Annotated in this window: 52 protein-coding genes, 1 tRNA gene and 2 pseudogenes (1 of these 55 only partly in view); 30 read left to right on the plus strand and 25 right to left on the minus strand. The window is 61.6% G+C overall.

Annotated elements, in window-relative coordinates:
- The 19 genes and pseudogenes from ACESMT_RS09025 to ACESMT_RS09115 all read left to right on the plus strand — a co-directional run.
- Positions 1-1956: 4Fe-4S binding protein (locus ACESMT_RS09025; protein ID WP_372826240.1), on the plus strand; the 1956-nt coding region annotated here is incomplete at its 5' end.
- Between the two features lie 20 nt (positions 1957-1976).
- Positions 1977-2597 (plus strand): molecular chaperone, encoded by a 621-nt coding sequence (locus ACESMT_RS09030; protein WP_372826241.1) that lies wholly within the window; start codon positions 1977-1979, stop codon positions 2595-2597.
- Positions 2598-2801: 204 nt separating this feature from the next.
- Complete coding sequence (locus tag ACESMT_RS09035) at positions 2802-3008, plus strand: formate dehydrogenase (protein ID WP_372826242.1); 207 nt, start codon at positions 2802-2804, stop codon at positions 3006-3008.
- A 40-nt stretch (positions 3009-3048) separates the two neighbouring features.
- A complete protein-coding gene (locus tag ACESMT_RS09040) occupies positions 3049-6024 on the plus strand; it encodes a formate dehydrogenase subunit alpha (protein WP_372826243.1) in 2976 nt (991 codons plus the stop codon).
- Positions 6025-6033: 9 nt separating this feature from the next.
- Complete coding sequence (gene fdh3B / locus ACESMT_RS09045; RefSeq protein ID WP_372826244.1) at positions 6034-6657, plus strand: formate dehydrogenase FDH3 subunit beta; 624 nt, start codon at positions 6034-6036, stop codon at positions 6655-6657.
- Positions 6654-6884 (plus strand): hypothetical protein, encoded by a 231-nt coding sequence (locus ACESMT_RS09050; protein ID WP_372826245.1) that lies wholly within the window; start codon positions 6654-6656, stop codon positions 6882-6884. The genes fdh3B and ACESMT_RS09050 overlap by 4 nt, the downstream gene beginning before the upstream one ends.
- Positions 6885-6894: 10 nt before the next feature.
- Entirely contained in the window at positions 6895-8070 is a 1176-nt protein-coding gene (locus tag ACESMT_RS09055; protein WP_372826246.1) for a formate dehydrogenase subunit gamma, read from the plus strand.
- A 16-nt stretch (positions 8071-8086) separates the two neighbouring features.
- The gene (locus tag ACESMT_RS09060; protein ID WP_372826247.1) at positions 8087-8473 is read left to right on the plus strand and encodes a hypothetical protein; all 387 of its coding nucleotides are present in this window, start codon (positions 8087-8089) and stop codon (positions 8471-8473) included.
- Positions 8474-8554: 81 nt separating this feature from the next.
- Positions 8555-9160: pseudogene (locus ACESMT_RS09065) on the plus strand (formate dehydrogenase accessory sulfurtransferase FdhD); the annotation flags it as partial.
- Positions 9161-9271: 111 nt separating this feature from the next.
- Positions 9272-9856 carry a formate dehydrogenase accessory sulfurtransferase FdhD gene (locus ACESMT_RS09070; RefSeq protein ID WP_372826290.1) on the plus strand — a complete coding sequence of 195 codons (585 nt, stop codon included), beginning with the start codon at positions 9272-9274 and terminating at the stop codon, positions 9854-9856.
- A gap of 30 nt (positions 9857-9886) precedes the next feature.
- Positions 9887-11404 (plus strand): C13 family peptidase, encoded by a 1518-nt coding sequence (locus ACESMT_RS09075; RefSeq protein WP_372826248.1) that lies wholly within the window; start codon positions 9887-9889, stop codon positions 11402-11404.
- Between the two features lie 34 nt (positions 11405-11438).
- Complete coding sequence (locus ACESMT_RS09080) at positions 11439-13982, plus strand: ABC transporter permease (protein WP_372826249.1); 2544 nt, start codon at positions 11439-11441, stop codon at positions 13980-13982.
- Positions 13983-14127: 145 nt separating this feature from the next.
- Positions 14128-14544: a group II truncated hemoglobin gene (locus ACESMT_RS09085; RefSeq protein WP_372826250.1), complete on the plus strand. Its 417-nt coding sequence runs from the start codon at positions 14128-14130 to the stop codon at positions 14542-14544.
- A gap of 45 nt (positions 14545-14589) precedes the next feature.
- Positions 14590-15309, plus strand: a complete 720-nt coding sequence (locus ACESMT_RS09090) for a UPF0149 family protein (RefSeq protein WP_372826251.1) — start codon at positions 14590-14592, stop codon at positions 15307-15309.
- A gap of 71 nt (positions 15310-15380) precedes the next feature.
- Positions 15381-15728 (plus strand): AbrB/MazE/SpoVT family DNA-binding domain-containing protein, encoded by a 348-nt coding sequence (locus ACESMT_RS09095; protein ID WP_372826252.1) that lies wholly within the window; start codon positions 15381-15383, stop codon positions 15726-15728.
- Positions 15725-16138 (plus strand): type II toxin-antitoxin system VapC family toxin, encoded by a 414-nt coding sequence (locus ACESMT_RS09100; RefSeq protein ID WP_372826253.1) that lies wholly within the window; start codon positions 15725-15727, stop codon positions 16136-16138. Before ACESMT_RS09095 ends, ACESMT_RS09100 begins: the two co-directional genes overlap by 4 nt.
- Before the next feature lie 10 nt (positions 16139-16148).
- Positions 16149-18053, plus strand: a complete 1905-nt coding sequence (locus ACESMT_RS09105) for a site-specific DNA-methyltransferase (protein WP_372826254.1) — start codon at positions 16149-16151, stop codon at positions 18051-18053.
- Between the two features lie 3 nt (positions 18054-18056).
- Positions 18057-18452 (plus strand): HI0074 family nucleotidyltransferase substrate-binding subunit, encoded by a 396-nt coding sequence (locus ACESMT_RS09110; protein WP_372826255.1) that lies wholly within the window; start codon positions 18057-18059, stop codon positions 18450-18452.
- Between the two features lie 5 nt (positions 18453-18457).
- Positions 18458-21490, plus strand: a complete 3033-nt coding sequence (locus tag ACESMT_RS09115) for a DEAD/DEAH box helicase family protein (protein WP_372826256.1) — start codon at positions 18458-18460, stop codon at positions 21488-21490.
- A gap of 190 nt (positions 21491-21680) precedes the next feature.
- Here ACESMT_RS09115 and ACESMT_RS09120 read toward each other — a convergent pair whose 3' ends face one another.
- Both ACESMT_RS09120 and radC read right to left on the minus strand, forming a co-directional pair.
- Positions 21681-22343, minus strand: coding sequence for a Smr/MutS family protein (locus ACESMT_RS09120; protein WP_372826257.1), 663 nt, complete (start codon positions 22341-22343; stop codon positions 21681-21683).
- 3 nt (positions 22344-22346) lie between these two features.
- Positions 22347-23024, minus strand: a complete 678-nt coding sequence (gene radC, locus ACESMT_RS09125) for a DNA repair protein RadC (protein ID WP_372826258.1) — start codon at positions 23022-23024, stop codon at positions 22347-22349.
- 140 nt (positions 23025-23164) lie between these two features.
- Between radC and ACESMT_RS09130 the strand changes: the two genes are divergently transcribed.
- The 4 genes from ACESMT_RS09130 to ACESMT_RS09145 all read left to right on the plus strand — a co-directional run bounded on the left by ACESMT_RS09130 (position 23165) and on the right by ACESMT_RS09145 (position 26313).
- Positions 23165-23638 carry a peptidylprolyl isomerase gene (locus ACESMT_RS09130; protein WP_372826259.1) on the plus strand — a complete coding sequence of 158 codons (474 nt, stop codon included), beginning with the start codon at positions 23165-23167 and terminating at the stop codon, positions 23636-23638.
- Between the two features lie 119 nt (positions 23639-23757).
- Positions 23758-24750: a 4-hydroxy-3-methylbut-2-enyl diphosphate reductase gene (gene ispH / locus ACESMT_RS09135; RefSeq protein ID WP_372826260.1), complete on the plus strand. Its 993-nt coding sequence runs from the start codon at positions 23758-23760 to the stop codon at positions 24748-24750.
- 130 nt (positions 24751-24880) lie between these two features.
- A complete protein-coding gene (gene serS / locus ACESMT_RS09140) occupies positions 24881-26206 on the plus strand; it encodes a serine--tRNA ligase (RefSeq protein WP_372826261.1) in 1326 nt (441 codons plus the stop codon).
- A 19-nt stretch (positions 26207-26225) separates the two neighbouring features.
- Positions 26226-26313 (plus strand) — tRNA-Ser (locus ACESMT_RS09145).
- Between the two features lie 345 nt (positions 26314-26658).
- Here the strand turns inward: ACESMT_RS09145 and ACESMT_RS09150 are convergent.
- From ACESMT_RS09150 to ACESMT_RS09210, 13 genes and pseudogenes are all read right to left on the minus strand, one after another.
- On the minus strand, positions 26659-27324 hold the full coding sequence (locus ACESMT_RS09150) for a TetR family transcriptional regulator (RefSeq protein ID WP_372826262.1): 666 nt from the start codon (positions 27322-27324) through the stop codon (positions 26659-26661).
- Between the two features lie 128 nt (positions 27325-27452).
- Positions 27453-29096, minus strand: coding sequence for a gamma-glutamyltransferase family protein (locus tag ACESMT_RS09155; protein WP_372826263.1), 1644 nt, complete (start codon positions 29094-29096; stop codon positions 27453-27455).
- A gap of 117 nt (positions 29097-29213) precedes the next feature.
- Positions 29214-30497 (minus strand): TRAP transporter large permease, encoded by a 1284-nt coding sequence (locus ACESMT_RS09160; protein ID WP_372826264.1) that lies wholly within the window; start codon positions 30495-30497, stop codon positions 29214-29216.
- Between the two features lie 4 nt (positions 30498-30501).
- Complete coding sequence (locus ACESMT_RS09165) at positions 30502-31002, minus strand: TRAP transporter small permease (protein WP_372826265.1); 501 nt, start codon at positions 31000-31002, stop codon at positions 30502-30504.
- A gap of 78 nt (positions 31003-31080) precedes the next feature.
- The gene (locus ACESMT_RS09170) at positions 31081-32094 is read right to left on the minus strand and encodes a TRAP transporter substrate-binding protein (RefSeq protein ID WP_372826266.1); all 1014 of its coding nucleotides are present in this window, start codon (positions 32092-32094) and stop codon (positions 31081-31083) included.
- Between the two features lie 121 nt (positions 32095-32215).
- Complete coding sequence (locus ACESMT_RS09175) at positions 32216-32353, minus strand: BCCT family transporter (RefSeq protein WP_372826291.1); 138 nt, start codon at positions 32351-32353, stop codon at positions 32216-32218.
- Between the two features lie 19 nt (positions 32354-32372).
- Positions 32373-32684 (minus strand): annotated as a pseudogene (locus ACESMT_RS09180) (transposase); the annotation flags it as partial.
- A gap of 241 nt (positions 32685-32925) precedes the next feature.
- Positions 32926-33510 (minus strand): LuxR C-terminal-related transcriptional regulator, encoded by a 585-nt coding sequence (locus tag ACESMT_RS09185; protein ID WP_372826267.1) that lies wholly within the window; start codon positions 33508-33510, stop codon positions 32926-32928.
- A 120-nt stretch (positions 33511-33630) separates the two neighbouring features.
- Complete coding sequence (locus ACESMT_RS09190) at positions 33631-34959, minus strand: tryptophan--tRNA ligase (RefSeq protein ID WP_372826268.1); 1329 nt, start codon at positions 34957-34959, stop codon at positions 33631-33633.
- Between the two features lie 2 nt (positions 34960-34961).
- On the minus strand, positions 34962-35630 hold the full coding sequence (locus tag ACESMT_RS09195; RefSeq protein WP_372826269.1) for a site-2 protease family protein: 669 nt from the start codon (positions 35628-35630) through the stop codon (positions 34962-34964).
- A gap of 175 nt (positions 35631-35805) precedes the next feature.
- Entirely contained in the window at positions 35806-36441 is a 636-nt protein-coding gene (locus tag ACESMT_RS09200) for an L-threonylcarbamoyladenylate synthase (protein ID WP_372826270.1), read from the minus strand.
- Positions 36442-36457: 16 nt separating this feature from the next.
- Positions 36458-37363, minus strand: coding sequence for a DMT family transporter (locus tag ACESMT_RS09205; RefSeq protein WP_372826271.1), 906 nt, complete (start codon positions 37361-37363; stop codon positions 36458-36460).
- On the minus strand, positions 37360-38157 hold the full coding sequence (locus tag ACESMT_RS09210) for a phosphatase (protein ID WP_372826292.1): 798 nt from the start codon (positions 38155-38157) through the stop codon (positions 37360-37362). Before ACESMT_RS09210 ends, ACESMT_RS09205 begins: the two co-directional genes overlap by 4 nt.
- Positions 38158-38340: 183 nt before the next feature.
- Between ACESMT_RS09210 and ACESMT_RS09215 the strand changes: the two genes are divergently transcribed.
- Positions 38341-39012 (plus strand): glutathione S-transferase, encoded by a 672-nt coding sequence (locus tag ACESMT_RS09215; RefSeq protein ID WP_372826272.1) that lies wholly within the window; start codon positions 38341-38343, stop codon positions 39010-39012.
- Between the two features lie 314 nt (positions 39013-39326).
- On the opposite strand, the gene recJ is transcribed toward ACESMT_RS09215, so the two are convergent.
- Together recJ and ACESMT_RS09225 are read right to left on the minus strand one after the other, a co-directional pair.
- Positions 39327-41156 carry a single-stranded-DNA-specific exonuclease RecJ gene (gene recJ, locus ACESMT_RS09220; RefSeq protein ID WP_372826273.1) on the minus strand — a complete coding sequence of 610 codons (1830 nt, stop codon included), beginning with the start codon at positions 41154-41156 and terminating at the stop codon, positions 39327-39329.
- On the minus strand, positions 41153-42100 hold the full coding sequence (locus ACESMT_RS09225) for a phosphoglycerate mutase (protein WP_372826274.1): 948 nt from the start codon (positions 42098-42100) through the stop codon (positions 41153-41155). The genes recJ and ACESMT_RS09225 overlap by 4 nt, the downstream gene beginning before the upstream one ends.
- Positions 42101-42155: 55 nt before the next feature.
- Between ACESMT_RS09225 and ACESMT_RS09230 the strand changes: the two genes are divergently transcribed.
- The 6 genes from ACESMT_RS09230 to ACESMT_RS09255 all read left to right on the plus strand — a co-directional run bounded on the left by ACESMT_RS09230 (position 42156) and on the right by ACESMT_RS09255 (position 47313).
- Positions 42156-43412 (plus strand): lipoprotein-releasing ABC transporter permease subunit, encoded by a 1257-nt coding sequence (locus ACESMT_RS09230; RefSeq protein ID WP_372826275.1) that lies wholly within the window; start codon positions 42156-42158, stop codon positions 43410-43412.
- A gap of 7 nt (positions 43413-43419) precedes the next feature.
- Positions 43420-44166, plus strand: a complete 747-nt coding sequence (lolD, locus tag ACESMT_RS09235) for a lipoprotein-releasing ABC transporter ATP-binding protein LolD (protein ID WP_372826276.1) — start codon at positions 43420-43422, stop codon at positions 44164-44166.
- A gap of 201 nt (positions 44167-44367) precedes the next feature.
- Positions 44368-44643, plus strand: coding sequence for a DnaJ domain-containing protein (locus ACESMT_RS09240; protein ID WP_372826277.1), 276 nt, complete (start codon positions 44368-44370; stop codon positions 44641-44643).
- A gap of 14 nt (positions 44644-44657) precedes the next feature.
- Positions 44658-45257, plus strand: coding sequence for a hypothetical protein (locus ACESMT_RS09245; RefSeq protein WP_372826278.1), 600 nt, complete (start codon positions 44658-44660; stop codon positions 45255-45257).
- A gap of 33 nt (positions 45258-45290) precedes the next feature.
- Positions 45291-46046: a hypothetical protein gene (locus ACESMT_RS09250; RefSeq protein WP_372826279.1), complete on the plus strand. Its 756-nt coding sequence runs from the start codon at positions 45291-45293 to the stop codon at positions 46044-46046.
- Positions 46047-46095: 49 nt separating this feature from the next.
- Positions 46096-47313, plus strand: a complete 1218-nt coding sequence (locus tag ACESMT_RS09255) for a hypothetical protein (RefSeq protein WP_372826280.1) — start codon at positions 46096-46098, stop codon at positions 47311-47313.
- Positions 47314-47924: 611 nt separating this feature from the next.
- On the opposite strand, the gene ACESMT_RS09260 is transcribed toward ACESMT_RS09255, so the two are convergent.
- From ACESMT_RS09260 to ACESMT_RS09295, 8 genes are all read right to left on the minus strand, one after another.
- Positions 47925-48860 (minus strand): DMT family transporter, encoded by a 936-nt coding sequence (locus tag ACESMT_RS09260; RefSeq protein WP_372826293.1) that lies wholly within the window; start codon positions 48858-48860, stop codon positions 47925-47927.
- Positions 48861-48878: 18 nt separating this feature from the next.
- Positions 48879-50489 (minus strand): gamma-glutamyltransferase family protein, encoded by a 1611-nt coding sequence (locus tag ACESMT_RS09265; protein WP_372826281.1) that lies wholly within the window; start codon positions 50487-50489, stop codon positions 48879-48881.
- An 86-nt stretch (positions 50490-50575) separates the two neighbouring features.
- The gene (locus ACESMT_RS09270; RefSeq protein ID WP_372826282.1) at positions 50576-51550 is read right to left on the minus strand and encodes a Bug family tripartite tricarboxylate transporter substrate binding protein; all 975 of its coding nucleotides are present in this window, start codon (positions 51548-51550) and stop codon (positions 50576-50578) included.
- 9 nt (positions 51551-51559) lie between these two features.
- A complete protein-coding gene (locus ACESMT_RS09275; protein WP_372826283.1) occupies positions 51560-52840 on the minus strand; it encodes a DUF3422 family protein in 1281 nt (426 codons plus the stop codon).
- A 97-nt stretch (positions 52841-52937) separates the two neighbouring features.
- A complete protein-coding gene (locus ACESMT_RS09280) occupies positions 52938-54449 on the minus strand; it encodes a tripartite tricarboxylate transporter permease (protein WP_372826284.1) in 1512 nt (503 codons plus the stop codon).
- Positions 54450-54457: 8 nt separating this feature from the next.
- The gene (locus tag ACESMT_RS09285) at positions 54458-54946 is read right to left on the minus strand and encodes a tripartite tricarboxylate transporter TctB family protein (protein ID WP_372826285.1); all 489 of its coding nucleotides are present in this window, start codon (positions 54944-54946) and stop codon (positions 54458-54460) included.
- 178 nt (positions 54947-55124) lie between these two features.
- Positions 55125-56927 carry a GspE/PulE family protein gene (locus tag ACESMT_RS09290; RefSeq protein ID WP_372826286.1) on the minus strand — a complete coding sequence of 601 codons (1803 nt, stop codon included), beginning with the start codon at positions 56925-56927 and terminating at the stop codon, positions 55125-55127.
- Positions 56928-56974: 47 nt separating this feature from the next.
- Positions 56975-57447, minus strand: the 3' portion of a protein-coding gene (locus tag ACESMT_RS09295) for a spermidine synthase (RefSeq protein WP_372826287.1). It continues 292 nt past the right edge of the window; only the last 473 of its 765 coding nucleotides appear in the window; its start codon lies beyond the right edge, outside the window; it ends in the stop codon at positions 56975-56977.

Here is a 57447-nt window from a genome sequence, read left to right on the forward strand (position 1 = left end):
GCAGCGGAGCGTGGGGGCTCCGTATCGTCCATCAAGTTTGTGAATATTCGTGAAACCGGTGGCTGGAGCAAAGACGCCTCCAGCGCCATGCCAAAAATTGCGGCGCTGCTGGCAGCCGCGCATCTACCCGACCCCGAGCCGGTGGCCACGGTCACCTACAAAAGCGGCGGCCGACTGCTGATTGTGGGCGCGCTTGACGAGGCAGAGCAGGTGGCTGCGCTGGTGGCAGACGTGCTGGATGTAACGATTTTTTCGCAGGGTGTGTCGCCCGCCGCTGCATCGGCCCCGCCTGATCAAGAGCGAAAATACCCGGTCATCAGCGGCAGCGCGCCGCAACTCAAAGGCTGGCTGGGGGCGTTTGAGCTGGCGTGGGAGCGCGATAACCCGATTGACCTGGACCTGTGTACGCGTTGCAATGCCTGTGTCGCGGCCTGCCCCGAAGGTGCGATTGATCTCAGTTACCAGATTGACATGAATCGCTGCACCTCGCACAGAGCCTGCGTGACTGCTTGCGCCGCAGCCGGTGCGATTGACTTCAGCCGGGCTGCGCAAACCCTGAACGAGCGTTTCGATCTGGTGCTTGATCTGGGGTCCAAGCCCTTGGTGGCATTGCATGCGCCTCCGCAGGGTTATTTTTCATGGGGTGCGGCAGGCACTGCATTGGGCCTGGCTTCGCCGGGTTTCTTGACAACGGTGGTCAAGCTGCGCGACATGGTTGGCGAGTTTGAGAAGCCCAAATTTTTTACCTACAAACAAAATATCTGTGCGCACAGCCGCAACGAAACCGTCGGTTGCAATGCCTGCGTGGAGATCTGCTCGGCGCAAGCTATCAGCAGCGACAAACACCTCAAGCAGATCAAGGTCAACCCCAACCTTTGCATTGGTTGTGGCGCCTGTACCACGGTCTGCCCGACGGGTGCGCTGACTTACGCTTATCCCCGTGCCAGCGAGCAGGGCGTGCGGCTCAAGACCCTCCTTTCGACTTACGCCAAAGCTGGCGGCGCGCACCCGGTTCTGCTGTTTCACAGCCAGGGCCGCGGCCAGCAAGCCGTGGAAGCCCTGGGCCGCGCCGCCCAGTTGCAAAAAACCGTGCGGGGCGTGCCTGCCAATGTCATTCCTCAAGCCCTGTTTCACACCGCCAGTCTGGGCATGGACGTCTGGTTGAGTGCCATCGCATTGGGTGCCGCACAGGTGGCCGTGCTGGTCACGGACGAGGAGGCGCCCGCTTATCTGGATGGCCTGGCAGACCAGATGCGGGTGGCGCAAACCATCCTCAACGGCCTGGGCTATGCGGGTGTTCACTTTCATCTGCTGCGCGCCCAAAGCGGGGGCGGTATCCAGGCTGTCACGAGTCTGGATGCCAGCCTGCAAGCCCTTTGCCGAGCCCGGCCCACGGTGCCTTCACGCGCCGCACGCTTCGCGATAGTGCAGGAAAAGCGCAGCACGCTTGATTTCGCGCTGGACCATTTGATAACCCACGCACCTGCCGTGCTGCCCGAAGCGATCGAACTGCCCGAACAGGGTTCGGCGTTTGGAACTCTGGTCATCAACAAAGACACCTGCACCATGTGCCTGAGCTGCGTCAGTGCCTGCCCGGCCAACGCCCTGCAGGACAACCCGGAGCTTCCCCAGCTCAAATTTGTCGAGAAAAATTGTGTGCAGTGCGGCCTGTGCGCCACGACCTGTCCGGAAGATGCCATTACCCTGCAACCGCGCCTGCTGCTGACGCCGCAGCGCAAGGAGGCACGCGTGCTTAACGAGATGCAGCCCTATGCTTGCATCCGCTGCAGCAAGCCTTTTGGCACGCTCAAGGCGATTGAATCCATGCTCGGCAAGCTGGCCGGGCACGCCATGTTCCAGGGCGCAGCAGCGGAGCGGCTGAAAATGTGTAGCGACTGCCGTGTGATCGATCTTTACTCGGCCGATAACGAACTCAAGATCACCGATATCCGTTAATCCGACCACCGATCGCCTGCATGAACCAGACCGCCCAACTTGTCGCGTCCACGCTGGACGAAGAAACCGCCCGCGCCGAAGTTTACGGCGTGCTCGCCGCTCTGTATTACGCGCCGCCTCCAGCGGAACTGCTGGACAATCTTCGCGTTGCCGTGACCGAGGCGCCGGCTGCCGGCGCCGTGCTCGAAGCCTCATGGAGCGAGCTGGTCGGCGCTGCCCGCAGGCTTTCCAACGAGGCTATCACGCGCGAATACGAAACGCTTTTTGGCGGCGTTGGCAAGCCCGAGGTTCACCTGTTCGGCTCGCATTACCTCAGCGGCTTCCTCAACGAAAAACCGCTGGCAGCGCTGCGCACCGACCTCGCCGCGCTGGGCCTGGCGCGCGACGAGGCCATGCCCGAAACCGAAGACCATGTGGCGTACCTGTGCGAGGTGATGCGTTACCTGATTGCCGGCGATGATGTGGCAGTGGCCAACCTGACGCGCCAGCGCGAGTTTTTCGCGAGCCATCTGCAGCCCTGGGCGACTGAGCTGTGTGATGCGGTGGGCCGTCATCCGAAGGCCGATTTTTATCGCTGCGTTGCAGCATTTACACAGGCTTTCATCAGCGTTGAAATGCAGGGCTTCGACATGCTGACCTGAGCGCGCCGCTGTTTCTCAAATTGCGACACTTCTCCGGCGATTGGTGCGATAAAGGTAAAAACTAAGTTGCCCTATCGTTTTCCCGTAGAGTCCTTGTTAACTGTCTGCAAAGCCTTGTCGGGAGTTCATGTTCGGCGTAAGGTACAAGCATTAGTAAGCATGCACACTGCTTCACATTCACAGCAAGCTTCCTTGGAGACAACCATGCAGGACAGCCAGCCAAAACCCTCGCGCCGGGGATTCTTCTTCGGCGCAGCCGCCACCGGTGCCGCCGCCGCCGCAGTCATCGCCCTTCCGGGTGTCCAGATTCCCGAGGCGGCCACTGCAAAGCCCAAACCTGCTCCTGAAAAAGGCGGCGGCTACAGCCTCTCGGAACACGTCAAGCGTTACTACCAGACCACGCGCATCTAGTCCGTAGTTCAGTTTCAGTTTCTTTTACACGGAGAGCCCCATGCTGCTCACGAAAAAATCCCACGGTGTCCACGGTGATCAGGCGCAGCGCGCAGGTTCTGCGCGGTTTGTCCACAGTCTGTCGCGCGGCCTGTCCAACGCTCTGCCCACCATGGACAGGCGCGCTTTCCTTCGCCGGTCCGGTCTCGGTGTCGGCGTCGGTCTTGCTGCAACCCAGCTGACGCTGGTCAAGAAGGCCGCAGCCGCCACGCCGGGTGCCGGCGACGGCAGCGGAAAAATCGAGGTCAAGCGGACGGTGTGTACCCACTGCTCGGTGGGTTGCGCGGTGGATGCCGTCGTTGAAAACGGCGTCTGGGTCCGACAGGAGCCGGTGTTCGACTCCCCCATCAACCTCGGGGCTCATTGCGCCAAAGGTGCGGCTCTGCGCGAACATGGCCACGGCGAATATCGCCTGCGTTACCCGATGAAACTGGTGGCCGGCAAATACGAGCGCATCAGCTGGGACACTGCACTGAGCGAGATCAGCACAAAAATGCTGGACCTGCGCAAGGCCAGCGGCCCGGACTCCGTCTACATCATTGGCTCTTCCAAGCACAATAACGAACAGGCTTACCTGCTGCGTAAATGGGTCAGCTTCTGGGGCAGCAACAACTGCGATCATCAGGCGCGCATTTGCCACTCCACAACGGTCGCCGGGGTTGCCAACACATGGGGTTACGGCGCCATGACCAATTCGTACAACGACATGCAAAACAGCAAGTGCGCGTTGTACATTGGCTCCAATGCCGCCGAGGCGCACCCGGTCAGCCTGCTGCACATGCTGCACGCCAAAGAGACCGGCTGCAAGATGATCGTGGTGGACCCGCGCTTTACGCGCACCGCAGCCAAGGCCGACGAATACGTGCGCATCCGCTCCGGCTCGGACATCCCCTTCCTCTTCGGCGTGCTGTACCACATCTTCAAGAACGGCTGGGAAGACACCAAGTACATCAATGACCGTGTTTATGGCATGGACAAGGTCAAGGCCGACGTGATGGCCAAGTGGACGCCGGACAAGGTGCTTGAAGCCTGCGGTGTGGACGAGGCCACCACGCTCAAGGTCGCGACCATGATGAGCCAGAACCGCCCCAGTACCATTGTCTGGTGCATGGGCCAGACCCAGCACACGACGGGCAATGCCATTGTGCGGGCTTCCTGCATCCTGCAACTGGCGCTGGGCAACATTGGCAAATCCGGTGGCGGTGCCAATATCTTCCGTGGTCATGACAATGTGCAGGGTGCGACTGACGTCGGTCCGAACCCTGATTCGCTGCCCGGTTACTACGGCCTGGCTGAAGGCTCCTGGAAACATTTCGCCAAGACCTGGGGTGTTGATTTTGACTGGATCAAGGGGCGTTACGCGTCACCGGCCATGATGAGCAAGCCCGGCATCACCGTGTCGCGCTGGATCGACGGGGTGTTGGAGAAAAACGAATTCATCGACCAGGACTCGAATCTGCGCGGTGTCTTTTTCTGGGGCCACGCGCCCAACTCGCTGACCCGGGGTCTGGAAATGAAGCGCGCGATGGACAAGCTGGACCTGCTGGTCGTGGTTGACCCCTACCCGTCGGCGACAGCGGCCATGGCGGCCATGCCCGGCAAGGCAGAAGACCTCAATCCGAATCGCGCGGTTTACCTGCTCCCCGCTGCAACCCAGTTCGAAACCAGCGGGTCCGTGACGGCTTCCAACCGCTCGATCCAGTGGCGCGAGAAGGTGATCGAGCCGCTGTGGGAAAGCCGCAGCGACCACATGATCATGCATCAGCTCGCGGAGAAACTCGGCTTTGCCAAGGAGTTGTCCAAGAACTACAAGATGCAGAAGGTCAAGGGCATGGACGAGCCGGTGCCGGAAGACATCCTGCGCGAGATCAACAAGTGCGTCTGGACCATCGGCTACACCGGCCAGAGCCCGGAACGCCTCAAGTCGCACATGCGCAACATGCATTTGTTCGACGTCAAGACGCTCAAGTCCAATGGTGGCAAAGACCCGATCACCGGTTATGACACGACCGGCGACTATTTCGGCCTGCCCTGGCCGTGCTGGGGCAATCCGGAACTCAAGCATCCCGGTTCCCCGAACCTGTACGACACCTCCAAACACGTCATGGACGGCGGTGGCAATTTCCGCGCGAACTTCGGCGTCGAAAAAGACGGCGTCAACCTGCTGGCCGAAGATGGGTCCCACTCCCTGGGTGCCGACCTCACCACGGGTTACCCGGAGTTTGACCACCTGTTGCTGAAGAAGCTGGGCTGGTGGGACGAGTTGACCGAGCCCGAAAAAGCCGCGGCCGATGGCAAGAACTGGAAGACCGATCCGTCGGGCGGCATCATCCGCGTGACCATGCAGGTCCATGGCTGCTATGTGTTTGGCAACGCCAAGGCGCGCGCCGTGGTCTGGAATTTCCCCGACGCGATTCCGCAGCACCGTGAACCGCTGTACGGCAACCGGGCTGACCTGATGGTCAAGTACCCGACGCACGACGATAAGAAGGCCTTCTGGCGTCTGCCGACGCTGTACAAGACCATCCAGCAGAAAAACATCGCCGACAAGATTCACGAGAAATTCCCGCTGGTCATGACCTCAGGACGCCTTGTCGAGTACGAGGGCGGTGGCGAGGAAACCCGCTCCAACCCCTGGCTGGCCGAGTTGCAGCAGGAGATGTTCATCGAGATCAATCCCAAGGTGGCCGCCGACAAGGGCATCCGCAATGGCGAACGCGCCTGGGTCAGCACACCAACCGGTGCACGGCTTAACGTACAGGCCATGGTGACTGAGCGTGTCGGGCCCGACACCGTGTTCATGCCCTTCCACTTCTCCGGGCGCTGGCAGGGTGCCGACATGCTGGCTTATTACCCCAGTGGGGCGGCGCCTGTGGTGCGTGGCGAAGCCATCAACACGGCAACCACCTACGGTTATGACAGTGTGACGATGATGCAGGAAACCAAGACGACGGTCTGCAACGTCGAACGAGCATAAGGAGACACCATGGCAAGAATGAAATTTGTCTGTGACGCCGAGCGCTGCATCGAATGCAACGGTTGCGTCACGGCTTGCAAGAACGAAAACGAAGTCCCGTGGGGCGTTAACCGCCGCCGCGTGGTCACACTCAACGACGGCGTTCCAGGCGAAAAATCCATCTCGGTGGCCTGCATGCACTGCAGTGATGCACCGTGCGTAGCCGTGTGCCCGGTCAACTGTTTCTACCACACCGCCGAAGGTCTGGTGCTGCACGACAAAGACGTTTGCATCGGTTGCGGTTATTGCTCCTATGCCTGCCCTTTCGGCGCGCCTCAGTTCCCGTCGCAGGGTACTTTTGGTGTTCGCGGCAAGATGGACAAGTGCACTTTCTGCGCCGGCGGCCCTGAGGCCAATGGTAGCCAGGCCGAGTTCGAAAAATACGGCCGCAACCGGCTCGCTGAAGGCAAGCTGCCGGCTTGCGCGGAAATGTGCTCCACCAAAGCCCTGCTGGCCGGTGACGGTGATGTGGTGGCCGATATTTTCCGCAACCGTGTGGTCCAGCGCGGCAAGGGCGCTGAAGTCTGGGGCTGGGGAACCGCCTACGGCTCCAAACAGGCCGGCCAGCCGCCGGCTAGCGGAGTGAAATCATGAAGCGGCTTGTCCTGGCAGGAGCCGTTGCAATGCTGCTGGCGGCCTGCGGTGACAAGCAGCAGACTGCAGCCGGCGTCAAGAGCGACGTGCCGGCCTTTCAAAGCGTGACCGGCCCAGGCAGTTCCTACAATGCCCCGGGCTGGAAAGCCGGCGACAAGACCGCCTGGGAGCTGCAGCTCAAGACCCGCTTGCAAAACGGGCAAAACGAATACAACCGCGTGAAGTAAGGGAGTTCCCATGCAACGCCCATCGCGAGTCCCGGCAGCATTGCTTTTCCTGGCCCTGGGGTGGTCGGCTACCGTTTCGGCTCAGACCACGGTCACCCCTGCGTCCCCACCGGCTGCAGCAGCCCCTGCGGGCGGCATCAAGAGCCAGAACATTTTCGAGGTCAAGCCCGATGCCAGTGCCGACCCGAATTACGCCGATCAAACCAATGCCGAGCGCGCCAAGGTCCAGCCTGGTAACAACGCGCCCATGTGGCGCAAGGTGGGCGAGGGCGTTACAGGCTTCAGCAGCCTGCCCAAGAGCGAGGCACCTGAGGCGGGCAACCTGATCCAGCCTTTTGTGCAATACCCTGGTTCGCGCCTGACCAACGCGGGTGAAGCCTGGCGGCAGGTGCGCAACAACTGGATCATTCCCTATGGCGGTTCGCTGTTGCTGATTGTGCTGACAGCAATTGCGATTTTTTACTTTACCAAGGGCACTATCAAAAACCACAGCGCGGACACGGGTCGCAAGATAGAGCGCTTCACGCCGTTTGAGCGCGCAGCGCATTGGTCCAATGCCATTGCTTTTTCCATACTCGCCATCTCCGGCATCGTTCTGGCGTTCGGCAAATTCTTTTTGTTGCCGGTGATGGGTCTCACGCTGTTTGGATGGCTCAGCTATGTGCTCAAAACGGCACACAACTTCGCTGGCCCTCTGTTTGCCGTCTCGCTGGTGATTGTGTTTTTTACTTTCCTGCGCGACAACTGGCCGGAAAAAAGCGATTTGAAGTGGCTGGCCAAAGGAGGTGGCCTGATCTCTGGGGACGAGCCTGCGTCCCACCGTTTCAATGCTGGTGAAAAACTGGTCTTCTGGGGCGGCGTGTTTTTCCTGGGCATCATCGTTGTGGCCTCGGGGCTGGTGCTCGACAAGCTGCTGCCTGGCCTGGTCTATGAGCGCGGCACCATGCAGATTGCGCACATGGTCCACGCCGTCGCGACGGTGCTCATGATGTGCATGTTTCTTGGCCACATCTACATCGGCACCCTCGGCATGCAGGGCGCCTACAAGGCCATGCGCACCGGCTATGTGGACGAGGGCTGGGCCAAAGATCATCACCAGTACTGGTATGACGATGTGAAGGCTGGCAAAATTCCTGCGCAGCGCAGCGAGCCCGCAGCGCCATCGGGTCAGACCGTCAAAGTTTAAGGACAAGGACTTCCCCATGAACAAATTCCTTATCGCGTTCTGCCTTGTGGGCGTGCCGATGCTGTCTTTCGCAAAATTGCCTGCTTTGAGCGACGAGGCCAAGGCCAAGGCCGCCGAAACGGCCGCCAAGGCCGCTTGGACCAGCAAGGTCGGCGCCTATCAGCTGTGCAAGTCGCAGGACAAGGTCGCCGCCGGCTATTTCAAAACCGCCAAAGCGCCGGGCAAGGACACCAAGCCACCCACGGCCGTGCCAGCCTGTGCGGAGCCCGGACCTTTTGCCTACATCCCGCCCGAGGTCAAGCCACTTGAGGCTGCGGGCGCGCATTCACCTCCGGCAACGGCGATCAGCCCACCCAGCACCAAGCAGCCTGATGCGGTGGCCAATCCGGCCCGGAAACCCTGACGTCTGCCTGATTCCTTTCCCCCGGTACCAAAGGCCGACCCGCGAGGTGTCGGCCTTTTCTTTTTGTTGTAGTCTTGCAAGATGCCTTTGCCTTCACTGCCACACCTCACCCGCGCCCAGGCACCGCTCACCTGTGAGATCGACGCCGTCAACGAATACGGCGAGGTGCAACAAGTCGCCATACCGGCCGAGCGTGCGCTGACCGTCTACGTGGACAAGCGAGAACTCGTGACGCTGATGACCCTGGGGGCGCATCCCGAATTGCTGGTGCTCGGCTACCTGCGCAACCAGCGTCTGGTCCGCGAGGTGAGCGATATAGAGTCCATCACAGTGGACTGGGATGTGGGCGCCGCCGCCGTCAAGACGCGTCACGGCATCGAGGACATTGAAGAAAAAACTGCCAAACGCGTAGTCACCACCGGTTGCGGGCAGGGCAGCGTGTTCGGTGGTCTGATGGACGAGGTCGACCAGATTGTCCTGCCGGCCGAAGCGCACATGACACAAGGCCAGCTTTATGGTCTGGTCAACACCATAAGGCTCAAGGAAACCACCTACAAGTCGGCGGGGTCGGTGCATGCCTGCGCGTTGTTTGCCTGTGGCGCTGCGGCGCCCGACATGCTGCTGTTTGTGGAGGACGTCGGCCGTCACAACGCCATCGACACGATTGCCGGCTGGATGTGGATGAATATGGCCCCCACGCTTGTCGCTTCGCGTACTGCGCTGCCCCCCGAGGGGGCGCTGCGCCTGCGGGCCGGCGAAGCCGGACCCGCGGCCCTGGCTGGTGAAGATGAGACCCCCATGCCCCCCACTGCGTGTGGTTCGCTGCCCCCCGAGGGGGATGAACTTGCTCGGGGCGGCCCTTCGCTGCGTTCGTTGGCCCCCACGCTTGTCGCTTCGCGTACTGCGCTGCTCCCCGGGGGGGCGCTGCGCCTGCGGGCCGGCGGAGCCGGACCCGCGGCCCCGGCTGGTGAAGATAAGACCCCCACGCCCCCCACTGTGTGTGGTTCGCTGCCCCCCGAGGAGGCTGCTCCCTCGGAAAATACCACTTCCCCTTCTCCTCCCGGCAGGCTCCCTTTCCCTTTGGGAGAGGGCGGCGGTGAGGGCTCCCCGGTCCCGGCTCAGTCGGCCGATGCGTCAGGGCTGGTCTTCTACACCACCGGCCGCCTGACCAGCGAGATGGTTATCAAGTCGGCGCAGATGGGTGTGCCGATTGTGATTTCGCGCAGCGGCATCACGCAGATGGGTCATCAGGTCGCGCAGGCCGTCGGTTTGTGCGCCATTGGCCGCGCGACCAACAAGCGTTTTGTCTGTTATTCCAGCCCGCAGCGGTTGCATCTGCAGCCGGAGCTGGCAGGCCCCAAATTGCGCGCGCCTGCCGCTTAAAGCTGACAACGCCCCTGGCATGATGCCGCCATGCAAGACGATTCCCAGGTTCAACACACGCTGCCCGGCATTCCCGAACCCCTGATCGGCATGACCGGCTCCGGCCGCCGCGGCGGCGCCATATTGCCTGTCGTGTGCTGGATGCGAGAGGGCTTGCGCGCCGCGTTTTTTCAGGCACCCCGTGTTGCCGGGCGTGCGCCCGCTCCCTGGCAGGTGCTCGTCGTTGCCGTACTGGTGTTTGCGCTGGACATCGCGCTGATCCGCCTGGAAGTCGCTGGCCCCGCACGCTTTGATGTGCAGGCCTGGTTGTCAACCTGGTGGTCCACGGTGCTGGGCGTCGCCCTCGCAGGGTGGGCTTTCCCGAAGACGCCCGCTCCTGGAGACGTGGCCGGGCGCCCGCCCTTACGGCCAACCGGTGTGACGGCATTTTTGGTGCTCTGGCTCGCTGCAGGACTGCCCAGCCTGCTGCTATCCCAGGGGCTGATCGGTGCCATTGCTCAGGGCTGGATAGAGGCGGACGTGTTCTCCAATAACTGGTTTTACTGGGGCCTTTTTGCCGTGTTCATGGTCTGGTACCTGGCCGCGAGCGGGGTGTTGTTCCTGCGTTTTGCTGGATGGAACTGGCGCGTCGCCGTGTTTTTGCTGGCCCTGCTGGCGGCCATCAGCCTGAACACCTGGCAATTCGAGGCGCGCTCCTGGGTCAGCGACCCGACGCGCACTGCGCAGACCGAAGACACGCGCCCACGGCTGCGCCTGACCCAGGAAACCCTGGAAGGCCAGCAGGCGCTGTGGGAAAAGACCCTGGCCGCCATCGCCCCCGAGCGAGCCGGCGTGACCGACGTCTACGGCCTGGTATTTGCGCCCTATGCGGCAGAAGATGTGTTTCTGCGCGAGAGCACCATGGTCAGCGGCGTGCTGGCTGATCGTTTTGATGCTGGTGGCCGTGTGGTTCACCTGCTGAACCACGGCGGCACCGCAGCCACCCACCCCTGGGCAACCACGCTGAACCTGCAGCGCGCCATCGAAGCCCTGGCCCGGCGCATGGACAGGGACAACGATGTGCTGGTCGTTTACATGACCTCACACGGCGCGCGAGACTTCAAGCTCGCCGCCTCGAACTGGCCGCTGGAGGTCGCGCCATTGAGCCCCGCCGAGTTGCGGCTGGCGCTGGACAAGGCTGGCATCCGCAACCGCGTGATCGCCGTGTCGGCCTGTTATTCGGGCGGCTGGGTCGATGTGCTGGCCGACGACAACACGCTGGTGATGACGGCGGCGGACGCCACCCACACCTCTTACGGTTGCGGCCAACTCTCCGTGCTGACCTTTTTTGGCCGTGCGGTGTTTGACGAGCAGCTCAGGACGACGCGCTCCTTCGAGCAGGCTTTTGCCCGTGCCGTGCCAGTGATCCAGCAGCGCGAGATCGACGCCGGCAAGGACGATGGTTTCTCCAATCCCCAAATCAGAGTGGGCGCCAACATCAGGGCCGTGTTGCGTGCGCTTGAGCAGCGCCTGGACGCCTCGCCGGCTGACCCCAAAACCCGCCCGTGAGCCAGGGGCGGGGGCTTTGCGTTAAGGTCTGCCTATGAACCTCCTTTTCCTCAAGCTCGGCTGGCGAACCCTGCTGCGCGACCTGCGCGCCGGCGAGCTGCGTTTGTTGATTGTGGCTGTCACGCTGGCGGTCGCAGCGCTGACAGCGGTTGGTTTTTTTGCCGACAGACTCAAGGGCGGTTTGCAGCGCGATGCGCGCCAGCTGCTCGGTGGCGACGCCGTGCTGCGCAGCGACGGCGTAACGCCCGAAGCGTTTGTTGCCAGGGCGCGCAGCATGGGCCTGCAGGCCACCCTGACCGTGACTTTTCCGACCATGGGCCGCGCGCGTGAAGAAGAGGGCGGTGCCAGCAAACTGGTGGCCTTCAAGGCTGTGCCCGAGGGCTACCCCCTGCGCGGCAACATGCGGGTGGCCGAGAGTCTGGAGGCGGGCGGCGCAGTCACGCGCGCCATTCCTGCGCCCGGCAGCGCCTGGGCCGATGCTTCATTGCTCGACGCGCTGGGCCTGCAGCTCGGCCAGACCCTGCTGATGGGCGACGCCCAATTCAAGCTCACACAGGTGATCGTGCAGGAGCCAGACCGGGGCGGTGGCTTTGCCAACTTCTCCCCGCGCGTGATGATCAACAGTGCCGACCTGGCCGCCACCGGCCTGATCCAGCCAGCCAGCCGCACCAATTACCGGTTTGCAGTCGCCGGGGCTGATGCCGACGTGAAAACCTATCTGCAGTGGGCCACACGTGAGATCAAGAAGGCCGAGTTTCGCGGTGTGCGCATCGAGTCGCTGGAAAGTGGCAGCCCCGAGATGCGCCAGACCCTGGACCGCGCTGAAAAATTCCTCAATCTGGTGGCCCTGCTGGCGGCGCTGCTGAGCGCCGTGGCTGTGGCGATTGTGGCGCGCGGCTTTGCCGCCAGACACCTGGACGACTGCGCCATGTTGCGTGTACTGGGCCAGCCGCAACGCACAATTGCGCTGGCCTACACCTTCGAGTTTGTGCTGGTGGGGCTGGGCGCCAGTGCGCTGGGCGTGGCGATTGGTTTTGCGGTGCATTACGGCTTTGTGCTGCTGCTGGCAGGGCTGGTTGAAGCCTCACTGCCCGCCGCCACGCTGTGGCCGGCAGCCTTTGGCATGGGTATGGGCCTGACCCTGTTGCTGGCCTTTGGCTTGCCGCCGGTACTGCAATTGGCGCAGGTGCCGCCGCTGCGCGTGATCCGCCGCGATGTCGGCAACCTGCGGCCCGCCTCGCTGGCGGTGCTGCTGGTCGGGGTGCTGGGTTTTGCCGCCTTGCTGGTGGCAGCCAGCAGCGACCTCAAGCTGGGCCTGATTGCCGTGGGCGGCTTTGCCGGCGCCGTGCTGGTGTTTGCGCTGGCCAGTTTTGTGGCGGTCAAACTGCTGCGCGCCAGTGTGAGTGAGGTCACCGCGCCGCGCTGGCTGGTGCTGGCCACGCGTCAGCTGTCGGCCCGCCCGGCCTATGCGGTGGTGCAGGTCAGCGCGCTGGCCGTCGGCCTGCTGGCGCTGATGCTGCTGGTGTTGCTGCGCACCGACCTGATCAGCAGCTGGCGCAACGCCACGCCGCCCGATGCGCCCAATCGTTTTGTCATCAATGTGCAGCCGGAGCAGGGCGACGCCTTTCAGCAGGCACTGCGCGACGGCGGCGTGAAAAAATTCGACTGGTACCCCATGATCCGCGGGCGACTGGTGGCGGTCAACGGCAAGGACGTCACGCCCGATGACTTTGAAGACGACCGCGCCAAGCGCCTGGTGGATCGTGAGTTCAACCTGTCGCACGCGCAGCAGCAGCCCTCGCACAACGAAGTAGTGGCTGGGCGCTGGACACCCGATGAAGCCGGTGCCATCAGCGTCGAGGACGGCCTGGCCAAAACCCTGGGTCTGAAGATGGGCGACAACCTGCGCTTTGACATTGGCGGGCAGATCAGCGAGGCAAAAATCACCAGCCTGCGCAAGGTCGATTGGGGCTCGATGCGCGTCAACTTCTTTGTCATGTACCCGGTCGCAAAAATGACCGACGTGCCGGTGTCTTACATCAGTGCCTTTCGCGCGCCCGAGCGGGTAGCCGCCGTCAACGGCGTCAAGCCGCGCAGCTTTGACAACGAGCTTGTCAAGGCCTTTCCCAACATCACCAACGTCGATATGAGCAGCACCATCAACCAGGTGCAGCGCGTGCTGGACCAGGTGATACGCGCGGTGGAATACCTGTTCGGCTTCACGCTGGCGGCGGGGGTGGTGGTGCTGTTTGCCGCCATTACCGCCACGCGCGAAGAACGCGCGCGCGAGTTCGCCATCATGCGTGCGGTCGGCGCCCGCTCCTCGCTGTTGCGCCAGGTACAACGCGCCGAGCTGGCTGGCGTGGGCCTGCTGGCCGGCTTTCTGGCGTCTATCGTGGCGCTGGCGGTGGGCTGGGGCTTGGCCCGTTTTGTATTCGATTTCGCCTGGACCGGCTCGTGGACCGTGCCGCTGTTCGGCAGCCTGGCCGGCGCGGCGCTGGCGCTGGCGGCTGGCTGGTGGGGCTTGCGTTCGGTGCTCACTACACCGGTGGTGGAAACCTTGCGCAAAGCGCAGTAACTCTCTTTCTCCCTCTCCTTGGGGGAGAGGGCAGGGGTGAGGGGGCTTCCCCGCACCCTCACCCTCACCCTCACCCTCACCCTAACCCTCTCCCGCAAGCGGGAGAGGGGACAAAAAGAAAATCGCAAAATTGAATGATTCAGCCATGCAAATCGAAGAAAAACCACCGGGCACCCCGCCATTTGCCACGCCCTTTGACTGGATAGGCGGCGAGGAGCGCGTCAAGGCGCTGGTCGAGCGCTTTTACGACCTGATGGACCTGGAGCCCGGCTACACCGCGCTGCGAGCGGCGCACGGCAGCGATCTGGTCAAGGCGCGTCAGCACCTGTTCTGGTTTTTATGCGGCTGGCTGGGTGGGCCGCAGCATTACACAGAAAAGTTCGGTCACCCCAAGCTGCGCATGCGCCACATGCCCTTTGTCATCGGCATCCTCGAGCGCGACCAGTGGTTGGCCTGCATGGACCAGGCCATGGGCGAGACCGGTGTGGATGAAGCGCTGCGCGCCAGGCTGCGAACCTCGTTTTTCCAGACCGCCGACTGGATGCGCAACTCGCCAGCCTGACTACAGCGGCCCCACGCCCGTCCACGCGCGTGTCAAAATGCGCAAGTGATTTCCAGCGACCCTCTGACCGATGCCGAATTGGACCGGCTCAACGACTTCCTGATGCGAGAGGAGGGACTGTCCGACCCCATGGACAGCGCCATGCTCGACGGTTACCTCACGGCCGTAGTTTCCGGCCCCAATCTCGTCATGCCTTCTGAGTGGCTGCGTTGGGTGTGGGATACGGAAAACGGCCAGGAATCACCCGAATTCCATAGCCAGCAAGAGGCGCAAGAGATCATCGGTCTCATCATGCGGCTGTACCAGAGCGTCAATGCCACCCTCAACGAGGAGCCGCAAAACTACGAGCCGTGCATCATGGAGCGCGAACACGAGGGGCGTGTGATCCCTATCATCGACGAATGGTGCATGGGCTACTACCAGGGCATGGCGCTGGACCTCAAGGCCTGGAGCCTTCTTGTCATGGGCCAGCCGCAATGGTTCAGCACCATCTTGCTTTACGGCACCGACGACGGGTGGGAAGTGCTCAAGAAGCAGCCAAGTGATCTCGATGCACACCAGGCCAAGGCCGATTCGCTGGCCGACGCAGTCCGCCAGATCCACGCCTTCTGGTTGGCTCAGCGCCGCCAGCAAATAGCGCGCGGTGACGTGCCGGGAGTCAATCGGCGGCAAGAGCCCGTGCGCAGCACCGCCAAGCCGGGGCGCAACGAGCCCTGTGCTTGCGGCAGCGGGCGCAAGTACAAGCATTGCCACGGAGCGAACTGACCGGGTGGTTCAAGCCCGGGCTATCCTGCCACTTGCGCCATACAATGCCGGTATGAACTGAGAGGTATGCCATGGAAATCGCCGATGTCACCCTGGCCGAGCGGGGCCAGATTGTTATCCCCAAAGAGGCGCGCGACGCCTTGGGGCTCAAGCCGGGCGCCCGACTGAAGTTGCGGGTTGAGGGTGGGCGCCTGTTGATTGAAAAGCGGGTGCAACTCGATTTGTCGCGCTGGATCGGCAAGGCGGTCGATGACGGCCTGAGCACCGATCAGGCGCTGGCCGAGCTGCGTGGCCGTCCCGTGCCGTGGCCGGACAAGCAAGCCGCCGTGGCCAAGCCCGCGCGCGCCAAGGCGCGCGCCAAAACAGCCAGCCAGACAGCCACCAAGGCGGTCACACCCGCCCGAAGCAAGGTCGCATGAAAACAGCAGTGGACTCCAGCGTCCTGTTCGACATTGTCAAGGGGGCGTCCGGCGCGCGCGCAGCGCAGGCCGCGCTGGAGACCGCCCTGGCGCATGGCAGCCTGTGCGCCTGCGCCGTGGTGCTGGCCGAGTTGGGCCGCTACTTCAAAAGCAACCAGGACTTGCAGGCTTTTCTGGCCGATTGCCAGATCGATCACGACCCCCTGTCCACCGCCAGCGCGTTGGGCGCAGCGCAGATCATGCGCGAATATAGCCGTGCTCTGGCGCGCAACAATGGCCCGCGCGAGCGCGTGGCGCCCGACTTTCTGATTGGCGCCCATGCCCTGCACCAGACCGATGCGCTGCTCACCTCGGACGGCGGCTTTTACCGCCAGTATTTCAAGGGCCTGACCGTGTTGGCCCCGACCTGAAAGCAAGCCCATGCCCGAAATCGTCTTTAAAGGCAAAGAGTACGTTTACAACCACCACCTGACGGTGCCTTATCGCCCGCTGGTGGCTGACGCCGCCAAAGGTATTGGCCCGGCCGACCTGGCCAGCAACCTGGTGATTCACGGCGACAACCTGCATGCGCTCAAAAGCCTGCTGCCGCGTTACGCCGGGCAGGTGGACCTGGTGTTTATTGACCCGCCCTACAACACCGGCAACGAAGGCTGGTGCTACAACGACAACGTCAACAGCCCCATCATGAAAGAGTGGCTGAGCACCAACCCGGTGGACGGTGAAGACATGCTGCGCCACGACAAATGGCTGTGCATGATGTGGCCGCGACTGGTGTTGCTGCGCGAGTTGTTAAGCGAGAAGGGCTCGATCTGGATCACGCTGGATGACAACGAGGTGCATCATGCGCGCGACATGCTGGATGAGATTTTTGGCGCTGATAACTTTGTGGCCACTTGCATCTGGCACAAAAATTTTTCGCCTAAACCTTCGGCCCAGTATTTTTCGGAGGACCACGATTACGTCTTGATCTATGCGAAAGACAAGGCGCAGTGGAGGCCCAATTTGCTAGAACGCACGGTTGAGATGGATGCGCGGTTTACCAATATCGATAACGATCCGCGTGGGCCATGGACCTCAGGAGATCTTTCTGCCCGTAATCCGTACAGCGAAGGCACCTACGCCATCACTACTCCAGGTGGTCGGGTCATTGATGGCCCGCCACCAGGAACTTACTGGCGAGTAAGTAAAAAGAATTTTGACAAGTTGGATAGCGAAAATCGGATTTGGTGGGGCGAAGACCAGAACAACCAACCTCGTCTTAAGCGTTTTCTCACCGACGTAAAGCAGGGACGCGTGCCGCAAACTCTTTGGGAGTATTCCGAAGTGGGACACACCCAAGACGCGAAGCGAACCCTGTTGGAAATGGGATTGATCAAGACCCAAGAGGACGGTTCGATGACACCCAAGCCCGTCGCCTTGCTGGAACGCGTACTGGAGCTGGCAAGTGAGCCTGATTCCATCATTCTCGATTCCTTCGCCGGTTCCGGCACCACCGCCCACGCGGTCCTGAAAGCCAACGCCAAAGACAACGGCAACCGCAAGTTCATCCTCGTCGAAGGCGAAGAGTACGCTGACAAACTCACTGCCGAACGGGTGCGCCGCGCCATCAAGGGGTATGCGTGGGTGGGTAACCAGCGTGAGACCTTGCTGGAAGAAAAAATCAACTTCACCCAGTTCAAAAAGGCCGATGAGTGGTTGAAGAAGGTGGAGGCGATCAAGGTGAAAGAGGGGTTTGCGGAAGAGTCGGCGCAGATGGAGTTGGGGGCGGGTAGCCCTCACCCCAGCCCTCTCCCGGGGGGAGAGGGAGGGAAGAAAAGAAAGCGCTTCGACAAGATCAACGTGGAGTTGAAGGACGGCCTGTTGCGCGTCGAAGGCGAAAAACGTGTCTCTGAAATGGCCGAGGGCCTGGGCGGTGAGTTCACTTACTGCACGCTGGGCGAGCCGCTGGACATTGAAAAACTGCTGTCGGGTGAGTCGCTGCCGGCCCCCGAGGCGCTGGGCGCCTGGCTGTTTCACACCGCCACGGGTGGCACCTTGTTGCCCAAACCCAAGGATGCGCCGCAATGGTATTTGGGTGAGGCCAAAGACGCGCATGTGTGGCTGGTGTACGAGCCGTCGCTGGCATTCTTGAAGTCACCCGAGGCGGCGCTGACGCTGAGCCGCGCCAAAACCTGTGCGGCCTGGGGCCATGCGCGCGACGGCGGCAAAGGTGACGGCAAGCGGCACCTGGTGTTTGCGCCGGCCAAGTACCTGAGCAACAAGCAGTTGCTGGAGCACGGCGTGGACTATGCGCCGCTGCCGTTAGCGCTGTACAGGGAGGGCTGAACAATGACATTGCACAGAGACCGATTTGAGCTGGCCCGCAGCCAGTTTGGCAAGGCGCTTGCGCGCTTGCGCGAGGCCCTTGATGCGGATGAGACGGCTATGGTCCGGGATGCGCTGATTCAGCGCTTTGAGTTCACCTATGAGCTGGCGTGGAAGTCGATGTTTTACTGGCTGCGCGATCAGGGCGAGAAGACGCCGGAAATGGCCAGCGCCGTGTTTCAGGCTGCGTTCAAGTGTCAGCTTGTCGAGGACCCCAGAGTCTGGGAACAAACCAAAGACAACCGCAACGAAACCAGCCACACCTACAACGAAGCCAAAGCGATTGAAGTGGCAAGCTTTGTGCGCGCGTATGCGGTGCACGCCTTTGATGCGCTTGAATTTCGCTTGCAGGCGCTTTGACTGTTATGGCCTCGTCCCAAGACGTGCAGACTCCGGTAGCGGCGCCTTTCGGCATTGAACCCTATGTTTATGCCAAGTTGCAGCGCCTGTTTGACCAGACGCCCGGCTTGATCAGGGTGTGGGTGTATGGCTCGCGAGGCCGGGGCGATGCGCGGCACGAGTCTGATATTGATCTCGCGTTTGACTGGCCGGAAGCCGGGCATGATTTTTTGCATCTGAAAGATCGTATCGACGGGCAGGGGCTGATTTACAGGGTTGATGCCTTGCATTGGCAAGATACGCTTGCCGAGGATTTCCGCTCGCGCATAGAGCGTGACCGCAAGGTTTTTTGGGAGCCGCGCCGGCAGAGCGCGGATATTGAGTCGCTCGGTGCGACGCAGCTCAAGAGGTTTCAATCGACGGTGCTGGGCCAGCTGGCGGGTTACATCACCGAGCTGAAAAAGCATCAGGCCCAGTACAAGGCCAATGAACCAGCCTTGCGCGCCATGGAGGGCATGGAAGACGTTCTGCGCGAAGCGTCTGACTTCCCCAAAAAGACCTGGAACGCTTTAAAAGCCCAAAAAGCTTTGCCGCCGGCATTTGCAGAGCAACCGCACTCCAGCCGCTTCGATGGCGCAGACCGTGCCATTCCCAATGTCTGCCTGAAAATCCCGACCGGCGGCGGCAAGACCCTGCTGGCTGCGGCCAGCGTGGGGCAGGTGTTTTCAAGCTACCTGAACCGGCACACCGGTCTGGTGCTGTGGATTGTGCCGAACGAAGCGATTTACCGGCAGACGCTCAAGACGCTGACCAACCGCGACCACCCTTACCGCCAGATGCTCAACACGGCGGGCGCGGGGCGGGTGAAGATTCTGGAAAAAGGCTCGCCGCTGGCGCGACTCGACACCGACTCTCACCTGTGCGTCATGTTGTTGATGCTGGCAGGCGCCTCGCGCAAGAACAAAGAGACGCTGCGTTTCTTTCGTGACCGGGGCAATGTGCTGGGCTACACGCCGCGTGAAGATGACATTGAGGGGAATTGGGACCTGTTGCAGGCGGTGCCCAACCTGGATGCCTACACCTCGTGGGGCACCACACAAGAAGAGGCGCGCGCCACCAAAGGCAGCATTGTTAAAAGCTCGCTGGGTAACGTGATGCGCTTGTTGCGGCCCATGGTGGTGATCGACGAAGGCCATCACGCTTATACCGAGACAGCACTCGAAACGATTGATGGCTTTAACCCCTGCTTCATGCTGGAGCTGTCGGCGACCCCACGGGTTGCCTCTGACAAGGCCGGTAAGGCGGCGTCTGGCTCCAACATTCTGGTGGACGTGCGCGGCACCGACCTGGAAGAGGCAGAAATGATCAAGCTGCCGATCAATGTGGACATGCGCGGCTGGAGCGACTGGCAAAGCTGCCTGTCGGCCAGTGTGGACAGGCTCAATGGCCTGGCTGCCGAGGCGGCCACACTGCAGACGGAAACCAACCGCTACATCCGCCCAATCCTGCTGGTGCAGGTGGAGCGCACCGGCAAAGACATGCGTGACAGCGGCTACATTCACGCCGAAGACGCCAAGGCGTATCTGATGCAGCTGGGGTTTACCGAAGCGCAAATCGCGATCAAGACCTCAGACAAGGACGACCTGAAGTCGCCCGAAAACATTGATCTGCTCAGCCCGATGTGCGAGATTCGCGCCATCATCACCAAGCAGGCCTTGCAAGAGGGCTGGGACTGCCCGTTTGCCTATGTGCTGTGTGCGCTGGCCGCCGGCAAAGAGGTGCGCTCCATGACGCAACTGATGGGCCGCATTCTGCGCCTGCCGCATGTGGCCAAAACTGGCCGGGCTGCACTCGACGCCTGTTATGTGCTGTGCCACGACGCGCGCACGGGTGAAGTCATCAAGGCCATCAAGGCGTCGCTGGAAACCGAAGGCATGGGCGATCTGGCGCTGTCTGTGCAGGGCGGCGGTGACAGTGCTGCGGCCAAGCCGGTGACCTTCAAGCGGCGGGCCGCCTTCAGCCAGATGCGGATATTTCTGCCGCGCGTGACCTGGGTGGAGGCTGACGAACAAGGGCGCAAGCGCCGCCGGGAGTTAGCTTACGACAGCGACATTCTTTCGCTGCTGGACTGGTCGGCTGTGCAGACGGATGCGCTGGCGCGTGAATGGGCACCGGCTGCGCAGGATGCCTTGTTTCAAAACGGCCAGCAGCTTCAGATTGGCCTGGAGGTGCTGGACCACCCGGAGCGGGTTCGCAGCCAGCAGGCGCTGGCCGCCCCTGCCGAGCTGGACCGTGCGCGCCTGGTACGTGGGCTGCTCGATATTGCGCCCAATGCCTGGTGGGTCTGGAGCTGGGTAGACGCCGTGGTGAGCCGGTTTTTGCTGGCCTATTCCGAGAAAGTCATCGCGGGCAGCAGCGCCTCTTTGCTGGAGCGGCTGCGCATCGATCTGGAAGCCGAGCGCGACCGGCTGGCCCAGGCGGTGTTTGAAAGCTGCGTGGCCCGGGGCGAGGTGGAGTTCAGATTGCGGGCGGACAAAACCGACTACGAGATTCCTGCTGATTTTGAGCTGGAGCTGTCGGGCAAGCCGCAGCTTTTGGTGCGCGATGACGATGGCAAGCCGGTTGAAAAGAGTTTGTTTGAACCGGCGCTCACGGCGCTAACCGACAGCGGTCTGGAGCGCGACGTGGCCTTTTACCTGGACAGCCAGGCCGCCTTGAAATGGTGGCACCGTAACGTGGCCAGGGCGCAATACGGCCTGCAGGGCTGGAAGCGCAACAAGGTCTACCCCGACTTCGTGTTTGCGCGTGTGGGTGGCGACGGCCAGCAAAAGCTGGTGATTCTGGAAACCAAGGGCCTGCATCTGGCGGGCTCTCTTGATACGGATTACAAGCAACTGCTGTTGCAGCGGCTGACAGATGCTTTTGCGGATGAGTCGCTGATGCCCGCCGGAGGCCTGGAGTTGGTCGGCGAAGCGCAATCGGTGGTGTGTGATCTGGTGTTTGAGGGTGACTGGAAAGGCACGCTGAATGCGCGGCAGTTTCAAGCGGCGGTGGCCTGAATGCTACTTTTTTAATAGCTGCTTGTGAACGTGGCGTAAGGGCTGACGGCACTTTTGACACATGAAACAGGTGAAAAATCAGCCAACATCCAGGTTCTGGCCGGTTTTATGAGTGAAATCGGCCTCCAGCCCTTATGGGATGGGCGCAAGCAGCTATCAAATATGTAGTAAGCCAGTGAATGACGCGGTGTTAACTCTGCGCCAGCAGCACCACCAACGCACCCGCGCCACCCTCCGCTGGCCGCGCCTGCACAAAGGCGATGACCTCGGCCTTCTGGATCAGCCAGCTCTGCACCCGGCCCTTGAGTACCGGCGTCTTGCCGGGCGAGCCCAGGCCCTTGCCGTGCACCACACGCACGCAGCGCACGCCGGCCTTGTAAGCCTCGCGGATGAAGGCCGACAGCGCATCGCGTGCGTCCTCGCGGCGCAGGCCGTGCAGGTCGAGCTGGCGCTGGATGCTCCAGCCGCCGCGGCGCAGTTTGCGCACCACGTCCGGGCCCATGCCGGGCCGGCGAAAACTCAGCGCCTCGTCGGTGTCCAGCAGACTCTCGACGTCGAAGTCGTCCGAGATCGCTTCGCGCATCACCGCCTGTTCATCGCGCTGCTGCTGCACCGGAATCGGCGCAGCCTGCACCGGCGGCAGGCTCGCCCTTTGGCCGGGAAGGTGTTTGGCGGGCAGGGCCCGGACGGGGCCGATGGCGCGGGAGAACAGCTCTTTCTCGGCCTTTGCCCGGGCTGCGGCAGCAGCTCGTGCAGCCTTGAGCTCAGCGTCCTGCCGGACACGGGTTTCGATTTCGACCTTGACTGCCTTAAGCGCTTTCAGGTCCTTGATGACGGGTGCTTTGGTGGCCATTATTCAAAGCAATCCGAGTTCGGCCATCGACACGGCCTGCGTGCTGGTCACGACGAAATGATCGAGCACCCGCACGTCCACCAGGGCCAGCGCGGCCTTCAGGGTTTGCGTCAGCGCCTCGTCGGCGCGCGACGGCCGGGCTTCACCGCTTGGGTGGTTGTGCGCCAGCACCACGCTGGCCGCCTGCAGCGCCAGCGCGCGCACCACCACCTCGCGCGGGTAGACGCTGGTTTGCGTCAGCGTGCCGCGAAACAGCTCCTCCAGGGCGATCAGCCGGTGCTGGCTGTCCAGAAACAGTACGGCGAAAATTTCATGCGGCCGGCTGCCGAGTTGCAGCTGCAAATAGTCGCGCACCGCCTGCGGTGTGGCAAACAGTGGTTTTTCCTTGAGCTGCTCCGACAGCGCGCGGCGTGCCAGCTCGAGCACCGCCACCAGCTCGGCGCGTTTGGCCGGGCCGCCCAGGCCCTTGATGCGTTTGAGGTCGTCAGCGGTGGTGTGCAGCAAGCCGGCCACGCCGCCGAAAACGTCCAGCAGCTCCTGACCCATCTGCAGCGCGTTTTTGCCGGGCAGGCCGGTGCGCAGCAGCAGCGCCAGCAGTTCGGCGTCACCCAGCGCGCCCGCGCCGCGGGCCAGCAGCTTTTCGCGGGGACGGGCGTCTTCAGGCAGGTCTTTGAGGAGCATGGCGGTACGAGGCCTTGGGCGGTAGATAAAAAGCGTGTCGCAGAGGCAGTATCAGGGCTTAACCGCCGCGATTTCCCATCGAAGAGCGGCACTTTCTACAATAGAGGCAGTTTACAAAATAGTTGTTGCCCGAAAGTTTTATGCCCACCGTGGAAATATCCGACCCCGCCCTGGTCCAGCCAGGCTCTTTTTTGACCCTGCATTACCGCATGGCCGGCCCGGACGGGGCCAACATCATCAACACCTTTGACGGCAAGCCTGCCACCCTGAGCCTGGGGACGGGCGAGCTGTCGCCGGCCATCGAGCAGCGCCTGCTGGGCCTGCCCGAGGGCACGCGTAGCAGCTTCGAGCTGGCAGCCGGCGAAGCCTTTGGCGAGCGCAACCCCGATCTGCTGCAATGGGTGGCGCGCAAGCTGCTCAACGAGTTGGGCGACCCGAATGAAAAATACAGCATCGGTGACGTGGTGCAGTTTCCGACGCCGGACGGCATGGGCCAGTACGCCGGTGCGGTGCAGCAGGTCAAGGCCGACGGCGATGCGGTGCAGTTTGATTTCAATCATCCGCTGGCAGGGCAGCCCGTGGTGTTTGAAGTCCACGTGATTGGAGTTCTATGACTGGAAACGACAAGACGATGAATAAAGATCAAATTTCCGACGGGCCGCCCCCAGGAAAATTAGCCCCAATTCATGGTGAAAGGGGCAGCGCATCGCCGGAGGCACACGAGGCGACAAGCGTGGGGGCCAAGAGCTCACCACAGGAAATCATTCTGGCCGAGCCGCGTGGCTTTTGCGCCGGCGTTGACCGTGCGATTGAAATCGTCGAACGCGCGCTGGGCAAGTTTGGCGCGCCGATCTACGTGCGCCACGAGATCGTGCACAACACCTATGTTGTCAACGAGCTGAAAGACAAGGGCGCGATTTTCATCGAAGACCTCGACGACGTACCGCCCGGCGCGACCTTGGTGTTCAGCGCCCACGGCGTCAGCAAGGCCACCGAGCGCGAGGCTGAAAGGCGTGGTTTCCGCATTTTTGACGCCACTTGCCCGCTGGTGACCAAGGTGCATGTGGAAGTGGCCAAGCTCAACAAGGAAGGGTACGAGTTCATCATGATCGGCCACAAGGGCCACCCCGAGGTCGAGGGCACCATGGGCCAGCTCGACAGCGGCATCCACCTGGTCGAAGACGTGGCCGACGTGGCGCGCATCCAGCCCGCGCAGACCGACAAACTGGCCGTGGTCACGCAGACCACGCTCAGTGTGGACGATGCCGCAGAGATCAGCGCTGCTGTGAAAGCGCGTTTTCCGAACGTGCGCGAGCCCAAGCAGCAGGACATCTGTTACGCCACGCAAAACCGGCAGGACGCCGTCAAGCTGATGAGCCCGCAGGTGGATATTTTGATCGTGGTCGGCAGCCCCACCAGCTCCAACAGCAACCGCCTGCGTGAGCTGGCCGTCAAGCTGGGCACAGAGGCCTACATGGTGGACGACGCCAGCGAGCTGCAGCCGGCATGGTTCGAGGGCAAAAGCCGCGTCGGCCTGACCGCCGGTGCTTCGGCGCCAGAAATTCTGGTCAAGCAGGTCATCGACCGCATCAAGGCCCTGGGCGCCGTGTCGGTGCGCAAGATGGCCGGTATTGAGGAAACCATCAAATTCCCGCTGCCCAAGGGGCTGCGCATGGATGGCACGGCACTGGACGCGCTGGACAGCGACCTGCATGCCGACATTTGATGGCGCCAGTTTGCTATCTAAGTGATAGCTGCTTGCGCCCGTTCCATAAGGGCTAGAGGCACTTTTCCTTCATGGAAACCGCGTACGGCCATGCTGACCGCCTGAATTCTGCACAAAATACAATCAAGCCATGTTAGACATCAACCTGCTCCGAAAAGACCTGCCCTCGGTCATCGCGCGCCTGCAAGCCCGCAAGAACCCGCAAACCTTCCTGCACGAGGAGGCTTTTCAGGCGCTGGAGGCTGAGCGCAAGACGCAGCAGATCCGCACCGAAGAGCTGCAGAACCAGCGCAACACCCTGTCCAAACAGATCGGCCAGCTCAAGGCCAAAGGCGAAGACGCTGCACCGGTGATGGCGCAGGTCACGGCCTTCAAGGCCGAGCTTGAGAGTTGCGCCGTCCGGCTCGAAGCCATCCAGGCCGAGATGCAGGCGCTGCTGCTGGCCGTACCCAACCTGCCGCACGAGAGCGTGCCTCTGGGCGTGGGCGAAGGGGGCAACGTCGAGGTGCGCAAATGGACGCCAGTTGAAGGCCCGGGCGGCGAGCCCCCGGCTTATGCCTTCGAGGTGAAAGACCATGTGGACCTGGGCCAGCCGCTGGGGCTGGACTTCGCGCTGGGCACCAAGCTGACCGGCTCGCGTTTTACCGTGATGCAGGGGCCGCTGGCCCGGTTGCACCGCGCGCTGGCGGCCTTCATGATCGACGTACAAACGGCCGAGCACGGCTACACCGAGTGTTATGTGCCCTACATCGTCAACAGCGATTCGCTGCGCGGCACCGGCCAGTTGCCCAAGTTTGAAGAAGACCTGTTTGCCGCCAAAAAAGGCGGCCAGGAAGGCGAGGCCGAGAACGCCGCGCTGTATTTGATTCCTACCTCCGAAGTGCCGCTGACCAACTTCATGCGCGACGAGATCGTGCCGGAGGCGCAGTTGCCGCTGAAGTACACCGCGCACACGCCGTGCTTCCGCTCAGAAGCCGGCAGCTACGGGCGCGACACCCGCGGCATGATCCGTCAGCACCAGTTCGACAAGGTCGAGATGGTGCAGATCGTTCATCCTGACAAAAGTTATGAAGCGCTGGAGGCCATGACCGGCCATGCCGAGGCGATTTTGCAGAAGCTGGGCCTGCCGTATCGCGTGATGCTGCTGTGTACCGGCGACATGGGTTTTGGCGCCAGCAAGACCTACGACCTCGAAGTCTGGCTACCCGGGCAGAGCGCCTACCGAGAAATCAGCTCGGTCTCCAATTGCGAAGCCTTCCAGGCCCGCCGCTTGCAGGCCAGGTTCAAAAACGCCCAGGGCAAAAACGAATTCGTGCACACCCTCAACGGTTCCGGCCTGGCCGTGGGGCGCACGCTGGTTGCGGTGCTTGAGAATTACCAGCGCGAAGACGGCAGCGTCGCGGTGCCGGCTGCCCTGCAGCCCTACATGGGCGGCATCACGGTGCTCGGCACCTGATAAACTACCGGCATCGAGTGGAGAGGTGGCAGAGTGGCCGAATGTACCTGACTCGAAATCAGGCGTACCGCAAGGTACCGTGGGTTCGAATCCCACCCTCTCCGCCAAGTAGTAAATAAACACGGGCCTTCTGGCCTGTTTTTATTTCACACCCATCAATTCGTTAGCTCTCTTTTGCTGCTTGCAGCGCTGCCGCTACGCTGAGTGGTGCAGTGATGCCGCCATCGATCGCGCCCACAACCCGCCCGTGATGGTCTCGGCGTTGGCGGTAAGGGTCAGCGGATCGACGATGAGGGGGTAGGGGTCGGGGGGGCATAAATTCCCAGACCCCCCTAGCGTTTGTGAGAGATCACTTCACAGACATTTTAAAATTTGAGATTCTGACTATGCAGTGCCGTCATCGCCAGTTCAGCGCCGCGGCAAGGCCCAACTATTCATACACAAATGCATTTCTAATCTCTTGCCAAGTAAGACATGATGACGTCTACCGCATGGACACGGCGTTCCCGGAGCCATTGAGGGTCACCAAGATCCTTCTCAAAAATGATCGATAGCGTGTAGCGGTTAGAAATGTGAACAAAACTCAACGACAAGATTGACACGTAAAGCTGCATCGAATCAACGGCATGCCGGAAAACGCCAGCTTTCTCGCCTCGTCCCAACGTATTTTTAATCATCCCCACTAGGGGGGTTGTTTCGTGCACAACCTTGCTCGATTTCCTCAGCATGCGTCCGCTAAGCAGATTTTCATTTAGCACCAGACTGACGAACTCAGGATGAGCGCCCATATGATCGAACGTGAATTCGATGAGTCGACGCATGCCGGAGGCTGGATCCAGATGTTCTAGATCGAGGTCTTTTTCTTTCTGGCGCAACTCGCTGTATACACGCTCGAGCACCGCCAAATAGAGGCCTTCCTTGTCGTCAAAGTAGTGATACGCCATGCGAATATTGCAGCATGCATTCTTGGCAATGCGCTCGATGCGAGCGCCATCGTATCCGCGCTCGCAGAACTCGAGGGTTGCTGCGTTCAACAAGCGCTCACGAGTTTCTTCGGCGTTACGTTTTTGCGGTTTTTTCGGTGGATCTATTGACGGTCGAGACTGAGATACTGGCATGACTAAATTATTAAACATTTGAAACCAGTACGGGGATCAAGATAATCAGTTGACCGTGAGTGTTTGTCATCGGTGCAGGCTGATCGTAGCCCGTTCCAAAGATTTTGCTGAGTCATGGCGAGCCTGCTTTACAGGCCAAGTGCCCGCCCATCACTGCGTGGATCGTGCGCGCCCAGAAAATCGCCAGTTTCGGGTTTAATTAAAATGGCTCCGGCATGACCTGCCAAAGGACTTTGGGCCGCCAGTTCACTTAATGTGTGGCCCCGTTCCGACAGTGTATTAAACACAGCCAGGCCTGCATCGGACTCAATTTTGAGTGAATCGCGACTATCTGAAAAAGTTTTTCCAAGCAGGAAACGCGGCTTGGCGAGTGCTGTAAGGGGGTCGAGGCCGTAGTCGATCAATCGGGCCAAAAGGAGGGACAGCGTTTGGGGCTGACCATCGGCTCCCTGGGTTCCGTACAGAAGACTCGGTTTTCCATTGCGCAGGTACATGCCTGGATTCAGTGTATGAAAAGGCCGCTTGCCCGGTGCCAGCACGTTGGGATGACCATTCTGCAAGTTAAAAGAAGCGCCTCGGTTATGCCACAGCATGCCGGTATCACCGACCATGACGCCGCTACCCCAATCGAAATAAATTGTCTGCAGCATGGACACCGAATTGCCAGCGCCATCAGCGGCAGCCAGAAATACGGTGTCTCCAGTTTTGAAGGTGTCCTGCCAATCCCGTGCACGGGCTACGTCAATACCGGCTGCATGTCGGTCCAGCGTGGCCGGTGACAGCATCGCTAGGCAAGGCACATCCGAAAACTCAGGGTCAGAGACGTAGCGATTGCGGTCCAAGAATGCGCATTTCACGGCCTCAACCAGTAAATGGTAAAAATCAGCGCTGCCTTCAGGAATCGACTTGAGGTTGAACCGCTCAAGGATGCCCATGATCTGCAGCGTCGTGACACCTTGGGTCGGCGGCTGGTGCGCTAACAATTCGCCTCCACGGTAAGGCACACGCAATGGGGGCTCGATCCTCGCCGCCGTCTTGGCCAGGTCGGATTTTGTCAGTGGTGATCCAGCATCTGCTAATCCACGCGCGATTTGCGCTGCTAGCTGGCCTTCGTAGAAATCGCGGTAGCCTCGCTCCGCCAATGTCTCCAGGGTGGCCGCCAACTTGGGTTGGCGAAATGGCTCGCCGATTTCGCGAGTTTTTCCGTCTTTCATGTAGCCAGCCGCTACACCAGGAAGCTCCTTCATTTCGTTACGTCGGAAATCTGTCCAGAACCGCTCTGACGGAGTCGTCGGAAAGCCTTCACGCGCGAGGTTGATCGCCGGTGCCAGAAGGTCTGACCAACTCATTTTTCCGCCAGATTCGTTACGACTGATTTCAAAAGCCCGACCCAAAGCATCGACGCTGGCGGCAGAAGTCAACATTGAAGCAGGTCCGCGCAGTGGAATACTTCCCTGGTAGAACGGAAGCATTTCGGCAGCTTGCCCAATGCCTGAAATGGTTTTGGTCTTGCCGTTGCGCTGGCTGATGATCATGAAGGCATCACCGCCGAATCCAGTGAAATGCGGGTAGGTCACGTTCAGGCACGCCCCCATGGTGATTGCGGCTTCGATGGCATTGCCGCCAGTCTGCAATACTCGCAGCCCCGCACGGGTTGCAAGTTCGTGCGGACTTGTCACCATGCCCTTTTGTGACTTCGCAAGCAAATCTGAAGTCTTGGCGTGTGATGAGGCTGCCACGGAGCCCTTTTCTGGGGTTAATGTGTTTTGCATTGTCAGCTTTGGAGGAGCTTTGGGGCGCCACCTGCACACCCACGTGATATTGGATTTTCAGGTGAGCGGGGCAGTTTTTTGCCGTAGTGTCTGTTGGTGTTGGGTTGGGAGATTTCTTCACATGCCCCCGTAGACCAGCCTTGGCAGCCACATGCTGATGACTGGCAGATAGGTCAAGATCGCCAAGGCCACCAGGGAAATACCGATGAATGGCAAAGAACCCTTCACCGCTTGCGCGTAATCCACGCCCTTCAGTGTGCTGGCTACGAACAGATTGAGACCGAACGGCGGCGTGAACATGCCAATGGCCCCGTTCACAGTCAACACCATGCCCAAGTGGACCGGATCAATGCCGACCTTAATTCCGATCTGATAAAACAATGGCGCAAGAATCACCATGATCGACGCAGCGTCCAGAAACATGCCCACGATCAGCACGGTGACATTGATCAGAAGAAATATGTGATAAGGGTTGTCGCTCAGTGACAGCACGGCATTGGCGATTGAAACGGCCAAACCATTGCTGGTCAGGAACCATGCGAGTACAGATGCCGATGCCAGGATGATCATCACCTGGGCGGTGGTCGTGGCAGAGCTGACCAGCGTGTCGAACAGCTCTTTGATCGTTTTCTCCCGATAGATGAATGCCGAAACAACGAACGCATAAATGACCGACACGGCAGCAGCTTCAGTTGGCGTGAACACGCCACCGTATATCCCGCCCAGCACCACGACCGGGATGCCAAGGCCCCATGCGGCATCCCTGAAACCCGTCAATATTTGTGCAGCTGTTGGCGCTGGCATGCGTTCGATACCGTCGCGTTTGGCAACGTAGTAACAATATGGCAGGTAGCACAAGCCGTACAGAACACCTGCGCTGATGCCCGCCATGAATAGCGCCCCAACCGAAACGCCGGTCACCGCTGCATAAACGATCATCACAATGCTGGGCGGAATGATGATGCCGAGGGATCCGGATGCCACGACGACGCCGATCGAGAAGGACGGCCTGTAACCTGCTTTTGTCAGCGCTGGATGGAGCAACGAACCGACAGCTACAACAGTTGCCGGGCTGGAACCAGATATCGCGCCGAAAAACATGCTCGAGGCGACAGCGGTCATGCCCATGCCGCCGGTAAAGCGACCTATCAAGAGATTTGCCAGTCCTACGATGCGTTGGGACAATCCGCCCACGCTCATCAGGTTGCCGGTCAGGATGAAGAACGGAATTGCCATGAGCGAGAACTTGTCCAGTCCGGCAAACATCCGCTCAATGACGATGGCCATAGGAACGTTACCATCGGTCCATAGCGCGCCGAGAACAGAACCTGCGAGTGCGATGAATATCGGTGCGCCGAACACCAGCATCAGGACCAGGAGTATCAAGAACAGGGGAATCATGGACTTATCCTATTTGTTCAATGTGGGATTCCAGTGGCTTGGAGAAAAGCACGCTGAAAAATTGCTGACAGAACCTGATAGCCATGAGTGCACCTCCGACAGGTATCGCGAGTTGGAACATCCACATTGGTGCCTGTAGCGCCGTACTCACTTGGCCAAATTCGCGGGTTTGTACGGTCAACTCTGCTCCAAAATAGACCAGCATGCCGCAAAAGAAAACGCTGATAGCATGGATGGCTAGACGGATGATTCGCCCAATGTTTTCTGGAGCAGTCTGTACCAGGATGTCGATGCCAATATGGATGCCTTGTCGTGCTGCCACACTGCTACCCAGGAAGACCATCCACACGATCTGATAGCGCACTACTTCATCGGCCCATGGGATGCCGGAATTCAGTACATAACGAGCGATAACATTTGCAAAGAGAATGACCGACGCACTCGCTATCAAGATGCCGATCAGGATCTCTTCCAATCGGGACAAATAGAATTCAATTTTTCGCATGCTTCGACACTCCGGGATATGACCTGGCGACTTCGGTCCGGACAGGCACAGGTTGAACCCGTGCCCGCCCATTAATGCTCAGCGCTGAGCTTTTGTCTGTGTGTAGAACGTTTCCAGCAGGCCTTTGCCAATCTGGTCCGCGAACTTGGTGTGCACTGGCATCGTGGCCTTCTGGAATAGCGCCAGTTGGTCTTCTGTCAGCACCGAAACCTTGGTCCCACTCTTTTTGATCGTGTCGACATAGCCGGTCTCTCGACGCGCAGTTTCTTCGCGCTGAAATGGTGTGGTTTCACGCGCAACGTCGACCAGAATCTGACGATGCTCCTTGCTTTGCTTATCAAGCCAGCGCTTGCTCAAGACAAAGGCATACGCCAGGTAGGCGTGGTTGCTGATAATGAGATCTGACTGAACCTCATAGAACTTCATCTTGGTAATCGATACAAGCGGGTTTTCCTGGCAATCAACAACGCGTTGTTGCAGGGCGTTGTAAGTCTCGCCGAAGGCAATCGGAACGGGATTGGCCCCCATCACGCTGAATTGCTCCATGATGATCGGGCTCTGCATCACCCGTACCTTTTGACCCTTGAAGTCGGATGGCTTGGTAATTGTGCGGTTGCAGGTGATCTGCTTGAAGCCGCTTTCCCAGAACGTCACGCCGGTCAGGCCGACTTTGTCCAGGGTTGCCATTAACTTGTTGCCTGCCTCACCATCGAGCACCGCATGCGCGATTTTCGGCGATGGGAAAATGAAGGGCAGATCGACGATTTGCATCGCCGGGACGAAGTTGCTCAGCTTGGCGGTCGGGATGATCGCAGCCTGCAACGCACCGAATTGCATCTGCTGGGTTGCTTCGACATCATCACCAAGAGCGTTGTTGGGGAAGATCTTTACCTCGATTTGACCTTTACTGCGCTTTTCTACCTCGGCTTTGAATTTTTCCGCCGCCACGTGTTGGGCGCTGTCTTCCGGGAGGTCATGATGAAACTTGACGACAGTCTGTGCTATTGCGAGACCTGCTTGGCTCATTAGCAAAGCTGCTGCCAAGCCGCTAAGTACATGGATAAGCCTTCCACCATGTTGATTCTTTGACATATTCATCTCCTGTGGTTTGAGGGGATCAGTGCTAGTCAGACGCCAATCAATAAGTAATTAATATATTACTTACAAAATTGATCCTAACGAACATTCAAAGTTCAGGAATGAAGACAAACCCTTATGTTGAGGCGAAGGTCAGCATGCCAATGCCAGCGCCAAACATCATCGAAAACCAAGAAAAGGTCCAGAACTCCGGCTTGTTATCCGGCAGGCCCAGCTTCAGTCGCCCAGCAGCAGGCCAGATGGCCAGGGCCAGGAGCCTGCGGACTTGAGCCCGACAGAGTGTCGTGGTCGGGGTTCGTGTTGGCTGCTACGTAACGGAAAGCGACCGAATCGTGGGTCGCCCTCTCGATCTTGCGACTCGAATGCACGCCACTGGCGTACCCGTAGACCAGCAGTCCAAGCAGCACCGACGGGTGATGCGCCGCAGAGCCTTGGCCTGCGTACTGACGGATCAACTCGTCCAGATCAAGCCGCTCGATCACCTCAACCACGAAACGCGCCAGATGATCATTCGGTAACCATTCCTCCACCGAGGGCGGCAACAGATAAGCGGTGTCTCGATCTACGGGAATGAAGCGGCTCATCGGTCGTCCCTCATACTTACTCTGCTGCGATTGTCGCGGCTCTCGCTACTCTTTGGAAGTCTCCAAAGTCCGACAGGCTCCTAGTGCAGTGTTCCACGCTTGATGGAACACTTCAGCGCGATGGATTTTGGGTCAGGGCAAAGCGCAAACCACAGCGATACCCCGGGTATCGCGCGGATTGGAAAAACCGGCATGGCGCAAAAGACGCGGTTTTATGTTCCGGATCGCGTGCAACACCGCACTAGAGCAAGCCCTGCGTGCGAGCCAGGTGGCTGGCCTGTGAGCGGCTTTTGACATGGAGCCTGCGAAACAGGCGCCACAGGTGCACCTTGACCGTGTGTTCACTGATTTGCAGTTCGGCGGCGATATCGCGGTTGCTCATGCCCTTGTCCAGCATGACCAGCAACTGCTTCTGCCGCTTGGAGAGTTTTTCGGGCTCTGTGCTGCTTTCCGGATCAGAGCTGTCGTCCAGGAAGGTTTTCAAAACTTTTGAGATCTCGGTCGCACCCGCCGATTTTTCGATGTAGACGTCAGCGCCGGCTTCGAGCGACAGCTCCTGGTAGTCCTGTGCCGGCGCGGCAGACAGCACCACGATAGGCACTTCGGGAAACTGGTGCCGCAGCTCGCGCACGCCGGACACGCCGTGGGTATCGGGGAGTTTGAGGTCCAGGCAGATCACATCCGGAACGCCGTGCTGCTCCACCGCAGGACCGATGGCGGCGAGCCGGTCCAGCTCAACGATGCTGGCCTTGCCTTGCATGCGCCGGATCAGCATGACCACGGCTTCGCGCATGAGAGGGTGGTTGTCGATGACAAAAATGCGCATGGGTGTATCAGTTGCGTGCGACCGCAATGGGGTTTCCTCACCTGAAGGCGAAGCATACTCGCAGAATGTCGTTCGAGCTATGCCGAAAGACGGTTTGGTGTGTCGCTTGCCTGCGCTGCTTTACTGCACTGCAGAGCGCACAAGGTCCAGCGCCGACGTGATGGCTTCGTTTGTCACACCCGGCAAGGTCTGCAGCCTGTCTTGCAGCGGCGGCAGCGCGGTGGCGCCGTCGGCCTGCAACGAGGCGATGGCCTGGGCGGCTTCCCTGGGTGATTCGAAGCCGTGGCTCTGCAGCAACATCTGGCCCTGGGCACCCAACAGCTTGAAGTGAAATTTGCCGTCGGCTTCGCGGTACTGCTTGAACACAGGCAGGCCGGTCTTGGCAGCCTTGCCTTTGGCGGGCGTCGCCGTCTGCGCGACCAGCTTGCGCAGGCCCACCGCCTGGCGCAGCTCCCGCATGAAGGGCGTCGCGAGCCTGCGCGCCTTGTCGGCACCAGCCAGCAGGATGGCCTCGATTTTGGCGGGGTCCTGCATCAGCGTCTGGTAGCGCTCGCGCATGGGCCCGACTTCCTGGTCGATCCGTTCGAACAGGATCTGCTTGGCATCGCCCCAGCCAATGCCTTCGTCGAAGGACTTGCGGAGCGCGGCCGTCTCCTGCTCGCTGGCAAAAGCCTGGTAGATCTGGAACAGCGCCGAGCCCTCGGCCTGCTTGGGCTCGCCGGGCGCGCGCGAGTCGGTGACGATGCCGGCGATGAGCTTTTTCAGTTGTTCGCGCGGCGTGAACAGCGGGATGGCGTTGTCGTAGCTTTTGCTCATCTTGCGGCCGTCCAGACCCGGCAACAAGGCCACGGATTCCTCGATCAACGCCTGCGGCAGCACAAAGTGCTCGCCATACAGGTGGTTGAAACGCTGCGCCATGTCGCGCGCCATCTCGATGTGCTGGATCTGGTCGCGCCCGACCGGCACCTGGTGCGCCTTGAACATCAGGATATCAGCGCCCATGAGCACCGGGTACATGAAAAGACCGGCGCTGACGTCGGCATCCGGGTCATTGCCGGCGGCCGTGTTCTTGTCGACCGAGGCCTTGTAGGCGTGCGCCCGGTTGAGCACCCCCTTGGCCGTCACGCAGGTCAGCAGCCAGGTCAGCTCGGGAATCTCCAGAATGTCGGACTGGCGGTAGAAGGTCACGCGTTCCGGGTCCAGCCCGGCGGCCAGCCAGCTCGCCGCGATCTCCAGCGTGGACTGCTGGATGCGGGCCGGCTCGTCGCACTTGATCAGCGCGTGGTAGTCGGCCAGGAAATAGAAGCTCTCGGCGCCTAGGCCGGTGCTTGCCGCCACGGAAGGGCGGATAGAGCCCACGTAGTTGCCCAGGTGGGGTGTGCCGGTGGTGGTGATGCCGGTGAGAAAACGCTGCGGTGCGGCGGTGCGAGGAGCCTGTTTGTTTGTCATGTTCAGCGAACCAGCATCGCCAGCGGCGTGAGAGCAATTTCAAGAAGGGCATAAGACAGTGTCATCAGCGGCCGCATCCACCAGTCGGTCAGCACACCGGCAATCACCAGCGCCATCACCACAAAAAAGCCCCAGGGTTCGATCCGCGAGACCAGCTCGGCCTGGCGCCACGGCAGCAGGCCCACCAGCACACGGCCACCGTCCAGTGGCGGCAATGGAAACAGGTTGAAGACCATCACAACGACGTTGACCAGGATGCCCGCCTGACACATTCTGGCAAAAAACGGTTCTGTCACGCCCGCGCCCTGGAGCAGGTAAAAAGCGGCGCCCCAGAACACGGCCTGGATCAGGTTGGCGCCCGGTCCAGCCAGCGCCACCCAGATCATGTCGCGCTTTGGGTTGCGCAGATTGCCAAACTGCACCGGCACCGGCTTGGCGTAGCCGAACACAAAGGCGCCCGAGGTCGCAAAGTAAAGCAGCAGCGGCATCGCGATGGTGCCCAGCGGATCGATGTGTTTGAGCGGGTTGAGGGTGACGCGCCCCAGCGACCAGGCGGTGTTGTCGCCGAAGTACCGGGCGACGTACCCATGGGCGGCCTCGTGCACGGTGATGGCAAACAGCACGGGCAAGGCGTAAATGGCAACGGTCTGAATCAGTTTGGCAAAGTCCATACGGCAATTGTCTCACCTCGCTTGTAAGCCCCCACGCTCGTCACTTCGTGCAATTCGCTGCCCCCGAGGGGCTCCTTAGACCAGCCGGGGCCGCGGAACCGGCTTTGCCGGGCCGCAGGCGCAGCGGCCTCCTCGGGGGGCAGAGAGCTACGCGCAGCGAGCGAACGTGGGGGCTCTAAAGACCGAGTGCAGCGAGGTCGCCGCGTCCCTGCCGCACCACGACCGGCTCGCCGCCCTGGCCCATGCTGGTCAGATCAATCACGGTGGTGGGCTGCAGCGGGCAGGCGCCGGCGTTGATGACCGCAGCCAGCTCATGACCCATCTGGTCACGGATGTCGCCGGCATCGTTGAGGGGTTCGGTCTGGCCGGGCGGGATCAGCGTGGTCGCCAGCAGCGGCGCGCCGTGGATCTCCAGCAGGCATTGCAGGGTCTTGTGGTCGGGCACGCGCAGGCCGATGGTTTTGCGCGAGGGGTGGCTCAGGCGGCGCGGCACTTCCTTGCTGGCTTCCAGGATGAAGGTGTAAGGGCCCGGCGTAGCCGCCTTGATCAGCCGAAATTGCTTGTTGTCGACCCGCGCATAGTTGGCCAGCTCGCTCAAGTCGCGGCACAGCAATGTCAAATGGTGCTTGTCATCCACCCCGCGGATGCGGCGCAGGCTGTCGGCGGCAGTTTTGTCGTCGAGGCGGCAGACCAGCGCGTAGCTGGAATCGGTGGGTACGGCCACAATGGCACCGCGTTCGAGCAGCGCTGCGGCTTGCTTGAGCAGTCGCGTTTGCGGGTTCTCGGGATGAACGTCAAAAAGCTGGGTCATGGTGTGTTGGACTGTTTCAGGATTCTGCCGGCCGCACATTGAACTGGGTCAATGCCCGGCTTTCGCGCGCGGTCAGCCAGGCGCCTGCCGCGCCGCAGAGGGCGATCAGCATAATGCCAGCCAGTGACCAGCGGTCGGGAACATGCGAAAAAGCAATCCAGCCGCCCAGCATGGCAAAGGCGATCTGGGCATACAGGTAAGGCGTGAGCGTGGCGGCCGGCGCCCGCATGTAGGCCAGGATCAGCATGAAGTGCCCGACCGTGGCAGCGGCACCCATGAGCACCAGCCAGCCCCAGAGCGACCAGCTGGGCAGGCTCACCCAGACAAAGGGCAGTGCGGTGGACACCACCAGGGTACCGACCCAGCCTGTGTACAGGTGCATGGTGATCGGGTCTTCGGTGCGCGCCAGCTTGCTGGTGAGCACCTGGAAGCCGGTGTTGGTGACGACCAGGCCCAGCGGCAAAAGCAGGGCCCAGGTAAAGTTTTCGCCGCCCGGGCGGATGATGGTCAGGGTGCCTACAAAGCCGCCTATGACCAGCGACCAGCGCAAGGGAGAGACTTTTTCCCCGAGCGCGGTGGCGGCCAGCAAGGTAATGACCAGCGGCACGATGGCGCCGATGGCGGTGAACTCGGCCACCGGCATGTACTTGAGGCTCAGAAAGGCAAACAGGCTGCTCATCATCAGCAGCAGGCCGCGCAGACACTGAAACCTGGGGTGGGCCGTGCGCAGCACACTCAGGCCGCGCAGGGGCAGTACCACCACGGTCGTGGCCACCGCCTGGAAAAAGTAGCGAAACCACAACGCCATCAGGATCGGTACGCTGGCGCTGACAAATTTGGTGGTGGTGTCCAGCAGGGCAAAACAGGCGACAGCCGCGACGACAAGCGCAATGCCCGTCAGGGCCGACGACGCCCGGTTCACTGGATGCGGCCGTCCAGAAGCTCCCAGACAGGCGTCAGGTCGCCGGGCAAAAAGGGCAGGGTGCCCAGGTCGGTGTGGCTTTCGTCGGGGCTGTGGAAGTCGCTGCCGCGCGACGCCGCCAGCCCGAACTCTTTGGCGGTTTCGGCGTACTTCACATACTCCTGCGTGGTGTGGCTCCCGGTCACCACCTCGACGCCCTGGCCGCCGTGAGCCTTGAACTCGGTGAACAGCGCGAATTCTTCATTGGGCGTGAACTTGTAGCGGCCCGGGTGCGCGATGACTGCCACACCTTTGGCGCTGGTGATCCAGGCGACCGCATCGCGCAGGCTGGCCCAGCGGTGCGGCACGTAGCCCGGCTTGCCCTCGGTCAGGTATTTGCGAAACACATCGGAGGTTTCCCTGCAGACGCCAGACTCAACCAGGAAGCGGGCAAAGTGGGTGCGCGAGATCAGCTCCGGGTTGCCGACAAACTTGAGCGCGCCTTCATACGCGCCCTTGATGCCGACCTTGGCCAGGCCGTCCGACATTTCCATTGCACGCTGGCTGCGCCCGCCGCGGGTGTCGTACAGGCCTTGTTTCATGGCCGCGTCGTCGGGATCGAACCCCAGGCCGACGATGTGCACGGTCTCGTTGGCAAAAGTGACTGAGATTTCGGTGCCGGTCAGGTAGTTCAGGCCCTGGGCTTTGGCGGCGGCCGCCGCACGGTGCTGTCCGCCGACTTCGTCATGGTCGGTCAGGGCCCAGAGCTCGACGCCGTTGGTTTTGGCCCGCTCGGCCAGCGCCTCCGGGGTCATCGTGCCGTCCGACACCACGGAGTGGCAATGCAGGTCGGCGTTCAGTATGTTTTTGGAAATCACTGATCCATTTTAGGCTTTATGTCTGGCGGCTGCAGGAAGCGCGGGCGTCTGAAGGCTTTGTCCGCCCAGGCAATGCCCTACCATGGCGGCTCGTTGCCACCAACCCGACCTGGAGCTTTCATGATCACTGTTCACCATCTCAACAACTCGCGTTCGCAGCGCATCCTCTGGCTGCTGGAAGAGCTGGGACTGAACCACGACATAAAGCGTTATGAGCGCGACCGCAAGACCATGCTGGCGCCGCCCGCACTGCGCGCCGTGCATCCGCTGGGCAAGTCGCCGGTGATCACCGATGGTGAGCTGACGATTGCCGAGTCTGGTGCGATTGTGGATTATTTGATCGAGCGTTATGGCGCGGGGCGCCTGGCGCCTGCTGCCGGCACCGCAGAGCGCCTGCGCTACACCTACTGGTTGCACTATGCCGAAGGTTCGGCCATGTCGCCGCTGCTGCTCAAGCTGGTGTTCGACAAGATTGAAAAAGCGCCCATGCCGTTTTTTGCAAAACCTATCGCCCGGGCCATCAGCGGCAAGGCCAAAAGCAGTTTCATTGAGCCGCAGATCAGGCAACACCTGGACTACCTTGAAGGCGAACTCGGCAAAAGCGCGTGGTTTGCCGGGGATGAATTCACCGGCGCTGACATTCAATTGAGCTTTCCGCTGGAAGCCGCAGCGGCACGCGGTGGGCTGGATGCGAGCCGGCCGCGGCTGATGAATTTTCTGAAGCGCATTCACGCCCGGCCTGCCTACCAGCGCGCCATCGAGCGCGGCGGCGAGTATTCAATACTGACCTGAATCCATTTCTATTTCAATCCGATTGTCATTGCGGGAAGATCCTGTGCCGAACCCCGGATCAAGTCCGGGACGACGACGCTACTTGAGTGACAACGGAATGACTGAATTTCAGCGAAAGCCGAAGTAAGACAGGATGAATCCGATGATGACGACAAGGCCGACGATATAGATGATGGTGTTCATGCAGTTCTCTGGAGTTGTTTGTCGGCGCACCGGAGTGGCTTGCCTTCTGAGAACAGAGGATGGCGGGGCCTGCGGCCGCTGGCTGTAGGCAGCGCCTGCCAGGGCCCGTCAGACAATCACTACAACGCCGGCTACAACTCCGCCGCCTCGACAAGAAAGCGCACCCGCCGCACGCCCTGCCACTCGTCGGCGTCGAGCCGGAAGGCCAGCTTGACCCGCGCCGGCAGCGACTCGGTGTGACCGAACCAGATGCCGTCGACCGGCTGGCCACGGTGCTTGAGCTTGAGCGCCAGGTGTTTCTCGCCCACCAGCCGCTGCGACACGACCTCGACTTCCTCGCTGAAAGTTGGCGCCGCAAAGCCCTGGCCCCAGACTTCTTTGTGCAGCCTGTCCACCAGCTCGGCGCGGCGGTACTCGGGGGCCAGCGGGCCGTCGGTGTCGAGGCGGCGAAGCAGGGTGGCGGCGTCCAGCCATTCGTGCGCCACCTGCTGCAGCGCCTGCTCGAACACCTCGAAGTGTTCCTCGGCAATCGTACAGCCGGCGGCCATCGCGTGGCCACCAAAACGCAGCAGCACGCCGGGGTGCCGCTTGGCCACCAGGTCCAGCGCGTCGCGCAGATGAAAGCCGGCAATCGAGCGGCCCGAACCCTTGAGCTCGTGCTCCCTGCCCGGCGCCTGGCTGGCCGCAAACACGAAGGTCGGGCGGTGCAGCTTGTCCTTGATGCGCGAGGCCACAATGCCGACCACCCCCTCGTGAAAATCGGGGTCGAAGATGGCAATCGCCGGTGGTGGCACCTCATCTTCATCGATCATCGCGTCGGCGGCGTACTGCGCCTGCTCGCGCATACCGGCCTCGATGTCGCGGCGTTCGCGGTTGATGCCGTCCAGCGTTTTCGCCAGTTCTGCGGCGCGGCCCGCATCGTCGGTCAACAGGCATTCGATGCCCAGGGTCATGTCGCTGAGCCGGCCGGCGGCGTTGATGCGTGGGCCCAGCGCAAAACCAAAGTCGAAGCTGGTCGCCACGGCCGCCACGCGGCCTGCGGCGGTGAACAGCGCTGCCACACCGGCTGGCAAGGCGCCGGCGCGTATGCGCTTGAGGCCCTGCGCCACCAGGCGGCGGTTGTTGGCGTCGAGCCTGACCACGTCGGCGACGGTGCCCAGCGCGACGAGCGGTAGCAGGGTATCGAGTTTCGGCTGGGGCAACCTGGCCCCCACGCTTGTCACTGCGTGTGCCTTCGGCGTTTCGCTGCCCCGTTCTCCGTCAAGAGGGGCTCTCGCGCCTTGGGGCGGCCCGGCGTCGCTCGGGCTTGCGTCAAACACGCCGCGCGTACGCAGTTCGGCGCGCAAGGCCAGCAGCACATAAAACATCACGCCGACGCCGGCGATTGACTTGCTCGCAAACGCGCAGCCGGGCTGGTTCGGGTTGACGATCACATCGGCGTCGGGCAGCACGATCTGGCCGTCCTGCAAGGCCGGCAGGTGATGGTCGGTCACCAGCACCTGCATGCCCAAAGCGCGCGCGCGGGCCACGCCGTCCATGCTGGCAATGCCGTTGTCCACCGTGACCAGCACATCGGCGCCCGTGGCCTTGACGCGTTCGGCAATCGGCGCCGTCAGCCCGTAGCCATCGATCACGCGGTCCGGCACGATGTAGCTCACCTGCGTCGCGCCCAGCAGGCGCAGGCCGCGCAGCGCAACGGCGCAGGCGGTCGCGCCGTCACAGTCGTAGTCGGCCACCACACAGATTGTTTTACCGGCCGCAATGGCGTCGGCCAGCAGCACCGCAGCCTCCAGCGTGCCTTTCATCGCGGCGGGCGGCAGCAGCCGGGCCAGGCCGTCCTCGAGCTCGTCGGCGCTGGCCACGCCCCGGGCGGCAAACAGCTGCGCCAGCAGCGGGTGGATACCGGCCTGCTCAAGCGCCCAGACGCTGCGGGGCGGGGCTTCGCGTACTATGAGTTTCATAGCTGCTCACGACCGTCCCATAAGGGCTGGATGCCTAAAACATGCTTGAACTTCGGCCAGAAGCCGGTGGGCGCCAGCACGAAACTCTGCGCCGCCCGCTCACCGCACAGGGTCAGGCGCGCCTGGCCACCAGCACGCAGGAGGGCCAACAAGTCGGCGCAGGTATCCGCGTCCACGGCCTGCCAGGCCTGCGCATGGGCGGTGGCGTCGCGGCGCAGCGCGGGCCCACGCAGCCGGGTTTCCACGCGCAGGTCCTGCGCGGCGGGCAGCGCGTGCTCCAGCACCCCGGCGCCGGTGACCCAGAAGGAGTTGACTGGCGCCAGGCCCCGTTGTTGGCGGGCCTCATTGGCGGGATGGGTGTAGAGCAGCATCTGCATTTCGTTTTGCAGGCGCCGCAGGGTGGCCGCTGGGGTGCCTGCGCCGTCCAGCAGCGAGCGGGTCAGGTGCCGACCCAGCAGGGTGTCCATGGATACGCTGCGCAGGTCGCGAAAAACCTCGCCAGTCGCCAGCCAGGTACCGGGCAGCTTGCCGTAAGGCGCCAGCGTGATGCCGTCCTCCAGAAAGTAAGGGCTCATCGCAGCCAGCAGCGCCTGCGAGGTTTCTTCATCGATGGCCAGGTCGTCGGGCGGCGAGAGCCTCACATGGTCGGCGCCGACCTGCCAATGGCACAGGGTGATAAAGGCACAAGGCACGCCGGTGGTGCCGGTCTCGAAGGCCGCCCAGGGAAGGTGGCCGGGACCGCCGGGCAGGCCGTTGGCCTGTGCCAGCGCGAGCTCAAAGGGTGTCGAGGGATCGTCCTCGCCGCCATCAATGCGCCCGCTTGGTGCCATCGCTGCCAGCAGGGCGCGCAGGTTGGGGGTGAGCGGTGGGCGCGGTGGCGGCGTTTCGCCGTCACTTTGGGGCAGTACGGCCCCGGCAATCATCAGATGGAGTTTGTCCGGCATGGGCCTATTGTCCGGGATTGCCAGTGGCGTCCGCCCTGATGCCACAATTGGTGCCATGCAAATCCCCTACGAGCTGATTCTGGGCTGGCGCTATACCCGTGCAGGCCGCGCCACACGGCGCAACGGCTTCATCTCCTTCATCTCCGGCGTCTCCATGCTGGGCATTGCGCTGGGCGTGGCGGCGCTGATCATCGTGCTCAGCGTGATGAACGGCTTCCAGAAAGAGGTGCGCGACCGCATGCTGGGCGTGATCTCGCACATCGAGGTGTTCGCGCCCAACGGCGCGGCCCTGCCCGACGTGGCCAAAACCCTGGCCGAGATCCGGCAGAACCCGAACGTCATTGGCGCAGCCAGCTTCATCGCCGCGCAGGCTTTGCTGGCGCGGGGTGAGGACATGAAAGGCACCATCGTGCGCGGCATCGACCCGGCGCATGAAGGCGAGGTCACCGACCTGGCGGTGGACCTGAAAGACACCGCCTTGCCCAAACTGGTGCCGGGCCAGTTTGGCGTCGTGCTGGGCGGCGAGCTGGCGCGCTCGCTGGGCGTGCGCGAGGGCGACAGCGTGACATTGATCGCCCCCAGCGGGCAGGTGACGCCGGCCGGCGTCGTGCCACGCCTCAAACAAATGACGGTGGTGGGCACTTTCGACTCCGGTCACTTTGAATACGACTCTGCCCTCGTCATGCTGCACCAGGACGACGCTGCCAGGATTTTCCGGCTCGAAGGGCCGACCGGCATACGCATCAAGCTCAAGGACCTGCACCAGGCGCGCGAAGTCGCTGCAGAGCTTTCGCGCAGCCTCAGCGGCGACCTGCTGATCCGCGACTGGACGCGCCAGAACCGCACCTGGTTTGCCGCGGTGCAACTTGAAAAACGCATGATGTTCATCATCCTGACGCTGATTGTTGCGGTGGCCGCCTTTAACCTCGTCAGCACGCTGGTGATGACGGTCACCGACAAACGCGCCGACATCGCCATCCTGCGCACGCTGGGCGCCAGCCCGAAAAGCATCATGGGCGTGTTCATGGTGCAGGGCGCCATGGTTGGGGTGATCGGCACCTTCTCGGGCCTGCTGCTGGGGCTGGGCATTGCGCTGAACATCGACGTCATCGTGCCGGCGCTGGAGCGCCTGCTCAACGCCAGCTTTTTGCCCAAGGACATCTACCTGATCAGCCGCATGCCCAGCGACCCGCAATACGCCGACATCATGCCGATTGCCGTCATCGCCCTGGTACTGGCTTTTCTGGCCACCATTTATCCGAGCTGGCGCGCCAGCCGCGTGAACCCCGCCGAGGCCCTCAGATATGAATAGTCCAGCGATGACTTCACTCCCTCTCCCTCTGGGAGAGGGCAGGGGTGAGGGCTCCCCCAAGGCCACACGCCAAAACGAGGTGGTTCTAAAGGCCAGCAGCCTGACCAAACGCTTCCACGAAGGCCCGATTGATCTGACTGTGCTGCATGGCGTGGATCTGCAGGTGTTTGCCGGTGAGACGCTGGCCATCGTCGGCGCGTCGGGTTCCGGCAAAAGCACGCTGCTGCACCTGATGGGTGGGCTGGACGCACCGACCAGCGGGAGCGTCGAGCTCAAGGGGCAGTTGATGTCCTCGCTGTCGGCGACCCAGCAGGGTGAGTTGCGCAACCAGCACCTGGGCTTTGTCTACCAGTTTCACCATCTGCTGCCGGAGTTCAGCGCGCTCGACAACGTGGCCATGCCGCTGTGGATACGCCGCGAAGACCGTGCAAAAGCCGCGCAGACTGCCGCCGCCATGCTGGCCAGCGTGGGCCTGAAGGACCGCATCCATCACCGGCCGGCAGAACTTTCAGGCGGCGAACGCCAGCGTGTGGCGATTGCGCGCGCGCTGGTCACACGGCCGGCCTGCGTGCTGGCCGATGAGCCGACCGGCAACCTTGACAGGACGACCGCCGACGGCGTGTTTGAACTGATGCTGCAACTGGCGCGCGAACACGGCACGGCGTTTGTGATGGTGACGCACGACGAATCGCTGGCCGCGCGTTGCGGTCGGCGCTTCCGGCTGGTGTCTGGGCGTTTGTCGGAATGGTCGTGAGGCACGGCCCGGCTTGAGCGCGCTTCCGCGGGCGGCCAGACCGACGCAAGGGTAATCCACGGCCCCCCTTCCTGAAAAGGGCCGGGCGTGCATAATCCTTGGTCGCCTCGTCGCGCGTTGTGCGCGTTTCCTCAGCCCGGTGAACTCTTCAACATTCAGTGGCAGCTCCTTGCCTGCGGTCCAGGACAACGCCACTTACGCATGACCGATCACTACACCGCCCTGGGGCTGGACAGCGCAGCAACGCTGGCCGACATCAAAAAGGCCTTTCGCCAGCAGGCATCTTCCTGGCACCCTGACAAAAATGCCGACCCCCTGGCGCCGGCACGTTTTCGGGCGGTACAGGAAGCCTATGAAGTGTTGTCGGATGCGGAAAAACGCCAGGCTTACGACGACAACCGCCGCCGCAACCTGCTCGACAGCCCGATAGACACGGCGCGCGCCATCTGGACCGATTATTTCAATCCGCTGCTTTGAGCCTTGCTGACCCAATGAACCTCCATGAAACACCCGGCGACATGAGCATCTCCCCCTATTTTCTTGACCTGCGCTCGGCCTACCAGTCCGAGATGGATGATCTGAGGTTCGACTCTGAAGGGCGCGATGTGTTGCAGCAGCGCCTGGCGGGAAAACGCCAGGAGATCGCCTTTCTGGTCCAGATGATGGACATCAGCCCCGAGATGGTGGCGGTGGTGTTTCACCGGGGTTTTGAGTTCACGGGACGGGCGGTCATGGAGCACCTGCTCACACATGACGAAGATGTCTTTCCAGCCTGGAGCAGCCTGGCCGGCGGGTTTGAACTGGCGCCCTGGGCTCAGGATCTGGCCGACATCGTCCTGGAGTCGCCGGGCGGTGACAAATTTCTGGCGGTGACGGCTGGTCTGGAATACATGGCCAGCCTGCCTGTCGCCGCCGGGGTCATCATCAGCGACGAGGACGAGGATGAGGACGAGGACAGCGACCAGGACGGCGCCGATGACCTGGTGATCCTGGAGGACGACGGCGAGGGTGAAGACGGCGGTGATGCCCGGACCCGCCAGGAAGCAGGCGCCGACTGGCTGGTCCAGCAGGGCTTCGATCACAAAGACTGATAGACGCAACATGACCTGGAAGGTGAAGCCCTGATGACAAAGCATCTCGCCCTGATCGAGAAAACCCAAAGCCTGATTGCGGCCGGCGACATCGTCGGCGCCGAGGCGGCGCTGGTTGGGCTGGCCGATACCGAAGGGGATGGCGCGTTGATGGTGGTGCTGGAGCAGTTGCCCCCCAAAGACGTACTGGCCGTCATCCGCGAGTACGACAACTCCCGCGAGTCGGTGGTCAGCCTGCTGGTGTCGCCCGCGCAGTTTGCCCGCGCGGTGGTGATTGAAAAGCTCTACAAGGACCTGACCCGCACGCACTTGCGCGGCATGGTCAACGCAGTGATCTTCCGCGAGGGTGCAGACCCGCTGGAATTTCTGAACGCGATTGGCGACCTGGATGGCGGCAGCGAGGCGCTGGCCGATTATTTTTCCGACCAATGGAGCCGTGTCGAGGGCTTTGCGCGCAGCGGCAGCTTCGAGGCCGCAGACGAATACGGCAAGATGCTGTCGCAGTCGGCCTTGCTGGCCTCGGCTTACGAGAAACCGCGGGTCCAGCAGGATGAAATCGCCGACCAGGACTGGATGCAGCTCGCCTGGATCCTGCGCTACGAACTGCCGGATCTGTTCATCGAGATGCTGATGGTGTTGCGCGCCAAGGTCAGTGCCCACCAAGCGGCCGCTTCCGACGAGGAGGACGAGGACGACGCCGAGGACGACGGCAAGGTCGAGACGGGTGACACTGACCGCGGCAAGGCTACGCCAACGACGCGCGAGTCCGACGAGGAATCGGCAATCTGAGCGCCCGCTGGGTGATCTCGTTTCTCCATCCGTTTACCCAACTGCCAACGTGTCCAAGCCTTCGCCATCCGCCGTCTCGCTCTACGATGCGCGCCCTTTTTTCGAAAAGGCGCTGCAGCACGGCGTGCAGCACGGCATCATCAGCGCCGAAAAAATCGAGGCCATGCGTGCCGAAGGCCCTAAAGGCATGGTGCAGATCGCGCGTTATTTCGGCAACGAGTTTTTGCGCCCCGAGCTTGAAAAGGCCCGCGACCGCATGGTCAACCTGGTCAGCCTGTACCTTGAAAGCAGCTGCGACGGCGACCTGCAGCAGGCGGCCGAGTCGCTGCGTGACTTTTCGCTGCTGTCGCGCTCCAAAGGCGGCTCGGACATGCTCAAGAGCCTGATTGCCATGCCGCAGAACAGCCATTTCGGCATGAACGAGCGGGGCGGTTTCACCGACGACCAGATTCCGCTGCTGGCGAAATGGTCGCTGCGCAGCCTGGCCGACTACCAGACTGAACTCGCCAAACGCAGCCAGGTGGCGCAGGTGGTGGATGCGGCCCTCTGGCTTGGCGGCGAACTGGGCATGGACGCGGCCGAACTCGAAGACGCGGGCAAGGATGCCGAGGCGGTGATCCGCACCGCCTTGCTGGTCATGGCGGCGGGCCGCACGGAGATGCCTGACTGGGTCGCGTTCGAGAAAATGATTGCCGCCTTGCGTAAAAAGCACGGGGCTGCGGCAGCCGCGTTGCCTGTTGCCATGCCGAAAAAACTGCCGGCCCATGTCCGCAGCGTGGCGGAAGCAGTGCGGCAGTCCGTGATGGCCGACGCGCCCAAAATACTGGACCCGGCCCTGCCGGTGCGCCAGCTGTTTGATCGCAGCCCGGCCTTCATGGGGCGGTATTTCTGGGTGGAAGACGGCCTGAACGAAGTCGACCACCACGACCGCCAGGAGTCCGCAGCGTGGAACAAGGTCACCGGCGGCAACAGCGACGATGGTTCGCTGCTGACCTTGCTGCTGTGTGTAGCCGCAGGCGTCGCCCCCAAAACCATGCTGACCGAAAAAAGTGCTGCTACGCTGGTGCGCAAGATATGGAAATCAGGTTTCCATCCCGCGCTGGCCCTGCAGTACCTGTTTGACCACGCGCCGGTGCAGCATCAGGACGCTTACACCAGTTTGTGGAAAGACTTTGTCGACGAGGCGCAGGCCACGCTGCAAAGTGATGCGGTTCACGCGCTCAATGACGCGCTGGCGCTGCTGCGGCGGGAATGCCATGTGCAGTAGGCCCTTCTCGCCTGTGCAGGCGAAGACACGCATCTTGCAAGCGTTTTAGGGCTGTAGCCCTTGCCCTGCGGTCGCAAGAAGCTATTGAATTGATAGCTGATCCCAACTGAATTTGGCATCCCGGACTTGATCCGGGATGCATGGTCACTGACTGTTTACGTTGTTCACGGTGCGGTAGCTTGCCAGCAAGCCGGGGGTTGCCCGGCAGCAACTCACTTTCTTTTTGCGTCGCCAAAAAGAAAGTGAGCAAAGAAAAAAGCGACCCGATGGTCTGGGCCCCTGCGCTGCGCAACGGGGCAACCTGTGGTGCTCGCCGAAAAAGGGGTCGAGCGCGAACTCGCCTTCGGCTCAGACAATCGCAAGCCCTGATCCGCTTTTGCCTGCGCTCCTCAGCCCAGCCCGACGGGTGGGAGAACGAACACAAAAGGCAAACACCAACTACCGACTCCCCAGCGGCAGTCATGATTGCACGCGAGTGCAGCACACGCAGCCAAATGAAGTCCCCCTCCATCGCCCAGCGGGGCGAGGGAGGGGCTAGGGGTGGGAGTGGGGAGTTGAAACTACTGCCCACGGCGAGCTACAGGAGCAGCGTGATGCAAAAAAAAACGCGACTATCCCTTACCCCCACGGGTGAATACAAAAATACCCGCGATGACCAGCACCGTGCCCGCCGCCACCCAGGCCGTGAACGGCTCACCAAGAATCAGCACACCCATCAGGATGGTGGACATCGGGCCCACCATGCCGGCCTGCGATGCCATGCTGGCGCCTATGCGCTCGATGGCCATCATCACCATCAGCACCGGGGCGACCGTGCACAGGGTGGCGTTGAGCAGCGACAGCCAGATCACCTCGGGCGCCACGTTCGCGGCACTCAAGGGCCTGAGCAGGGCAAACTGCAGCAGGCAGAGCAGGCAGGCCACCGTGCTGGCCAGACCGACCAGCCGCAGCGCACCCAGGCGCTTGACCATCTCACCGCTATAAACCAGGTAGAGCGCATAACTCACCGCGCTCAGCATCACCAGCAGCGCACCCCAAGCGGTGTCAGGCCCGGTCAGCGTGATCTCATGGCCAAACACCAGCACCACGCCGCTGTAGCTGATGGCCATGCCGATGACTTGAGGCGCGGTGACCTTCCTGCGGTAGAGCACCAGCCCCAGCAGCAGCACCAGCGTGGGGTTGAGGTAAAGAATGAGCCGCTCAAGCGAGGCAGTGATGTAGGCCAGCCCTGCGAAGTCGAGAAAACTCGCCAGGTAATACCCGGTGAACCCCAGCCAGAGGACACCCAGCCAGTCCTTGCGCGTGAGCCCGGCCTTGCCCCGGCTGGCCCACCACGCCATCAGCACAAAAATCGGCAGCGCAAACAGCATGCGGTACATGATCAACGTCACGGCATCGACGCCGTAGCGGTAGGCAAGCTTGACGATGATCGCCTTGCCGCTGAAGAAGATGGCACCCAGCGTCGCCAGCAACAAGCCGACTGCTATGCTTTTGGTAGCTGGTAGCTCCCGTCCGGCAAGGGCTGGGGGTCTTTTTTCTTCTGAGATAGGGCTCAAGGCGCTGGTCTAGAAACCGACCGCCTGGCCGTCGCGGCGGGCATCGCTGGCCGCGATATAACCTTCAACCTTCGGGTCGCCCGCGCGCCAGATGAACTGGCCGGCGCCGAAGTCCTGGTAAGAGTCGTTGATCACTTCCATGCGGTGGCCCCGGTCGGCCAGCCCCTGGACCGTGGCGGCATTCATCGCGGCTTCGACATTGATTTCAAGGCCGGCGTTGTAGCGCCAGCGCGGCGCGTCGCAGGCGGCCTGCAGGTTTTGTTTGTAGTCGAGCATGCGCACCAGCGTCTGCATGTGGCCCTGCGGCTGCATGTTGGCGCCCATCACGCCGTAACTCATCACCGCCTGGCCATTTTTGGTCAGGAAAGCCGGGATGATGGTGTGAAACGGCCGCTTGCCCGGCGCGACCTGATTCGGACCCGCTTGGAGGCTGAAGGCATGGCCGCGGTTTTGCAGGCTGATGCCGAAATCGGGCTCCACGCAGCCGGAGCCGAAGCCCATGTAATTGCTCTGGATGAAGCTGACCATCATGCCGTCTTCGTCCGCGGCGGTGAGGTAAATCGTGCCGCCCTTGACCGGATTGCCCGCGCCGAAGTCCTGGGCTTTTTTCATGTTGATGAGTTTGGCACGGGACGCGAGATAGGCGTCGTCCAGCATTTGATCGACGCTCACCGTCATCGACGATGGCTCGGCCACGTATTTGTAGACATCGGCGAAGGCCAGCTTCATGGCCTCGATCTGCAGGTGCTGCGAGTCCACGCCATCGACCGGCAGGCCGGCCACGTCGAACTTGTCCAGGATGCCCAGCGCAATCAGTGCGGCGATGCCCTGGCCGTTCGGAGGAATCTCATGCAGGGTGTAACCGCGGTAATCCTTGCCAATGGGTTGGACCCACTCGGGCGTGTAGGACTCAAAATCGCCGGCGGTGATGCTGCCGCCGTTTAGCGCAGCAAATTTTTCAATCGCCTGTGCAATTTCACCGCCATAAAAAGCCTTGCCCTTGCTTTGGGCGATCGCGCGCAGGGCTTTTCCCGCCGCCCGGAACTGAAACAGCTCGCCGACATTCGGCGCCCTGCCCCACGGCAGAAAAGACTGCGCAAACCCGGGCTGCGACTTCAGCTCGTCGGTCGCCGCCGCCCATTTCTGCTGAACCACGGTGGGCATCAGGTAGCCACGCTCGGCAATTTCAATCGCCGGCTCCATCAGGTCGGCAAAAGGCAGCTTGCCAAAACGCTCGCTCATGGCCACCCAGCTGCCGACGGCGCCCGGCACCGTCACGGAATCAAAACCGCGTTTGGGCGGTGCGGTATCGCCCGGGCCGTATTTCTTCTTGAAGTAATCTGGTGTCCAGCTCTTCGGAGCGCGGCCGGAAGCATTCAGGCCGTGCAACGCCTTGCCGTCCCAGATCAGGCCAAAGGCATCGCTGCCCAGGCCGTTGCTGACCGGCTCAACAATCGTCATCGCCGCCGCCGCAGCGATGGCCGCATCTACCGCGTTGCCGCCCTTGAGCATCATGCGCAGGCCGGCCTGCGCAGCCAGCGGGTGCGAGGTCGAAACCACATTGCGGGCGAAGACGGGAAGTCGGGTAGAGGTGTAGGGATTGCTGTAGTCGAAGTTCATGGTTCACTCTGAAAGAAACACCGGGGGCCGTGCTGCCGCCCTGGTACAAAAGAAAAAAGGCTTAAAAAAGAGGCTTGGCGCGGAGGTTACTCCACTGAAATCTTACGCTCTGTGATGATTTTTTTCCACTTGGCGTTGTCCGCCTTGACCATGGCGGCAAACGCCTGCGGCGTGCCGCCCGTGGTTTCTGCGCCCAAGCGGGCAAACCGCTCTTTCACATCGGCGTCGGCCAGCGCCGCGTTGAGCGCCTGATTCACTTTGGCGGTCACCTCGGCAGGCAGCCCTTTGGGGCCATAAACCCCGAACCAGGTGACCGACTCAAAGCCAGGCAACACATCCGCCACCGGCGGCAGACCAGGGGCCAGCGCGGTGGCTTTCAAGCTGGTGACACCGAGGGCACGAAGTTTGCCATCGCGCACATGTGGCATGCCGCTGACCAGCGAGTCAAACAGCACATCGAGTTTTCCGCTGATCAGGTCCGGCATGGCCAGCGCCGTGCCGCGGTAGGGAATGTGCACGATAAAGGTGTTTGATTCGGCCTTGAAGTATTCGGTGGTCAGATGCACGATGGTGCCGTTGCCGCTGGACGCATAGTTCAGGCGGCCCGGGTTCTTGCGCGCATGGTCGATGAACTCCCGCATGGATTTTGACGGCGACGAATTGGGCACCAGCACGATGTTGGGCGAGCTGGCGACATACCCGATGGGCGTGAAATCCGTCTCGGCGTTGTAGGGCATTTTCGGGTTGATGGCCGGGCCTATGCTGTGGGTGCTGGATGTGGCCAGCAGCAGCGTGTAGCCGTCTGGCGCGGCCTTGGACGCCGCGTCGGCACCAATGGTCCCCCCGGCGCCCGGGCGGTTATCCACCACCACAGTCTGCCCGATTTTTTCACCCAGCTTTTGCGACAGGGCTCGCGCCAAAATATCGGTCGCACCACCGGCCGGAAACGGCACGATCAAACGAATGGGCTTGGCCGGGTAGGCTTGCGCCAGCGCTGTGAAGGGCAGCAAAGGCAATGCGATGCTTGCGGCACCCAACATGACATATCGACGATTCAGCATACCCATCCCTTAATTTTCAAAAACCTTGTTACGCAGGCGGCGCATCAGATACCAGACGGCAAGCAGAACCAACGGTATGGCGGCAGCAGCTGTAATTTCCGGGCTCAGCGGCCAGCCGACCGATCTGGCACCTTTCGCCAGAAAAAACACCAGACCAACAATGTAGTAGGTGATGGCAACGACCGACAAGCCCTCAACAGTAGCTTGCAATTTGAGTTGAAGACCTTGGCGATCGTTCATGGCACCAAGCAACGCCTGGCTGCTTTGCTGCTGCTCTATTTCCACCCGTGTACGCAAAAGATTGCTGATGCGTGAGACTCGCTGACTCAAAGCGTCTTGCCTGCGGCTAGCCCACTGGCAGGTGCTGCGGGCAGGGGTCAAGCGCCTGTCCATGAATTCCCGAATTGTTTGCAAGCCCGCCAGCCGTGATTCCGCAATGTCATCGATACGTTTATCGACCAGTTCAAAGTAGGCACTGCTGGCGGAAAAGCGGGAGTGGCTGGTGGCGTGCTGGCTTTCGACCTGACCTGCCAGGCGCGTCAGCCTGTCGAGCAGTTGGGGCTCCTGTTCGCGGCGCGCACTGCGTATGGACCCTGCGAGCTCAGCCAGTTCTCGCTCTGCATTGCCCAGCACCTCTGATGCTTCGCGCGCGGCAGGCAAGCCCATGAGTGCGGCCATGCGGTAGGTTTCGATCTCCAGCAACTGCTGCACCAGCCGGCCTAGCCGCCGTTCTGAAATGCCCCCTGCGAGCAGCAGCATGCGCGAAAAGCCGTCCGCGTGGATGGCGAAGTCGGTATAAATTTCTGCATAGCCGTCGGCAACTGTAGAAGCCACCAGCGTGTCTTCGTGGAGCATCTGGCGGACCAGCTCATCCGTGGACTCGGCGTTGCTGGGAAAAACCCAGACATGCACACTGGCCAGGCATTGACCGGGCAAGGCAGACAACCAGTCCTTGGGTACGACCTGCGTTGCATCGGGCGGCTGCTGGCCAGCGGGTGGTGCCGAATCCAAAGACCGCATAAATGTCCAGGTCACAAATTCGGTGTGCATCTCCCAGCGCAGCCGATATTGGCCCAGGTCCATGCGAATATGGGTTGAACCTGCATCCGGCAGCGGCAAATGCTTGTTACGCAGCAAATCGGACACATGAGCCCGGGACGCGTCACGCTGCGCTGGGCTGGCGAGCATGACCACATGCGCAATCGCCACAGGGGCCGTCATGGACTCGGGCGGGCGCGCGTGAACCTCGTTATGCAGCGTATGGCGTTGGGGGTATTGAGTCAGTGTCATGGCAACCTTTTTTGCCAATTGTGGCGCAGGTCAGAGCCACTTTGACCAGATAGTAAAAAAAGCACCTGAAGGTGCTTTTTTTGAACTGTAACCCTGATCACTCCTCGACAAAAGCCTCTTCGCGTTTGCTCTTCACCGACGGCAGGAGCACGACGACCAGCAAGAGCAGACCCGCGGCCAGCAAACCGGCCGAGATCGGGCGCGTCACAAAAACACTCCAGTCGCCACGTGACAGCAGCAAGGCCCGGCGCAGGTTTTCTTCCATCATGGGGCCCAGGATGAAGCCCAGGAGCAGGGGCGCAGGTTCCGCCCCCAGCTTGATGAAGATATAACCAATCACACCGAAAATCGCCACCATCCAGATGTCCCAGGTGTTGTTGTTGGTGGAGTACACCCCAATCGCACAGAACAGAACAATGGCCGGGAACAGGTAGCGGTAGGGAATGGTCAGCAGCTTGATCCAGATGCCGATCAGCGGCAGGTTCAGGATCACCAGCATGGCATTGCCGATCCACATCGAGGCAATCAGTCCCCAGAACAGCTCCGGGTTGCTGGTCATCACCTGCGGGCCGGGCTGGATGTTGTGGATCGTCATGGCACCCACCATCAGCGCCATCACGGCGTTGGGCGGAATGCCCAGGGTCAGCAGCGGAATGAAGGAGGTCTGCGAACCGGCGTTGTTGGCCGACTCAGGCGCCGCCACACCGCGGATATTGCCCTGACCGAAAGGCACTTCACCCGGACGGCCCTTGATTTTTTTCTCGAGGGTGTAGGCCGCAAAAGCCGACAGCAGAGCGCCACCGCCAGGCAGAATACCGAGGGCCGAGCCCAAAGCCGTGCCCCGCAACACGGCAGGTGCCATGTCCTTGAAGTCCTGCTTGGTCGGCATCAGGCCGGACACCTTGGCGGTGAACACTTCGCGCTCGTGCTCGGGTTGAGACAGGTTGCTGATAATTTCTCCGTAACCGAACACACCCATGGCAATCACGACAAAACCGATGCCGTCGGTCAGTTCCGGAACGTCAAAGCTGAAACGCGCCACCCCGGAGTTCACGTCAGTGCCAATCAAGCCCAGCAACAGACCCAGCACAATCATGCCGACGGCCTTGAGCAGCGAGCCCGAAGCCAGCACCACCGCGCCGATCAGGCCCAGCACCATCAGGGCAAAGTATTCGGCTGGGCCAAACTTGAATGCCAGTTCGGTCAGCGGCGGCGCAAAGGCGGCAATGATCAGGGTACCGACGCTACCGGCAAAAAACGAGCCCAGGCCGGCGGCCGCCAGAGCAGGACCCGCTCGCCCCTTCCGGGCCATCTGGTAGCCGTCGATACAGGTCACCACCGAAGACGACTCGCCCGGAAGATTTACCAAAATAGCGGTGGTTGAGCCACCATACTGCGAGCCGTAATAAATGCCGGCCAGCATGATCAGCGCCGACACAGGTGGCAAGGCATAGGTGGCGGGCAGCAGCATCGCAATGGTGGCCACGGGGCCAATGCCGGGCAACACGCCGATCAGGGTGCCGAGGACACAACCAATAAAGGCATACAGCAGGTTGATCGGCGTGAACGCAACGCCGAAACCCAGGGACAAGTTTGCAATCAGATCCATTTTTTTCCTTAACCGGTGATGAAGGAAGGCCACACCGGGAACTGCAGCTTCAAGGCAAGAACAAAGGCGAGGTAGCTGCCGACGGCCAGCACCGTCGCGAGAATGAGGGTGGCCTTGAACTTCCAGCCGGCCTCGGCCATGCTGGCAACAAACGTCAGCGCATAGATGGCAACGATCATGCCGAACGCCGGGATGCCAAGCGCAGGGACACCGGCCAGCAGAACGCCGAAGATCACATTCGCGCCGATCACAAAAATCAGCGGTTTCCAGGCGATCTTGCCGATCTTGCCGCCGCCTTCAGTTTCAAACACCAGCGAGGTGAATGTCACCGCGGCGCCGATGACGGTCAGCAAAATGCCCAACAGCAGCGGAAAGTAGCCCGGTCCCATGCGCGCCCCGACGCCGACGTTGTAAGTGGTCGCCCCCCACGCAAACGCCACGCCAACGCCCATGAACATAAGGCCGGCAAAAAAGTCTTTCTGACTCTTGATATTCACGGTTTGTCTCCTGTAACAGATATATTGGATCGCTGGATTGTGCATGGAACGGCCCACGCGCGGGATGTGGCTTTCACTTAGGCGGAGAAGCGCCAACCGTCCCGGTGTGTCCCGGCCGCGACAACCCGTCAGGACCCGCTGCCTGACTCCCGCGCGGCGCGAGTCAGGCGGAAGGTCCTCAAGCCATCGTCGGCGTGGTGGCCAGAATTTCCTCGATGGTGGTCACACCTTCAGCCACTTTGAGTGCGCCTGCCAGCCTGAGCGGGCGCATGCCGTCGGCGACCGCCTGGCGCCTGAGCGCATCGATGTTGGGCTCCCGGGTCACCTTGTCCTTGAAGGCTTCGCTTACTGTCAGCAGTTCATACAAGCCCATGCGGCCCAGGAAGCCGGTCATGCGGCAATCGACACAACCGACCGGCTTGTAGGGCTGGTAGCCGCCGTTGATCTGCCAGGGCTTGACGATTTCGGCCAGCGCCTCGCGCGAGCTGCCCTCGTCTTTCTGACGGCACTGCTGGCACAGGGTACGCACCAACCGCTGCGCCAGCACACCCAGCAAGGTGGCGTTGATCAGATAGGAAGGCACGCCGAGCTCCATCAGTCGCGATACCGCAGAGGGCGCGTCGTTGGTGTGCAGGGTGCTGAAGACCAGATGCCCGGTGAGTGCTGCCTGTACCGCCATCTCAGCGGTCTGCAGGTCGCGGATTTCTCCGACCATGATGATGTCCGGGTCCTGCCGCATCAGCGCGCGCAAGCCCTCGGGGAAATCAAAATCCAGATGCGCCTGCACCTGCGTCTGGTTGAAGGCCGGCTCGATCATCTCGATCGGGTCTTCGATCGTACTGACATTGACCTCCTCGGTCGCGATGCGTTTGAGGGTGGAATACAGGGTGGTGGTTTTGCCGGAGCCGGTCGGTCCCGTGACCAGCACGATGCCATAGGGCCGCTTGACCAGTTGCTCCCAACGCGTCGCGTCGTGCTGCGAAAACCCGAGGGCGTCAAGGTCCTTGACCGTGGTGTCGGGGTCAAAAATCCGCATCACCATTTTTTCGCCAAACGCCGTGGGCAAGGTGGACAAGCGCATTTCGACCTCGTCGCCGCGCGGGTTGCGCGTCTTGATGCGGCCGTCCTGCGGCCGGCGCTTTTCGACCACATCCATGCGGCCCAGCAGCTTGATGCGTGCGGTCATGGCGTTGTGCACGCCCATGGGCAGCTGGTACACCGGGTGCAGCACCCCGTCGATGCGGAAACGGATCACGCCCTGGTCGCGCCGAGGCTCCAGATGGATGTCGCTGGCACGCTGGTCAAAAGCGTACTGCCAGAGCCAGTCCACCACCTGCACCACACCCTGGTCGTTGGCATCGAGCTGCTTGTTGCTTTTGTTGAGCTCCACCAGCTGTTCAAAACTCGCGGCACCGCTGTTGCCGCCGGCCTTCATGGCGGCCTTGACCGACTTGGCCAGCGCAAAAAACTCGGCGGTGTAACGCGCGATCTCTGCCGGATTGGCAACCACCAGGCGCACGCTGCGCCTGGCCTGGCGCTCGACCTCCGACACCCAGTCGGTGATGAAAGGTTCGGAGGTCGCGATCACCACTTCGGCAGCCGTCACCTGCACCGGGAGCACCTTGTGCCGCTCGGCATACACCGCCGACATGGTGTCGGCTACCTTGCCCACATCCACCTTGAGCGGGTCGATGCGCAAATAGCCCAGGCCGGCACGGCCGGCCAGCCACTGGGCGATGGTTTCGATGTCCAGCGGCTTGCCGTCAGCCACCCGCGCCATGCTGACGCTGGCCAGGCGGATCAGCGGGTGCTGGGCGCTTTGCACCTGCGCACAGCGCGCAATCGTGCGCTGCGCTTCGGCTTCCGAGATAACGCCGTCCTCACTGAGCCATTCAACCAGACGGCGCCAGTCCAGCGGGCCGGGCGGGACCGGCCTGGCAGACGTTTCGGTGCGGGCTTTGGGGGGCGTGGCAGCTGACATGCTGGGACTTTAACTGATCGCCCGTGCGGCGCGCGTGCAGCCAGCACTCAGCAAACGGGCTTGAACAGCTTGAGCCATTTGCTGGCGGGCAGCCCAAAGCGCGATTCGATGACGCCTGCCCGTTGCACCAACTCAGTGCGGTCAGGCCGGGTTGGCTCGCGCTGTGCCGCAACAATCGTATTGCCTTCCCGCGTCGGCTTGAAAGCCCAGACCGACTCGGGACCAAAGGCCTCGGCGATTTTTTCGAGTGAGCGGAGATAGCTGGAATCGCGGCCAAACAGGTTGACCGTCATGACGCCGTCCTCGCTGAGCGCTTGCCGGCAATCGGCATAAAAAGCCTCGCTATCGAGCACCGGCGCCGCGGCTTCGTGGTCATACAGATCCACCTGCAGCACATCGACCTGGCCCTGGTGCACGGGATGGCAGATCTCCTTCGCAGCGTCGGCCAGAATGATTTTTAGGCGCAGATCGTCTTTGGGCAGCTTGAACCACAGCCGGCAGGCTGCAATCACCTGCGGGT

It is taken from the genome of Polaromonas sp., assembly GCF_041689105.1.
GTDB lineage: Bacteria > Pseudomonadota > Gammaproteobacteria > Burkholderiales > Burkholderiaceae_C > Polaromonas.

Coding starts and splice junctions, on each gene's coding strand:
- ACESMT_RS09225 (WP_372826274.1), bottom strand. CDS start 42,100: ATGCCGGACAAACTCCATCTGATGATTGCCGGGGCCGTACTGCCCCAA.
- ACESMT_RS09080 (WP_372826249.1), top strand. CDS start 11,439: ATGAACCTCCTTTTCCTCAAGCTCGGCTGGCGAACCCTGCTGCGCGAC.
- ACESMT_RS09165 (WP_372826265.1), bottom strand. CDS start 31,002: ATGCGAAAAATTGAATTCTATTTGTCCCGATTGGAAGAGATCCTGATC.
- ACESMT_RS09275 (WP_372826283.1), bottom strand. CDS start 52,840: ATGACACTGACTCAATACCCCCAACGCCATACGCTGCATAACGAGGTT.
- ACESMT_RS09290 (WP_372826286.1), bottom strand. CDS start 56,927: ATGTCAGCTGCCACGCCCCCCAAAGCCCGCACCGAAACGTCTGCCAGG.
- ACESMT_RS09050 (WP_372826245.1), top strand. CDS start 6,654: ATGAAGCGGCTTGTCCTGGCAGGAGCCGTTGCAATGCTGCTGGCGGCC.
- ACESMT_RS09115 (WP_372826256.1), top strand. CDS start 18,458: ATGGCCTCGTCCCAAGACGTGCAGACTCCGGTAGCGGCGCCTTTCGGC.
- ACESMT_RS09085 (WP_372826250.1), top strand. CDS start 14,128: ATGCAAATCGAAGAAAAACCACCGGGCACCCCGCCATTTGCCACGCCC.
- radC (WP_372826258.1), bottom strand. CDS start 23,024: ATGCTCCTCAAAGACCTGCCTGAAGACGCCCGTCCCCGCGAAAAGCTG.
- ACESMT_RS09150 (WP_372826262.1), bottom strand. CDS start 27,324: ATGCCAGTATCTCAGTCTCGACCGTCAATAGATCCACCGAAAAAACCG.
- ACESMT_RS09075 (WP_372826248.1), top strand. CDS start 9,887: ATGCAAGACGATTCCCAGGTTCAACACACGCTGCCCGGCATTCCCGAA.
- fdh3B (WP_372826244.1), top strand. CDS start 6,034: ATGGCAAGAATGAAATTTGTCTGTGACGCCGAGCGCTGCATCGAATGC.
- recJ (WP_372826273.1), bottom strand. CDS start 41,156: ATGAAACTCATAGTACGCGAAGCCCCGCCCCGCAGCGTCTGGGCGCTT.
- ACESMT_RS09185 (WP_372826267.1), bottom strand. CDS start 33,510: ATGCGCATTTTTGTCATCGACAACCACCCTCTCATGCGCGAAGCCGTG.
- ACESMT_RS09155 (WP_372826263.1), bottom strand. CDS start 29,096: ATGCAAAACACATTAACCCCAGAAAAGGGCTCCGTGGCAGCCTCATCA.
- ACESMT_RS09200 (WP_372826270.1), bottom strand. CDS start 36,441: ATGACCCAGCTTTTTGACGTTCATCCCGAGAACCCGCAAACGCGACTG.
- ACESMT_RS09035 (WP_372826242.1), top strand. CDS start 2,802: ATGCAGGACAGCCAGCCAAAACCCTCGCGCCGGGGATTCTTCTTCGGC.
- ACESMT_RS09130 (WP_372826259.1), top strand. CDS start 23,165: ATGCCCACCGTGGAAATATCCGACCCCGCCCTGGTCCAGCCAGGCTCT.
- lolD (WP_372826276.1), top strand. CDS start 43,420: ATGACTTCACTCCCTCTCCCTCTGGGAGAGGGCAGGGGTGAGGGCTCC.
- ACESMT_RS09030 (WP_372826241.1), top strand. CDS start 1,977: ATGAACCAGACCGCCCAACTTGTCGCGTCCACGCTGGACGAAGAAACC.
- ACESMT_RS09095 (WP_372826252.1), top strand. CDS start 15,381: ATGGAAATCGCCGATGTCACCCTGGCCGAGCGGGGCCAGATTGTTATC.
- ACESMT_RS09060 (WP_372826247.1), top strand. CDS start 8,087: ATGAACAAATTCCTTATCGCGTTCTGCCTTGTGGGCGTGCCGATGCTG.
- ACESMT_RS09280 (WP_372826284.1), bottom strand. CDS start 54,449: ATGGATCTGATTGCAAACTTGTCCCTGGGTTTCGGCGTTGCGTTCACG.
- ACESMT_RS09120 (WP_372826257.1), bottom strand. CDS start 22,343: ATGGCCACCAAAGCACCCGTCATCAAGGACCTGAAAGCGCTTAAGGCA.
- ACESMT_RS09265 (WP_372826281.1), bottom strand. CDS start 50,489: ATGAACTTCGACTACAGCAATCCCTACACCTCTACCCGACTTCCCGTC.
- ACESMT_RS09270 (WP_372826282.1), bottom strand. CDS start 51,550: ATGCTGAATCGTCGATATGTCATGTTGGGTGCCGCAAGCATCGCATTG.
- ACESMT_RS09210 (WP_372826292.1), bottom strand. CDS start 38,157: ATGACCCCGGAGGCGCTGGCCGAGCGGGCCAAAACCAACGGCGTCGAG.
- ACESMT_RS09110 (WP_372826255.1), top strand. CDS start 18,057: ATGACATTGCACAGAGACCGATTTGAGCTGGCCCGCAGCCAGTTTGGC.
- ACESMT_RS09070 (WP_372826290.1), top strand. CDS start 9,272: ATGCCCCCCACTGCGTGTGGTTCGCTGCCCCCCGAGGGGGATGAACTT.
- serS (WP_372826261.1), top strand. CDS start 24,881: ATGTTAGACATCAACCTGCTCCGAAAAGACCTGCCCTCGGTCATCGCG.
- ACESMT_RS09240 (WP_372826277.1), top strand. CDS start 44,368: ATGACCGATCACTACACCGCCCTGGGGCTGGACAGCGCAGCAACGCTG.
- ACESMT_RS09170 (WP_372826266.1), bottom strand. CDS start 32,094: ATGTCAAAGAATCAACATGGTGGAAGGCTTATCCATGTACTTAGCGGC.
- ACESMT_RS09245 (WP_372826278.1), top strand. CDS start 44,658: ATGAACCTCCATGAAACACCCGGCGACATGAGCATCTCCCCCTATTTT.
- ACESMT_RS09105 (WP_372826254.1), top strand. CDS start 16,149: ATGCCCGAAATCGTCTTTAAAGGCAAAGAGTACGTTTACAACCACCAC.
- ACESMT_RS09100 (WP_372826253.1), top strand. CDS start 15,725: ATGAAAACAGCAGTGGACTCCAGCGTCCTGTTCGACATTGTCAAGGGG.
- ACESMT_RS09190 (WP_372826268.1), bottom strand. CDS start 34,959: ATGACAAACAAACAGGCTCCTCGCACCGCCGCACCGCAGCGTTTTCTC.
- ACESMT_RS09215 (WP_372826272.1), top strand. CDS start 38,341: ATGATCACTGTTCACCATCTCAACAACTCGCGTTCGCAGCGCATCCTC.
- ACESMT_RS09160 (WP_372826264.1), bottom strand. CDS start 30,497: ATGATTCCCCTGTTCTTGATACTCCTGGTCCTGATGCTGGTGTTCGGC.
- ACESMT_RS09055 (WP_372826246.1), top strand. CDS start 6,895: ATGCAACGCCCATCGCGAGTCCCGGCAGCATTGCTTTTCCTGGCCCTG.
- ACESMT_RS09195 (WP_372826269.1), bottom strand. CDS start 35,630: ATGGACTTTGCCAAACTGATTCAGACCGTTGCCATTTACGCCTTGCCC.
- ACESMT_RS09250 (WP_372826279.1), top strand. CDS start 45,291: ATGACAAAGCATCTCGCCCTGATCGAGAAAACCCAAAGCCTGATTGCG.
- ACESMT_RS09040 (WP_372826243.1), top strand. CDS start 3,049: ATGCTGCTCACGAAAAAATCCCACGGTGTCCACGGTGATCAGGCGCAG.
- ACESMT_RS09230 (WP_372826275.1), top strand. CDS start 42,156: ATGCAAATCCCCTACGAGCTGATTCTGGGCTGGCGCTATACCCGTGCA.